At 61.1% G+C, this 52,218-nt stretch carries 44 protein-coding genes and 1 riboswitch; of the genes, 29 read left to right on the plus strand and 15 right to left on the minus strand.

What is annotated here, in order from left to right; translation table 11 throughout:
* The 3 genes from IOC61_RS06115 to IOC61_RS06125 form a co-directional block, all read left to right on the plus strand.
* Positions 1 to 448 (plus strand): thiamine pyrophosphate-dependent enzyme (locus tag IOC61_RS06115; RefSeq protein WP_229332966.1); only part of this gene is annotated, 448 nt, incomplete at its 5' end.
* A 307-nt stretch (positions 449 to 755) separates the two neighbouring features.
* The gene (locus IOC61_RS06120) at positions 756 to 1,139 is read left to right on the plus strand and encodes a nuclear transport factor 2 family protein (RefSeq protein ID WP_195687983.1); all 384 of its coding nucleotides are present in this window, start codon (positions 756 to 758) and stop codon (positions 1,137 to 1,139) included.
* 46 nt (positions 1,140 to 1,185) lie between these two features.
* A complete protein-coding gene (locus tag IOC61_RS06125; RefSeq protein WP_195687984.1) occupies positions 1,186 to 2,628 on the plus strand; it encodes an NAD(P)/FAD-dependent oxidoreductase in 1,443 nt (480 codons plus the stop codon).
* Between the two features lie 57 nt (positions 2,629 to 2,685).
* Here IOC61_RS06125 and IOC61_RS06130 read toward each other — a convergent pair whose 3' ends face one another.
* The gene (locus tag IOC61_RS06130; protein ID WP_267491278.1) at positions 2,686 to 3,564 is read right to left on the minus strand and encodes a LysR family transcriptional regulator; all 879 of its coding nucleotides are present in this window, start codon (positions 3,562 to 3,564) and stop codon (positions 2,686 to 2,688) included.
* A 144-nt stretch (positions 3,565 to 3,708) separates the two neighbouring features.
* On the opposite strand from IOC61_RS06130, the gene IOC61_RS06135 reads away from it, so the two are divergent.
* From IOC61_RS06135 to IOC61_RS06150, 4 genes are all read left to right on the plus strand, one after another.
* Positions 3,709 to 5,001, plus strand: a complete 1,293-nt coding sequence (locus IOC61_RS06135; RefSeq protein WP_195687986.1) for a Zn-dependent hydrolase — start codon at positions 3,709 to 3,711, stop codon at positions 4,999 to 5,001.
* A gap of 90 nt (positions 5,002 to 5,091) precedes the next feature.
* A complete protein-coding gene (locus IOC61_RS06140) occupies positions 5,092 to 6,576 on the plus strand; it encodes a sodium:solute symporter family protein (protein WP_195687987.1) in 1,485 nt (494 codons plus the stop codon).
* On the plus strand, positions 6,573 to 8,198 hold the full coding sequence (locus tag IOC61_RS06145) for an amidohydrolase (RefSeq protein ID WP_195687988.1): 1,626 nt from the start codon (positions 6,573 to 6,575) through the stop codon (positions 8,196 to 8,198). The genes IOC61_RS06140 and IOC61_RS06145 overlap by 4 nt, the downstream gene beginning before the upstream one ends.
* Positions 8,185 to 9,105 (plus strand): CobW family GTP-binding protein, encoded by a 921-nt coding sequence (locus tag IOC61_RS06150; protein ID WP_195687989.1) that lies wholly within the window; start codon positions 8,185 to 8,187, stop codon positions 9,103 to 9,105. Before IOC61_RS06145 ends, IOC61_RS06150 begins: the two co-directional genes overlap by 14 nt.
* Before the next feature lie 51 nt (positions 9,106 to 9,156).
* Here the strand turns inward: IOC61_RS06150 and IOC61_RS06155 are convergent, their stop codons facing one another.
* Positions 9,157 to 10,647, minus strand: a complete 1,491-nt coding sequence (locus IOC61_RS06155; protein WP_195687990.1) for a PLP-dependent aminotransferase family protein — start codon at positions 10,645 to 10,647, stop codon at positions 9,157 to 9,159.
* 379 nt (positions 10,648 to 11,026) lie between these two features.
* Here IOC61_RS06155 and IOC61_RS06160 point away from each other — a divergent pair, with 379 nt between their 5' ends.
* From IOC61_RS06160 to IOC61_RS06180, 5 genes are all read left to right on the plus strand, one after another.
* Positions 11,027 to 12,040 carry a TRAP transporter substrate-binding protein gene (locus tag IOC61_RS06160; RefSeq protein ID WP_195687991.1) on the plus strand — a complete coding sequence of 338 codons (1,014 nt, stop codon included), beginning with the start codon at positions 11,027 to 11,029 and terminating at the stop codon, positions 12,038 to 12,040.
* A gap of 98 nt (positions 12,041 to 12,138) precedes the next feature.
* Complete coding sequence (locus IOC61_RS06165) at positions 12,139 to 12,699, plus strand: TRAP transporter small permease (protein WP_195687992.1); 561 nt, start codon at positions 12,139 to 12,141, stop codon at positions 12,697 to 12,699.
* A 2-nt stretch (positions 12,700 to 12,701) separates the two neighbouring features.
* Positions 12,702 to 14,042 carry a TRAP transporter large permease gene (locus tag IOC61_RS06170; RefSeq protein ID WP_195687993.1) on the plus strand — a complete coding sequence of 447 codons (1,341 nt, stop codon included), beginning with the start codon at positions 12,702 to 12,704 and terminating at the stop codon, positions 14,040 to 14,042.
* A 57-nt stretch (positions 14,043 to 14,099) separates the two neighbouring features.
* Complete coding sequence (locus IOC61_RS06175; protein WP_195687994.1) at positions 14,100 to 14,588, plus strand: universal stress protein; 489 nt, start codon at positions 14,100 to 14,102, stop codon at positions 14,586 to 14,588.
* A 430-nt stretch (positions 14,589 to 15,018) separates the two neighbouring features.
* A complete protein-coding gene (locus IOC61_RS06180; protein WP_229332967.1) occupies positions 15,019 to 16,482 on the plus strand; it encodes an APC family permease in 1,464 nt (487 codons plus the stop codon).
* Positions 16,483 to 16,561: 79 nt separating this feature from the next.
* Here IOC61_RS06180 and IOC61_RS06185 read toward each other — a convergent pair whose 3' ends face one another.
* The 4 genes from IOC61_RS06185 to IOC61_RS06200 form a co-directional block, all read right to left on the minus strand.
* Positions 16,562 to 17,344 carry an IclR family transcriptional regulator gene (locus tag IOC61_RS06185; protein ID WP_195687995.1) on the minus strand — a complete coding sequence of 261 codons (783 nt, stop codon included), beginning with the start codon at positions 17,342 to 17,344 and terminating at the stop codon, positions 16,562 to 16,564.
* Positions 17,345 to 17,434: 90 nt separating this feature from the next.
* On the minus strand, positions 17,435 to 18,709 hold the full coding sequence (locus IOC61_RS06190; protein WP_195687996.1) for a TRAP transporter large permease: 1,275 nt from the start codon (positions 18,707 to 18,709) through the stop codon (positions 17,435 to 17,437).
* An 11-nt stretch (positions 18,710 to 18,720) separates the two neighbouring features.
* Positions 18,721 to 19,314: a TRAP transporter small permease gene (locus tag IOC61_RS06195; protein WP_195687997.1), complete on the minus strand. Its 594-nt coding sequence runs from the start codon at positions 19,312 to 19,314 to the stop codon at positions 18,721 to 18,723.
* Positions 19,314 to 20,549, minus strand: a complete 1,236-nt coding sequence (locus IOC61_RS06200) for a TRAP transporter substrate-binding protein (RefSeq protein ID WP_195687998.1) — start codon at positions 20,547 to 20,549, stop codon at positions 19,314 to 19,316. The genes IOC61_RS06195 and IOC61_RS06200 overlap by 1 nt, the downstream gene beginning before the upstream one ends.
* 213 nt (positions 20,550 to 20,762) lie before the next feature.
* Here IOC61_RS06200 and IOC61_RS06205 point away from each other — a divergent pair, with 213 nt between their 5' ends.
* Positions 20,763 to 22,394, plus strand: a complete 1,632-nt coding sequence (locus IOC61_RS06205; RefSeq protein WP_195687999.1) for a GMC family oxidoreductase — start codon at positions 20,763 to 20,765, stop codon at positions 22,392 to 22,394.
* A 256-nt stretch (positions 22,395 to 22,650) separates the two neighbouring features.
* Positions 22,651 to 23,688 (plus strand): YeiH family protein, encoded by a 1,038-nt coding sequence (locus IOC61_RS06210; RefSeq protein WP_229332968.1) that lies wholly within the window; start codon positions 22,651 to 22,653, stop codon positions 23,686 to 23,688.
* A gap of 134 nt (positions 23,689 to 23,822) precedes the next feature.
* Here the strand turns inward: IOC61_RS06210 and tenA are convergent, their stop codons facing one another.
* From tenA to IOC61_RS06240, 6 genes are all read right to left on the minus strand, one after another.
* On the minus strand, positions 23,823 to 24,491 hold the full coding sequence (gene tenA, locus IOC61_RS06215; RefSeq protein WP_195688023.1) for a thiaminase II: 669 nt from the start codon (positions 24,489 to 24,491) through the stop codon (positions 23,823 to 23,825).
* A 72-nt stretch (positions 24,492 to 24,563) separates the two neighbouring features.
* A riboswitch (TPP riboswitch) is annotated at positions 24,564 to 24,687 on the minus strand.
* 41 nt (positions 24,688 to 24,728) lie between these two features.
* Positions 24,729 to 26,642 carry a glucans biosynthesis glucosyltransferase MdoH gene (gene mdoH / locus IOC61_RS06220; RefSeq protein ID WP_229332969.1) on the minus strand — a complete coding sequence of 638 codons (1,914 nt, stop codon included), beginning with the start codon at positions 26,640 to 26,642 and terminating at the stop codon, positions 24,729 to 24,731.
* A complete protein-coding gene (locus IOC61_RS06225; protein ID WP_195688001.1) occupies positions 26,629 to 28,182 on the minus strand; it encodes a glucan biosynthesis protein in 1,554 nt (517 codons plus the stop codon). Before IOC61_RS06225 ends, mdoH begins: the two co-directional genes overlap by 14 nt.
* 316 nt (positions 28,183 to 28,498) lie before the next feature.
* A complete protein-coding gene (locus IOC61_RS06230) occupies positions 28,499 to 29,440 on the minus strand; it encodes a lysophospholipid acyltransferase family protein (protein WP_195688002.1) in 942 nt (313 codons plus the stop codon).
* 3 nt (positions 29,441 to 29,443) lie between these two features.
* Positions 29,444 to 29,836 carry a DUF4870 family protein gene (locus tag IOC61_RS06235; protein WP_195688003.1) on the minus strand — a complete coding sequence of 131 codons (393 nt, stop codon included), beginning with the start codon at positions 29,834 to 29,836 and terminating at the stop codon, positions 29,444 to 29,446.
* Positions 29,837 to 29,919: 83 nt separating this feature from the next.
* Positions 29,920 to 30,327 carry a VOC family protein gene (locus IOC61_RS06240; RefSeq protein WP_132041328.1) on the minus strand — a complete coding sequence of 136 codons (408 nt, stop codon included), beginning with the start codon at positions 30,325 to 30,327 and terminating at the stop codon, positions 29,920 to 29,922.
* Between the two features lie 43 nt (positions 30,328 to 30,370).
* Between IOC61_RS06240 and IOC61_RS06245 the strand changes: the two genes are divergently transcribed.
* The 12 genes from IOC61_RS06245 to IOC61_RS06300 all read left to right on the plus strand — a co-directional run bounded on the left by IOC61_RS06245 (position 30,371) and on the right by IOC61_RS06300 (position 46,700).
* Positions 30,371 to 31,009, plus strand: a complete 639-nt coding sequence (locus IOC61_RS06245) for a class I SAM-dependent methyltransferase (RefSeq protein ID WP_195688004.1) — start codon at positions 30,371 to 30,373, stop codon at positions 31,007 to 31,009.
* A 390-nt stretch (positions 31,010 to 31,399) separates the two neighbouring features.
* Positions 31,400 to 32,791, plus strand: a complete 1,392-nt coding sequence (locus IOC61_RS06250; RefSeq protein ID WP_229332970.1) for a purine-cytosine permease family protein — start codon at positions 31,400 to 31,402, stop codon at positions 32,789 to 32,791.
* A 156-nt stretch (positions 32,792 to 32,947) separates the two neighbouring features.
* A complete protein-coding gene (locus IOC61_RS06255) occupies positions 32,948 to 34,993 on the plus strand; it encodes a hydantoinase/oxoprolinase family protein (protein WP_195688005.1) in 2,046 nt (681 codons plus the stop codon).
* Between the two features lie 2 nt (positions 34,994 to 34,995).
* The gene (locus tag IOC61_RS06260; RefSeq protein ID WP_195688006.1) at positions 34,996 to 36,963 is read left to right on the plus strand and encodes a hydantoinase B/oxoprolinase family protein; all 1,968 of its coding nucleotides are present in this window, start codon (positions 34,996 to 34,998) and stop codon (positions 36,961 to 36,963) included.
* 278 nt (positions 36,964 to 37,241) lie between these two features.
* Entirely contained in the window at positions 37,242 to 38,171 is a 930-nt protein-coding gene (locus IOC61_RS06265; RefSeq protein ID WP_229332971.1) for a helix-turn-helix domain-containing protein, read from the plus strand.
* 106 nt (positions 38,172 to 38,277) lie between these two features.
* The gene (locus tag IOC61_RS06270; RefSeq protein ID WP_195688007.1) at positions 38,278 to 38,565 is read left to right on the plus strand and encodes a cupin domain-containing protein; all 288 of its coding nucleotides are present in this window, start codon (positions 38,278 to 38,280) and stop codon (positions 38,563 to 38,565) included.
* Positions 38,566 to 38,912: 347 nt separating this feature from the next.
* Complete coding sequence (locus tag IOC61_RS06275) at positions 38,913 to 40,355, plus strand: MFS transporter (RefSeq protein WP_195688008.1); 1,443 nt, start codon at positions 38,913 to 38,915, stop codon at positions 40,353 to 40,355.
* 89 nt (positions 40,356 to 40,444) lie between these two features.
* The gene (locus tag IOC61_RS06280) at positions 40,445 to 42,235 is read left to right on the plus strand and encodes an acyl-CoA dehydrogenase (RefSeq protein ID WP_195688009.1); all 1,791 of its coding nucleotides are present in this window, start codon (positions 40,445 to 40,447) and stop codon (positions 42,233 to 42,235) included.
* Between the two features lie 135 nt (positions 42,236 to 42,370).
* Complete coding sequence (locus IOC61_RS06285; RefSeq protein WP_195688010.1) at positions 42,371 to 44,002, plus strand: acyl-CoA synthetase; 1,632 nt, start codon at positions 42,371 to 42,373, stop codon at positions 44,000 to 44,002.
* A 122-nt stretch (positions 44,003 to 44,124) separates the two neighbouring features.
* Complete coding sequence (locus IOC61_RS06290) at positions 44,125 to 44,973, plus strand: 3-hydroxybutyryl-CoA dehydrogenase (RefSeq protein ID WP_132041335.1); 849 nt, start codon at positions 44,125 to 44,127, stop codon at positions 44,971 to 44,973.
* Between the two features lie 187 nt (positions 44,974 to 45,160).
* A complete protein-coding gene (locus tag IOC61_RS06295; RefSeq protein ID WP_195688011.1) occupies positions 45,161 to 45,934 on the plus strand; it encodes an enoyl-CoA hydratase-related protein in 774 nt (257 codons plus the stop codon).
* A 196-nt stretch (positions 45,935 to 46,130) separates the two neighbouring features.
* The gene (locus IOC61_RS06300) at positions 46,131 to 46,700 is read left to right on the plus strand and encodes a YceI family protein (protein WP_195688012.1); all 570 of its coding nucleotides are present in this window, start codon (positions 46,131 to 46,133) and stop codon (positions 46,698 to 46,700) included.
* A 184-nt stretch (positions 46,701 to 46,884) separates the two neighbouring features.
* On the opposite strand, the gene IOC61_RS06305 is transcribed toward IOC61_RS06300, so the two are convergent.
* Together IOC61_RS06305 and IOC61_RS06310 are read right to left on the minus strand one after the other, a co-directional pair.
* Entirely contained in the window at positions 46,885 to 47,310 is a 426-nt protein-coding gene (locus IOC61_RS06305) for a VOC family protein (protein WP_195688013.1), read from the minus strand.
* On the minus strand, positions 47,307 to 47,783 hold the full coding sequence (locus IOC61_RS06310) for a peroxiredoxin (protein WP_195688014.1): 477 nt from the start codon (positions 47,781 to 47,783) through the stop codon (positions 47,307 to 47,309). The genes IOC61_RS06305 and IOC61_RS06310 overlap by 4 nt, the downstream gene beginning before the upstream one ends.
* A 604-nt stretch (positions 47,784 to 48,387) precedes the next feature.
* Here IOC61_RS06310 and IOC61_RS06315 point away from each other — a divergent pair.
* The 3 genes from IOC61_RS06315 (at position 48,388) to IOC61_RS06325 (ending at position 51,444) form a co-directional block, all read left to right on the plus strand.
* Positions 48,388 to 49,944 carry a DUF4365 domain-containing protein gene (locus tag IOC61_RS06315; protein ID WP_195688015.1) on the plus strand — a complete coding sequence of 519 codons (1,557 nt, stop codon included), beginning with the start codon at positions 48,388 to 48,390 and terminating at the stop codon, positions 49,942 to 49,944.
* Between the two features lie 245 nt (positions 49,945 to 50,189).
* Complete coding sequence (locus IOC61_RS06320; protein ID WP_195688016.1) at positions 50,190 to 50,540, plus strand: hypothetical protein; 351 nt, start codon at positions 50,190 to 50,192, stop codon at positions 50,538 to 50,540.
* A 58-nt stretch (positions 50,541 to 50,598) separates the two neighbouring features.
* The gene (locus IOC61_RS06325; RefSeq protein WP_195688017.1) at positions 50,599 to 51,444 is read left to right on the plus strand and encodes an MOSC domain-containing protein; all 846 of its coding nucleotides are present in this window, start codon (positions 50,599 to 50,601) and stop codon (positions 51,442 to 51,444) included.
* 107 nt (positions 51,445 to 51,551) lie between these two features.
* Here the strand turns inward: IOC61_RS06325 and IOC61_RS06330 are convergent, their stop codons facing one another.
* Positions 51,552 to 52,001, minus strand: a complete 450-nt coding sequence (locus IOC61_RS06330) for a YHS domain-containing (seleno)protein (protein WP_195688018.1) — start codon at positions 51,999 to 52,001, stop codon at positions 51,552 to 51,554.
* Positions 52,002 to 52,218 lie beyond the last annotated feature (217 nt).

The following is a 52,218-nucleotide window of genomic DNA, read 5'->3' on the forward strand; positions in this document are numbered from 1 at the left end:
ACTGCCGACCATCATGGGGGCCAAGGTGGCCGCACCGGAGCGTCCGGCGATCGCCTACGCCGGTGACGGCGCCTGGGGCATGAGCCTGATGGAGATCATGACCGCGGTGCGTCACGACATTCCGGTGACCGCGGTGGTGTTCCATAACCGCCAGTGGGGCGCCGAGAAGAAGAACCAGGTCGAGTTCTACAACCGTCGCTTCGTGGCGGGCGAGCTGGACAACCAGAGCTTCGCCGAGATCGGTCGGGCGATGGGTGCCGAGGGCATCACCGTGGACCGTCTGGAAGACGTGGGCCCGGCGCTGAAGAAGGCCGTGGACATGCAGATGAACGAAGGCAAGACCTGCGTCATCGAGGTCATGTGCACCCGCGAGCTGGGCGACCCCTTCCGCCGTGACGCCCTGAAGAAGCCGGTGCGCATGCTCGAGAAGTATCAGGACTACGTCTGATCCTGAAGCTCTAATGTAAGGGCGTCCCCCCGCAGTACCGGGGGAAATGAAACCCCGGTTCAACGGCCTCATGCGCCGTTGAGCCGGGGTTTCCGTGTTCAGGTTTCATGTCAATTGGATGGCCATGGAGGTGGCGAACAACACTGCTCTTGCCGGCTTCTCTGGCCCAACAGCCGGTATGTATCTGGCGCTAATGTCCTGGGTGCTTTGTCAGTAGTCTTGGGTTGTACGCGGCCCAGGTGTCGCCACGATCAGCCAGCTGCCCGGCAGGGCAGTACCGATAACGACAACTCACCAGGAGTCCATCATGAGTCAGCCGACCACCGAGTTTCTGCAGGCCTTTAGCGATGCTCTCAACAATCACGACATCGACGCGATCATGTCGATGATGACCGATGACTGCGTCTTCCACGCCGTTGGCGGTCCCGATCTGCTTGGCAAGAGTTTTGTTGGTCAGGAGGAGGTGCGCCAGGGTCTCGAGAACGCCTGGAAGAGTGCTCCCGATGCCGCCTGGGTCGATGCCGAACATCATGTCGTCGGTGACAAGGGCTTCACCGAGTCGACCTACAAGGGTACCACCACCGACGGCGTACGCTCCGAGGCGCGCATGATCGACGCCTTCACTTTCCGCGATGGCAAGATCGCCGTGAAGAACGCCTTCCGCAAGAACCGTCCGCCCGTCAACGCCTGATTGCTTCGGGTTCGAGCACAGTATCCAGACTGCTAGGAGTCCGATCATGGAGACAACAATGCCAAGAAGCGGGGTGGAGAACGAGGCGACCAAGACCTCACCCGCCCAGCCATATGATCCGGCCTATGACCCCCTGAAGAGTACCACTCCGGGGACGGGTCGTGACTATGCGCCGACCTATTGGATCGGCACCGCCGGCGAGCCGCCGGCCGATGATGGGCCCATCACCCAGGACACGGATGCCGATGTGGTCATCATCGGTTCCGGCTTCACGGGACTCACGGCGGCGATCTTCCTGGCTCAGGAGTACGGCATCAAGGCCACCGTGCTCGAGGCCAATCGTACCAGCTGGGGCTGCTCGACCCGCAACGGCGGCCAGGCTCAGTGTGCCTCGGGTCGTCTCAAGCGCTCCCAGTGGATCCAGCGCTACGGCCTGGACACGGCGCTCAAGCTGCATCGCGAATGCCTCGATGGCATGGCGACGTTCAAGGAGCTGATCAAGGATATCGACTGCGAACCGCAGTCGGGTGGTCACCTCTACGTGGCCCACCGCGACAAGGTCATGCCGACCCTCGAGAAAGAGGCCAAGCTGCTGCGCGAGACCTTCGACTACGATGCCCGAATCCTCGATGCCGATACGGTGAAGCGTGAGTGGCTCGGCGACCAGGAAGCGGCCGGTGCCATGCACGAGCCCGAGGGCATCGGTATCCATGCCGGCAAGCTGGCCTTCGGTTATCACCGCAAGGCGCGGGCACTGGGCGTGAAGATCCATCCGGCAAGCCCGGTACAGGGTTTCGAGACCCGTGGCGGCGTGCACTATCTGCAGACCCCTGGGGGGGTGGTGAAGGCGCGGGCCGTGGGCATCGCCACCGGCGGCTACACCTCCCAAAGCCTGCATCGCGAGCTAAAGAACCGGCTGCTGCCGATCCTCTCGAACTCCATCGTCACGCGCAAGCTGACCGATGACGAGATCGAGGCCTGCGGCCTGCGCACGCGTCAGGTCATCACCGACACGCGCATTCTGCGTCACTACTATCGCCTGTTGCCGGACAACCGCCTGCAGATCGGCAGCCGCAGTGCCATCACGGGCCGGGACGCCCCACAGCAGAAGTACAAGGATATGCTGGTGGGTAACATGCACCGCAAGTTCCCGGCGCTCCAGGGCGTCGATATCGACTATTCCTGGTGGGGCTGGGTGGATGTCAGTCACGACATGATGCCACGCATCCATCAGCCCGATGCCAAGGAGACGGTCTACTACGCCCTGGGCTACGGCGGCAACGGCGTGATGTACTCCGCCCAGGCGGGGCGGCGTTTGGCACAGTGGATCGCCGGTCATGGCCAGGAGCTGGATCTGCCGATCTTCACCTCCAAACTGCCGTACCCGAATGTCCGTGAGATGGTTGAGTCACAGGCCTTCGCGCCCTTCCGGCGCTTCGGCCAGCGTTTCCTGTATCGCTGGTACCACCTAAAGGATGAGGTGCTCTGAGCGTCGATTACCGGCTTGGCGGGTCTGGGCCCGCCGAACCGTTATCGCGCTCCTTAGTCACCAGCTCTGCTCGATGAAGGAAGTCAGAGCAGGATTGGTGTTATCAGCATGCCAGGCGAGCTCAATACTCAGCCTGGCATTGCTGTTTTCCAGCGGACGAATGGCGATGTCACTGCGTTCGTGGCTCAGCTCGCAATCCGGATAGAGGGTTACGCCCATTCGGGCAGCCACTAGCCCGAAGATGCTGTCGCTATTGGGTGCTTCCAGCGCGACACGAGGAATGAACCCTGATTTGAGACAGTAGGACTGCAGGTGAGGAATGAAATGACGCCAGCTATCGGAGTTGCCGAGTATAAAAGGTTCATTGGCTAGGGCCTCGAGGGGAATTGCCCGCCATTCTGCCAACGGGTGGTCGCGAGGTAATACCGCTACATAGGGCGCCTGGTAGAAGGTGCGATGAACGATCTTGTCGGATGTTACAGGGCCGATCAAGAGTCCCAGGTCGAGCCGGCCGGCTTCCAGATCTTCCAGCTGAGCGTGGGAGTCGCGCCGTCTCAGCTCGATACTGACATCGGGAAAGGCCTCGTAGAATCGTGACAGACGCCTGGGTAGAGGTCCATTGATGGCAAAGTCGATATACCCGATCGCCAAGTGACCGGATTCGCCGCCAGCCGCTCTAATGGCACTGGCGCCGGCATCCTCCAGGATGTCGGCCGCTTTCCTACATTCCCTATAAAACGCCTCTCCTCCCGCCGTTAGCGCGACATTGCGGTTGTCTCGTTTAAGCAGTGTCACACCTAGCTGCGTCTCGAGTTGACGGATTGCCCTGCTGACCGCCGGTTGTGCCACGTGAAGCCGCTCTGACGCGCGGCGGAAATGCAGTTCTTCAGCAACTGCCATGAAATAGCGTATCTGAGACTGTAGATAACGACTCATTTGATGCCTTGGGAGTATCAGTTGTTAGCGTTTTGATATTATACGAGGCGACTTTGTCTCGCTACCTTGAGAGGTGCAGTGCAGGTCGCCCAAGCGACTCGCCCCTTCGAATTACCTGACAACAAACTAACAAGGTAGGTAATTATGACTTTAGTGAATATCAATGCGCGCCGTCTGTGGCAGCGAATCATGTCCATGGCGGAAATCGGCGCTACCTCTTTAGGAGGGAGTTCGCGTTTGGCGTTGACCGACGAGGATCGTTGTGGTCGTGACCTGTTCATCGAGTGGTGTCGCCAAGCCAACTGTGAGGTTCGTATCGACCGCCTGGGTAATATCTTTGCCCGCCGGCCCGGGACCGACCCCGAATGCCTCCCCATCGCCTGCGGAAGCCATCTGGACACTCAGCCTCTAGGGGGTCGTTTCGATGGTGTCTTTGGCGTGCTGGCTGGCCTGGAAGTGCTCGAGACACTCAATGACAACGGCATACAGACTCGCAGCCCGCTGGAGGTCTGCGTATGGACCAACGAGGAGGGGGCACGTTTCACGCCGCCGATGCTGGCCTCCGGGGTTCATGCAGGTGTCTATTCGCTGGAGTATGCGCTGGCCCGTCAGGACGACCATGGTATCTCCCTGGCGGAGGCCTTGGAGGCTATTGGCTATGTCGGTGAGGTGGCCTGTGGCAGTCATCGGCTGGGGGCTTTCTTGGAGGCCCATATCGAGCAGGGGCCAGTCCTCGAGCGGGAGCAGAAGACCGTCGGTGTGGTGTCCGGTGTCCAGGGTTCACGCTGGTATCGAGTGTCGCTGACCGGGCAGGAAGCGCATACCGGCTCCACTCCGATGCTGGGGCGGCGGGATGCGCTTGCCGCCGCCGCCCGTCTAATCGTGGAGGTGCAGGCGATCGCCGACGCTCATGCGCCCCTGGCCGTGGCTAGTGTCGGACATATCGAGAATGTGCCGAACTCACCCAACACCCTCTCTGGCCAGGTGGAGCTGACAATTGATATGCGCCACCCCCGTGTCGAGGGGCAGGCGTCGATGGAGAGCGCGCTCAGGCAGGCGAGCGCGAAGGTAGCAGAGGATACCTCTGTCGTGGTTCAGCTCAACCGGATCATGGATACACCCCCCGTTGATTTTCATCCTGACTGTATCGAGGTCATCGAAGAGGCCGCCAGCTCCAGGGGCTATCGTTACCGCCGCATGTTGTCAGGTGCCGGCCATGATGCCTGTCATCTTGCCGGTGTGACGCCTACGGCAATGATCTTCGTGCCCTGTGCCGGCGGTCTGAGCCACAACGAGGCCGAGAGCGCCGAGCTGAACGACCTGGCAGCGGGCACCAATGTGCTGCTTGATGCGATGCTGCATCTTGCCGAGCAGCCCCCTGAGGCTGATCAGGTCAGGGCTTCGGCGACCGCAGCCGCGGAGTGCAGTCAGCACTGATACGAGCAGCGACAAGCCACCAACAGCTACGCATGCAGGCAATAACTCGCAACAAACAGCGTCAACAACAATAAGCACGAGGACTATCGTATGGAGTGGTACTACGGCTATATCGTGGCGTACTTCACGAGCATGTTCGCCATCGGTTTCTACTATTTTCTAAAGGTCAAGAACTCCGATGACTACCTGATTGCCGGGTGGAATATGGGGTTCTGGAAGATCGTAGGGACCCATATCAGTACCAACTGTGGCGCAGCCGTGTTCATCGGCTGGATCGGCATGGGTTTCACCGTTGGCATGTCGGGCTACTTCAAGTTCGCCGCACCGGCACTGCTGACCAGTATGCTGCTGATCATCCTGTTCAGCGCCCCTCTTCGTCGCCAACGGCTTTACACCTTGGCTGATCTTTTCGGCGAGCGGTTCGGCGCTCGGGTCGGATTGTTGCCCTCGGTGTTTTCCGCCTTTGTATACTCGGTGCCGACTACGGCACTGCAAATCGTCGGTATGAGCACCATCTTCCATATTGTCTTCAACATGGACGTCAAGGTAGGTATCGCTCTCTCCTTTGCGTTGATCTTGGGCTTCACCATTCTTGGTGGGTTGGTGGCCACCATCGTAACCGATGCTCTGCAGAGTGTGATCGTGGTGCTAGGTATCGTGATTCTGGCCGTGGTCGTGGTCAACTTCGGTGGTGGCTTCTCATCGATCATTGCCAATACGCCGGTGGACTACATCAGTCCAACGGGAGCAGGAGGGCTGAGCGATGTGCTGGTATTTGCGTTGACCGTGGCACCCTTCTATCTGGTGTGGCAGTCAACCTGGCAGCGCATTTTCGCCTCCAAGGACGAGCGGGTGGCGGTAAAGGCCGGCGTGACCGCCTATGCCTCACTGTTGGTGCTCACCCTGCTTCCTTTCGGTATCGGCGTGGTGGCCCGTCAGTTCGTCCCTCTCGACATGAACCCAAACCTGATCTTCTCCTATGTGACGGTTGAGCTGTTGCACCCGGCGGTCGGTGGCATCGTGGTCGTGGGTCTGCTCTCTGCGCTGATGACCGGTGCCGACTCCTTTATCCTTCAGGGTGCCTCGAATATCTCTCAGGACATCTACGCTCGAATGATCAACCCTGATGCCAACAACGATCAGAAGATGTTCGTGGCCAGGCTTAGTGTGGTGTTGATCGCAGTAGCGGCTCTCGGCGTTGCCTTCCTGATGACCGATATCATCTCGCTCTATCAGTGGGCACTGCGGCTGTCTGCGACAACCCTGGTGATTCCTTTCCTGGCGATTATGTTCTGGAGTCGGGTGACCGGGAAAGCCGTCATGGCGGGCATGATCCTGGCTTGTGCGACTACCTTGATCTGGCCGCTTTTCGATACCGGAATCGACCAGGTCTTTGCTGGTTTCCTGGTTTCTCTAGTGGTCATCGTGGGCGGAAGCTTGATCACCAAACATGGAGCAGAGGAGAGCGTGGCCGCCGTTTTCTGGGACGACTTGCCCTCCGCCTCGGCGCGACACCAGGAGCCGATTTCTGACACCCCCACCATTCAGGGTAGCCCCAAGGAGCAGTTGCAATGATCCGAGTCTATGAGGCCAGCAAGATCATCACCATGAACCCTTCACAGCCCGTGGCTACTCATGTGGCAGTAAAGGACGGCCGTATCTTGGCGGTGGGGGATATGGCAGTGATGCAGGAGCTTGGCGAGATTGAGGTGGATCGTCGCTTCGCCGACAACTGCCTGATGCCGGGTTTTGTCGAAGGTCATAGCCATGCCCTGGAGGGGGCCATGTGGGAGTACCCCTACGTGGGGTACTTCCCGCGCCGCGATCCTGAGGGGGAACGCTGGGCCGGTGCCCAGACCTTCGAGGCCGTTCAAACGCTGCTGCGAGATCAGGCGGCGGGGTTGCCGCCGGGTCAGCCACTGATCGCCTGGGGGTTCGACCCGGTCTACTTCGAGGGTGCCAGGCTCGACCGCAGACAGCTGGATGAGGCGGTCAACGACCGCCCTCTGGTGATCCTGCACGCCAGCCTACACGTGATGACCGTCAACTCTGCGATGCTCGAGCATGCAGGGCTGCACCAGCACGTGGCGATTGAAGGCATCATGCTTGGCGAAGACGGCCGACCTAACGGCGAACTTCAGGAAATGGCCGCCATGCACGCTGTCTTCGAAACCCTGGGCATGAATCTTTTCGAGATGGTAGGCGTCCCAGAGACGTTGCACCGTTACGGTAGAGTCGCCCGCAATGCCGGGGTGACCACCATTACGGATCTCTATAATCCATTGACCGATGAGGGTATCGCAACACTCAAGGAGGTAACCGCCGAGGAGAGCTATCCGGTGCGTCTGGTACCTGCTATGGCAGCGCTTGCCTGGTCGGTGGAAGATGGCATCCAGCGCCTGCAGGGCTGCCTCGAGCAAGGCAACGATAAGCTGCATTTCGGACCAGTTAAACTGATGACCGACGGCTCGATTCAGGGCTACACCGCACGCCTCAAGTGGCCGCATTATCATGATGGCCATGCCAATGGCATCTGGAATGCCCCCCCGGAGACACTCAGAGAGATAGTCGAAGCCTACCATCAGGCCGGTATCCAGCTGCATATCCATACCAACGGCGATGAGGCCGTCGAGTTGATGCTGGATGCGCTGCAGGGGGCATTGACGTTCTGGCCCAGGTGCGATCATCGCCACACCCTTCAGCACTGCCAGGTGATCGACCATGCCCAGATGCGACGAGCTGCCGTTCAGGACCTATGCCTGAACATGTTCGCCAACCATCTCTACTACTGGGGTGATATTCATCGCCAGCGTACCCTGGGGCATGAACGCTGCCAGCGACTCGAACCGCTGGCCAGCGCTGCACGATTAAGGATTCCCACTGCCATCCACAGTGATGCCCCGGTCACCCCGCTGGGGCCGCTATTCACCGCTTGGTGCGCGGTCATGCGCCAGACTGCCACGGGTCAGGTGTTGGGTGAGAGGGAGCGGGTTTCAGTCCAGCAGGCATTGGAGATGGTTACGCTGGGAGCCGCCTATACGTTGCACCTTGATCATCTGGTGGGCAGCCTTGAAATCGGCAAGTTCGCCGATATGGTCGCGTTGGACCGTGATCCGCTGGCGTCACCGCCGCAGGACCTGAAGGATATCCAGGTATTGGCAACGGTGCTGGGAGGGCGCGTGCATGAGGCCGAGTGAGGTGGCTGAGGCGCCGCTTACGGTAATCAGCGGCTTTTTGGGTGCGGGCAAGACGACCTATCTCAATGAGCTGATTCGGCAAGGGATTCCCGAGGACTCGCTGATAGTGATCAACGATTTTGGCGATATCAATATCGATGCCGAGCTGATCGATTACCGCGATGATCGAATGATCCAGCTGAGCAATGGTTGTCTCTGCTGCACCCTGGGGGGCACTCTGGCCGAGCAGCTGGCCGAGGCCATGCGACTCAAGCAGGCGCCGCGAGCGGTGTTTATCGAGACCAGCGGGGTCGCCGATCCTGCGCGCATCGCCGATATTGCCCGTGTTTCGAAACGCCTGAAGCTCGAGGAGGTCGTTTGCCTGGTCGACGGCAGTCGTATCGAGACCCATCGCGACGATCGGCTGGTCGGCGAAACCTGGCACGCCCAGATTCGCGCCGCGACACGTCTGTTGGTCAACCGACTTACCGGGGCTGATAAGCCACAGGCGCTGCTTGACGGACTACAGAAGCTGAATCCGGAGGCGCTAATTGAGCCTATGGAGGAGGGAAGCGCACGCGAGGTGCGTCCTACGCCAGCACGGACTTTCATGACACCGGTTGCTACTGGGGCACCACTGGATCACGCCGGCGGTGGCCCGGGTGGCTGGCGTTCGGCAAGCTTGACGATGTCCAGCGCCGTGGATCTAGAACGGCTACAGGAGCTTCTGCTTGAACATGATGATGTGCTGCTGCGTGCCAAGGGGTTTGTTCATTGTCAGCGCCGAAATAGCCGACAGCTGCTGCAGTTCAGCGGTGGGCGACTGCATTTTCGGCCGGCGCCAGTGGCCGGCCATAATCAGGTGGTCTGTATCGGTCGCGCTGGCAAGCGTTTTGAGGCGCTATTGACCACGCTGGCGACCCTGTGACTGCGGCCGAGTGGTGATAGTTGGTGTGGGGGCCATTCCCTGAGCGCGGCGCTAGATCGAAGGCGGGGTATCACAGGCCTGCATGGCCAGCGGTATCAGTGCCGCAAGGCGTGCGATCCCCTCCTCGATACGATCATCGGCAATCGCCGAAAAGCCGAGTCGGAAGTACTCTCTACGAGGAGTATCGAAGAAGTGGATGTCGCCGCATTCGATCAGAATGCTCTGCTCGGCGGCCAGGCGCCTGAGCTTTTGGCAATCGAGGCCCTCAGGCCCCTTGATCCAGAAGCAGGAACCACCGTAGGTGGAAGGCAACGCTGCGTGAGGCATATGACGGGCAAGGGCATCTCTCATCAGCTGCCAGCGTCTGTGGTATGCCTGATGCATCTGGCGCAGCAGGGCGTCGTGATAGCCGCGGTCGAGAAACAGCGCCACGGCACGCTGGTTGTTGGTCGGCGGATGCCGCAGCATCAAGCGTCTCAGCGCTCGAGCTTCGCGAATCAACGTGGGGTGGCCGACCATATAGCCCAGACGTAGCCCGGGTGCCAGGGTCTTGGAGAGACTGCCTACATAGATGACCCGCTTGTGGCGATCCAGGCTCTTGAGTGCCGGAGTGGGGGTATCCAGATAATTGGTTTCACTCTCGTAGTCGTCTTCGATGATCAGGAAGTTATGGATCTCGGCCATGTCCAGCAGTTTACGCCGACGCTCCAGAGGCATGGTGACCGTGGTTGGTGATTGATGGCTGGGCGTGGCATAGACGAGATCGCAACTTGCGATATCGGCGTCCAGTCGCATCCCCTGCTCATCGACCGGTAGCAGCAGAATATCGTCCGTAAAGGTACGTGCGGTGTTGTAAACATCAACGTAGCCCGGGTTTTCCATGCCGAATCGCCGCCCGGCCTTGAGCATCAGCATGCAGGTGATCCATAGCGCCTGTTGGGCACCCACCGTCACCAGGATCTCCTCGGGTTTGGCCCAGACTCCGCGGCGGGGGAGCAGGCGCTGGTGGATTTGCTCGATCAGCATCGGGTCATCGTTGTTGAGGTGATCCACGGCCCAGCTGTGGATGGCCGGTACGCTCATCGAGTCGCGACTACACTCGCGCCAGCGTTGGGTAGGGAACAGGTCAGGATCGATCTGGCCGTACAGGAACGGGTAGTCGTAGCTGGGCCAGTCATTGGGCTTGTTGATGGTCTTCTGCCGGGATGGATGCATGGTCAGGAGCTCCTCCCAGGGCAGTCGGTCGGCTTCGATATCATTGAGACGTACCGGCTTTTCGGCGTGGCCCTTTAGGATCTCGGGGTTGACGAAGTAGCCGCTGCGCTTCCTGGCGATCAGATAACCGTCGTCCAGCAACTGTTCATAGGCCAGCATCACGGTGTTGCGGGCCACGTTCAGGTCCCTGGCCAGCTTGCGGCTCGAGGGGAGGGCCTGCTCCAGTGGCAGGTGGCCGTTGAGGATGGCGCGAGCGATCTGTTCCCGAAGCTGACGCTGCAGGCTATCAGGCAGATTGGGATCGAGATGGAAAAGTAGCTCGCTCATGGGTGCGCTGTCCTCATCTTACCAACGGTGGAATGGGCTGTGCCGCCATGGCTCGATGGCAGTTCGCGTTGGTGGTGCTGTCCATTGTACTTGGTCATTTTCCTTTATAAATCCATTTGTTACAGCTGGACCAAAGGGTAATGCCGCACTGGTACTAGTCGGTGGTCTGGTAAGTGCGTAGAACCCGAAGTATGGAAAGGTGATAACTCCTGTTCCATGCAAGGAGATGGAGGAGAGTAGGGCCTGAAGGGACGAGACACCACCCTGGCATGACTCCCCGAGTGTTGACGTGCCGGCAGAGCCCTCTTCGATGATCAGTGTTGCTGGTCACCTGCCATTTACCTGTCGTCAACGACAACAACAACCCTTGGAGCTCCCTATGCGTATTCAGAAACTTGTTCTTCCCATGGCGGTATCCGCTGTGAGCCTTGCGCTGAGTGGCAACGCGATGGCCGAGACCTGGAAAATGGCAGTCGGCGACGCCGCCGGTGGCACCCAGTATGAACTTGGCAAGACCTTTGCCGAACTGATCGAGGAGAAGACCGACGGCGATGTCACCGTGGACCTCTTTCCCAATGGTCAGCTCGGTAGCGAACAGGACACCGTCAACAATGCCAGCATGGGCTTGCTGGACCTCTCCATCGTCGCCATCAACAACATCACCCCGTTCTCGCCGACAGTGGGGGTGCTGACACTGCCCTACGTCATCCAGGGGGCCGAAGATGCCAAGCTGCTGACCCAGGGGGAGGTCGGTGAGGAGCTGGCCGAGAATACCATTCGAGATGCGGGTGTGCGTCTTCTCGGTTGGGCTTATTCAGGCTGCCGTCGTCTGACCAACTCCGCACGTCCAGTGGCTGAGCCGGCCGATCTCGACGGCCTGGTGATTCGAGTGCCCAAGAACGAGATCATGATTTCTGCCTACCAGTCCTGGGGCGTCAACCCCAACCCGCTGGCGTGGTCGGAAACCTTCACTGCCCTGCAGCAGGGTGTGGTCGATGGGCAGGATAACCCCTATATCACCATCGACGCCATGAAGTTCTACGAGGTTCAGGACTATGTTACCGACAGCTGTTATGTCTTCTCGCTGGAGCCGCTGATCATTGGCGAGGGGCAATTCCAGAGCCTGAGCCCAGAGCTTCAAACAGCCGTGCTTGAGGCTGGTCAGGAAGCCACCGAGCACAGCTACAGCTACCTGCTGGAAAGCGAAGAAGCCATCAAGCAGCGCCTGGTGGAAGAGCACGGCATGGAGATCGTCGAGCCTGCCAATGACGAGCAGGAGTGGATCGAGCTTGCCACCGGCATCTGGCCTGACTTCTACGACAGCATCGGAGGCAAGGAAAAGCTGGACGAGGTTCTCGCCACGCTGGGTCGAGAGCCCGCTCCGGAGCAGTGATCCCGGTTTTATCATGATGGCGTGAAACGCCCCCTGCTCCGGCCGTTGGCCGGGGTAGGGCTGTTCCTAGAAGGTTCTCGCCTCAGGGGGTCGGCTTAATGAAACACTTCTTCAAGCTAATCGATAATCTGGAGAACTATCTCTGCCAGTTTCTCCTGGTTACCTTCGTAGCGCTGCTTTTCGCACAGATTCTGCTGCGCAACCTGTTCAGCTACTCGCTTCCATGGGGCGATGAGCTGGCGACATACGCCTTCGTCTGGTTTGCCTATCTCGGGGCGGTATATGCCACCAAGATGTCGGCGCACAACCGAGTGACGTTCCAGTTCAAGTTTCTTCCGCGCTGGGTGGAAAAGGTTTGTGGTCTTTTGACCGACCTGATCTGGATCGGATTCAATGCTGTATTTATCTATATGAGCTATGACTTCGTGTTCAACAGGATGAACCTGTTCTGGAAGTCTCAGACACTGGGCGTTCCGATGAAGTATTTCTATCTGATTCTTCCGATCGCCTTCACTGCCATGACGATCCGCATTCTTCAGAATAACTATTTAAGATTCATCAAGAAGGTAGATATCGTCGACCCCGAATCCCAGGAAGTCGAAAAACTCAAAAACACCGGTGGTGACGTGCAAGACACACCGGAAGGCGGGGAGAGATAGGCATGGATACGACGATTATTTACGTCCTGTTTGGGGTCTTCTTCCTGCTGTTGATCCTCGGAGCCCCGATCACAGTCTCCCTGGGGGTGGCCGCGCTGGCTACCTACCTCAGCTTGGGGGAAAACCCCATGGCATTCGTGCAGATCGCCTTCACCTCGGTGGGATCCTTTCCGCTGATGGCGTTGCCGGCGTTTATTCTTGCGGGAGCACTAATGGAGGCCGCGGGTATCTCCAAGCGGCTGGTGGATATCGCCGAGGCCTTCGCCGGACCGGTGACCGGTGGGCTGGCAGCGGCTACGGTGTTTGCCTGCATGTTCTTTGGCGCGATCTCGGGCTCCGGCCCCGCCACTACCGCGGCGGTAGGCATGCTGATGATCCCGGCCATGGCCAACCGTGGCTATGATCGAGGCTACGGCTCGGCCATTACCGCCTCCTCGGGTGGGCTGGGTGTTGTGATACCGCCGTCGATTCCCATGGTGATCTTCGGCATATCGGGTATGGGGCTGCAACCACCGCCGGAAGCCGTCGCCGAGCATGGCGCCTTTCAGACACTCTCCATTCCCAAGCTCTTTATCGCCGGCATCCTGCCGGGTGTCGTGATCGCCAGCTGCCTCTTGAGCATCAACTACTTTATTTCACGCAAGCGTGGCTATCGAGGCTTGACCGATCACTGGTCCTGGCCGCAGATCCGCGGCACCCTGCGCAAGGGTGTCTGGTCGATGCTGGCGCCCATCATCATTCTGGGGGGCATCTATAGCGGTCTATTCACGCCTACCGAGTCCGCTGTCGTGGCTATCGTCTATACCTTGATCGTCGGCACCTTCCTGCACAAGGAGCTTGCATGGAAGCCCGCCATGCGGACGTTGGAGACCACCACCTGGATCACTGGACGCGTGTTGCTGATACTGTTCACGGCCACGGTCTTTGGGCGTCTGTTGGTGGAGCAGCGGGTACCGGCCTATATTGCCGAGGGAATGTTGAGCTTTACCGATAACATCTACCTGATCTGGGGCATGGTAATCTTCTTCCTGCTGTTTGTGGGTATGTTCATGGAGACTCTGGCGGCAATCATGATTCTGACGCCGGTGCTGCTGCCTATCATGTACATGCTGGGGATGGATCCGGTGCATGTGGGCATCGTCGTGGTCTGTGCCCTGGCGATTGGCTTCCAGACGCCACCACTGGGTGAGAATCTGTTCGTTGCTTCGGGTATTGGAGGAGCATCGATCGAGGAAATATCGCTCAAGGCACTACCTTTTGCCGGTGCTTCGATCGTGGCACTCTTTATCATTGCCTATTTCCCGCAGATCTCGCTGTGGTTACCCAGCCTGCTGGGCTACTGATCGGCCCACGATGAATCGCCATCAAGCCATGATGCTGGTGGCGGTCGAGGAGGAAGCATGAGTCATGGTATAGAGCGCATCCTGTGCTGCGTGGGTCTACGTGCCGATAGCGACTACGTGTTGCATCGAGCGATCTCCCTGGCACTGGCAACACAGGCCGAGCTGCATGTCTTACATGCGGTCAAGGCACTTCCCGATGAAATGGCGAACACGCTGAAGGTCAACATTCGTGATCGTGACGTGCTAAATACATTAATGGAGCAGCGCATCGAGCAGGCTCGAGTTGAACTGGAAACCAGGCTCGATGCCTTCTGGCAACGCCACTCGCAACTGCATGAGGCCCTTGGCGACCGACAGATAGGTTGCACCGTGCTGGAAGGCTATCCATCGTCGGTAATTTCCCATTTTGCCAGCCGGGGAAAGTTTGACATGATCGTGGTAGCCGCCAACAAGCGTAGCTTTTCTGCCAGCTACGCGGGCAAGGTAACCAAGGGGGTGATCAAGAGGGCCAAAATTCCGGTAGTGGTGGTACCCAAGAGTTCTTGATAAGCAATGCATGAGTCGTTGGTTGATATAGGCAGAGATCGGGTTAGGTAACTCAGATTTGGAAAATGTCAGGCGCCACCCTTTAAAATGGGTGGCGTTTTTTTGTAAACACCAGCGATGTTCTTCAGTTATAAACTAACGTCAATTAGATGTTGGTCGCTGTGGTCCAATGTGGAAATCATTTCTGGACCTATCGGCTCTGTGGGTGACGTCCTAGTATCGAGTGTTGATATGGATTGGGAAAAAACCTTGTAGTCGTATGGATTGTGGCTATTTAAAGCAATGAGAGCCGCTTGTTGCCAAGGGCTTTATGCTTTTTTGCTGGTTCCAGGTTTCGCAAGAAGCCCAAGGTGGGACAAGAAGAAACGTAACCTAAAGACTTCCATAGGATGCCGGAAAAAATAGATTTTCTGACAATATCGTTGCATCTTTGGAACGAAGGAGAAATTTAATGGAACAAACCAGTCAGCTGAAGAAGTGTCTGAAACCGCATTGGGTATGGGCCATTGCATTTGGTTCCGCCGTCGGGTGGGGCAGCTTTGTGCTCCCCGCCGACTGGATCGCCACGGCAGGTCCAATGGGGGCCATCATCGGGCTGGCGATCGGGGCTCTGCTGATGATCATCATCGGCGTAAGTTATGGATTTCTGATAAAAATTTTTCCTGTGACAGGTGGAGGATTCTCCTACGCCTACCTGGGGTTCGGGCGCCAGCATGCGTTCTTCTGCGGGTGGTTTCTGACACTAGGATATATCTCCATCGTGGCACTGAATGCTTCCGCACTAGCTCTACTGGCGAAGTTTCTGGTGCCCGAAATAGCGACCTTCGGAAGAATGTACGCCATTGCCGGCTGGGAGGTCTATTTCGGAGAAGTGGCCATCGCCAGCCTGGCATTGATGCTGTTTGCCTGGATCAATATTCGTGGTGGTAGCCTCTCGGGAAAGAGCCAGTTCATCTTCTGCATGCTGCTGGTTGGCGGTGCCTTTCTGGTGGTTGTCGGGATGCTGGTTTCGCCTACCACGTCGTTCGACAACATGGTGCCGCTGTTTCAGCCGGAAAAGGCCACCTGGTCGGCGATTTTCGCCATCGTCGCCATTGCGCCCTGGGCCTATGTGGGATTCGATAGCGTGCCCCAGGCGGCGGAGGAGTTCGACTTCTCACCGGCGAAGGCATTTATGCTGATTGTCCTCGCGTTGCTGATGGCGGCTGTGCACTACTCGGTTCTGATTGTCGCCACTTCGATCGCCATGCCCTGGACCGAGCTGGTGGCTGGCTCTCCGGTCTGGGGCACCGGTGAGATGGTGCAGGGCGTGCTGGGCAACCTGGGGCTCACGGTTCTGTCCGTGGCGCTGCTGATGGGGATCGCCACCGGTCTCAACGGCTTCTATATTTCCACCAGTCGCCTGCTGTTCGCTCAAGGGCGAGCGAAGTTCCTGCCCAAGATGTTTGCTCGGCTTCACCCCGTTCACGGCACTCCCTCCACCGGCATTCTGTTCACCTGCGGTATCTGCCTGCTGGCGCCCTGGTTCGGGCGTGAAGTGCTGCTGTGGATCGTTGACATGGCCGCCACCGGTGTGGCGATTGCCTACTTCTACTGCTGCGCGGTGGCCTACAAGTGCTTCAAGTGGTCTCCGGCCTGCGTGGGGCAACACTATGAGGGCTGCGTCTCGCCCTTCAAGAAGGTACTGTCGCTGATGGGGGCCCTTAGCAGCCTGTGCTTCCTGTCGCTGCTGCTGATTCCTGGTTCGCCGGGTGCCTTGAGCCTACCCTCCTGGATTGCCCTGGTGGCCTGGGGTGCCTTGGGAGCAGTCCTCTATGTCGCGCGTCGGCTGCATATTCACCAGATGCCCAAGCATAAGCTTGACCGCCTGATCCTGGCGGCCGGCGAAGGCTGACATCGAACGGCTGACTGGCTGAGGTGGGGCCCTCGAGCGCTACAAGGTGCTCGCAGGCCCCATGCTGTAGGATGGACTGCTATGCCCACAGGGTGTCCTGAAGCTCCGATGCGATGCGCCGCATCAGCGGCGCCCATTCCTTCAGGCTTTCGATGGTGTGGCGCAGGCGAGGAGCATGAATGGCCAGCGTGGCCTGCATGCGACCTGCCTGGTCATAGACTGGTACCGCCACGGCGACCATGCCCTGAATGAATTCCTCATCATCGGTGCTCAGCTCCTGGCTGACAATCGTCTCCAGACGTGACTCGAGGTCGTCGGCCGTGGTGGCGGTGTAGGGGGTATGAGCTTCCAGCGGGAGGTGCTGGAGTAGTAAGCGTCGCTGATGGGGGGGCATCAACGCCAGGAATAGCTTTCCGCTGGCAGTGCAGTGAATCGGTAGGCGGGAGCCGGGTGGCAGCTGGATCCGCACCGGCCAGTTGGTCTCGACTCGCTCGTAGTACATGACCTCGTGGCCATCGAGCAGAGTCAGGTTGCACGTTTCGCCGACCTCATCTGCCAGACGCTTGAGCAGGATTCGCCGCGGAGCTTTCAGTCGCTCGTTTGAAAGCACTCCCATGGCGATGCAATGTAGGCGCTCGCCGGGCAGCAGGTGGCGACCCTCCAGATCGCGGATGACGAACTCCTGCTCCTCAAGCTGCTTCAGCAGTCGGTGTAGGGTTGGTTTGGGGATCTCCAGGCGTCGTTCCAGATCCGCGGCGCTCATGCCGTGAGGGGCCGTTGCGACGGCCTCGAGCAGCAACAGGCCCCGCTGTAGAGTGGAGTTGGTCGTATTGCGGCGTGAAGTGGAGCTGTCGGTCGGCATACGTAGGCCTCTTTGACGTGAAGCGGCAGTAAATGATCATGATAACGCGGCAAGCCCGAAGGGACTTGCCGCGTTTGCCGTTTACAGTGGTTAGCCGACAAGGAACAGCGACAGGGCCGGCCAGAGAGAAATTGCGATCCAACAGGTGATCAGGGCGATGAAGTAGGGAATCACGAACTTCACCAGGCGCAGATAGGGGATGCCAGTAATGCTGCTGGCCACGTAGAGGTTGAGGCCAAAGGGTGGCGTTACGAAGCCAATGGCTGCCCCCACCAGGAAGATTACTGCAAAATGGATTGGGTCAACGCCGGCACTCTGGGCGATGGGCGCCAGAATAGGTGCCAGGATGATGGTGACCGGAAGGCTCTCCAGTATCATTCCGGCCACCAGGATCATCAGCATGCAGGCGCCCAGAATCACGTAGTAGTTGCCGAGCCCGCTGAGCAGCTCCTCGAGTGCCTGGCCGGCACCCAGCACCGACAGCAGCTGCTGCATCACTACTGAGATGGCGATCAGCGGCGCCAGCATGCCGGCGATCTGGCCGGAGCGCAGCATAATGCTGGGCAGGGCGGTGAAGCGGATCTCTCGGGTGATAAGAAGGCCTGCGATCAGTGTGAAGCCCACAGTGATGGCGGCGGCTTCGGTGGGCGAGAATTTTCCCGAGTATATGCCATAGAGCACCACGCCGATGGTGGCAAAGCCCAGGTAGGCGCGTCGCGCGAATCGTGCACTGGCCCCGGCCTTGAACGGGATCAGGGTGCCCCAGCTATGGCGCTTGGCCACCAGATGACAAGCCGCCATCATGCCGAATACCATCATGGCGCCGGGGATCATGCCGGCGATGAACAGGTCGCTGATCGACAGGTTCATCATGAAGCCATAGACGATGAAGATGATGCTCGGGGGGATGATGATGCCGACGGTGCCCCCCGAGGCGGCGGTGGCCGCGGAGAACCGCTCGTCGTAGCCGTTCTTGATCATCTCGGGCTGCATGATGGAGCCGATGGTCGCGGTGGTGCCGGCATTGGAGCCGGAAATGGCGGCAAACAGGCCACAGGCGCCTAGCGTGGCCATGCCCATCCCGCCGCGCAGCCAGCCAAGCACCGAATAGGCGAAGTCGGAGAGACGTTTGGCGATGCCGGCGGCGTTGATCAGGTCGCCGGTCAGAATGAACAGTGGCAGGGCCAGCAGGCCAAAGAAGCTAAGGCCCTGGAACAGGGTGACGCCGATGTTGGCCAGGGTGAAGTCGATGATCAGGCTGGTCCCGACCACCCATAGGCCGATGACCAGGAAGATCGGTACGCCGAGGAGGAAAATGGTAGTGCAACCGGCCGTGACCAGGCCGATCATGAGTCCGTCCGTCATGTCGATATCTCCTAGTCCATGATCGAGGGTTGCAGGTTGAAGGGTTCGCGACGCCTGAAGCGGCATACGTCAACGAACAGGTTCTGCAGCACGCGGATGATGATCAGTGTCCAGGCAAGGGGCGTGGCAAGGTAGAACCACCACTGCATGACGCTGTTGGTGCCGGGCACGATGGCGAAGTTCATGTGCGCCAGCTGCACCTGGTCGATGGTGAAGTTGATCACCAGGGCGCCGAAGACGATCCATAGCACGGCGTCCAGAATCTGGCACAGGAACTGGCCGACGTAGGGCAGCCGCATGCGAATCTCGTTGAGCGACAGGTGGGTGCGCTGCTTGACGTTGAGCGAAGCACCGAACCAGGTCAGCCACAGGAACAGCAGCACCGGAATGCTGGTACTCCAGGGCGCCTGCAGATTGAAGAAGAAGCGCCGGATGACCTCGACGAAGATGATCCCGGCCATTCCGCTATAGGCGATAAGGATGATCGCCTTTTCCAGGTGGTCGTCGAGCCACTTCATCGGCACGAGCCAGGCCGGCCGCCGACGGAGCAGGGGGGCGCCCGCAGGCGTCCCCTGTGCGGTATGGGAAGTATCGCGGGCAGTCATTACACCCTCCACCAGCGTTTCGGCGCCACGTTGACCGCGGCCATGTCGCGGGGAATCTCCCGGGCGATGGTATGGATCTCCCGGTAGATGTCCACGCCGCCTGCCCAGGCATTGAGGCGCTCGCGCCACTGCTCCCAGGGCTCGGGGTTGAACTCCGGAGCGCACAGCTGTTCGGCCTGGGCGCGGATCTCATCAGATAGGGGGGCGACCCGCACATTATTCTCGGCAAACACGGTGCCTGCGGCGGGATGCTCGGTAGCGCCGACAATCTGGTAGCGGCCGGCCTCGTTCATACCCTGGGTGAAGATCTGTGCGGCATACGCCGACTCCATTACCTGTTCCTGCAGCTCGCTGCCCAGGCTTTCAAACTTGGACAGGTTCATTGCCGTGTGCTCGGTACCGGCAAAGAAACGCAGGTCGACCGCCTGGGAGACTACCGGCGCCATGCCGGCATAGGCGACCGCACTCATCCAGGTCTCGGCGCCATCGAGCAGGCCCTGGCGCAGGCCGTCGAGAGTTTCCTCCCAGGCCACCGGTACCGGGTTCAGGCCCAGCTGCTCCATGGCGATACGTCCCATCTGAGTGCCGGTGACGCGGTTCTTGGTGCCCTGAAGCTCTTCCAGACTGGTGACCAACGGCTTGTCGGCCCAGTTTAGCCCCATCATCAGCCCGCGCAGGTCGCAGTGGGTGAACAGGAACTGCAGGTTGTGCCGCTGGCGAAGTGGTTCCCTCAACAGCGTCTCGCTGCGCTGGTCGTAGAAGAAGTGAAACATCGAGGCGACGGTCGGAAACATGTAGGCGAAGTCCAACACGTTCAGATAGGGCGCGCCGCCTGCAGAGTTCTGGGTAGAGGCGGAGAAGATATCGACGATGCCCTGCTGGGCCTTGCTGACGCAGTCGAGCTGGTTGCAGACCTCATTGCTGCCCATGAACTCGACCCGAATGGCGCCGTTGGTGCGCTCCTCGAGGTCCCGGGCGAAGAATAGCTGCCCGGACTTCTGAAGGTCGAGATTGCGCTCGTTGAAGCCTGAGGCGCCGAAGCGCAGTTGGAACTTCGGCTCACTCTGGTATCGCCTTTTCTGCTCTGACTCGGCGGCTCGGGCCAGGCCGCTGGCAGTGAGGCCAGCGCCAAGGCCTCCGGCGGCGAGTAGCGTCGAGGTCACACCGAAGCGCCCAGAGATGTTGAGAAAGTCGCGCCGCGAGAGGCCGAGACGGTTGGACTGAGAGGAAGTCATGAGGCGTTGCTCCCGAATCTTGTGGTTGATCTTTGGGGATGCGGGTGGTCTCGCGCAGATGGCATGTTAATTCAAGCGAGCCACTGGCCTCACCATAGAGCGCGTTTTGTTGCAGATCAAGAAAATTGAGTTTTTTTGTATCGATATTGACCGTTTGGTTTTTTTGTATCAGCATAATTGATACAAAAAGTCTCAAATAAATGGTGGATTGCAATGAAATCAACAACTCCAACGCAAAGCGCCTACGACTTCGTGATCGTCGGTGCCGGCTCGGCGGGCTGTGTCCTCGCCAATCGCCTTAGTGAGAATCCTGAGGTGTCGGTGCTGCTGCTGGAGGCCGGCGGAGCCGACTGGAACCCCTGGATTCATGTCCCAGTGGGGTATTTCAAGACCATGCACAACCCGGCCACCGACTGGTGCTACCTGACCGATCCCGACAAGGGCATCAAGGGGCGCCGGCTGCAGTGGCCCCGTGGCAAGGTCTTGGGCGGGTCGAGTTCCCTCAATGGGCTGCTGTACATTCGCGGCCAGCGTGAGGACTACGACGACTGGGCCGCGGTCGGCAACACTGGTTGGAACTACGACGCGGTGTTGCCGTACTTCAAGAAATCCGAGTGCCAGGAGCGTGGCGCCGACGCGTTCCACGGCACCGGGGGGCCGTTGAAGGTGTCGGACTTGCGGCTACGGCGTGAGATTGCCGAGCGCTTTATCGAGGCAGCCAAGGCAGCAGGAATTCCCGAGAACCCCGATGTTAACGGGGCGACCCAGGAAGGAGTCGGCTATTTCCAGCAGACGTCCTACAAGGGCTTCCGCTGCTCGACGGCCAAGGCGTTTCTGCGCCCGGCGCTAAGGCGCAACAACTTGACACTAATCAAGCGTGCTCACTGCCAGCGGCTGCTGCTGGAAGGCAAGCGCGTGGTGGGGGTGGAATATCACCAGGGGGGACAGGTGCAGCGGGTGAGGGCTAATCGCGAGGTGCTGCTGTCCAGCGGCGCGATAGGCTCGCCCCAGATCCTGCAGTGCTCGGGTATCGGCGATCCTAAGCATCTGAGCGAGGTCGGTGTCGAGTGCCTCCATGAGCTGCCCGGTGTGGGGGAGAACCTTCAGGATCACCTGCAGATCCGGCTGGTGTTCAAGACGCGCTGTCGAACGCTCAATGACGAGGTGCGCCACCCGCTCAGGAAGCTGGCGGTGGGCACTCAGTATGCGCTGACTCGCAAAGGCCCCCTGACCCTTGCCGCCAGCCAAGTGTGCGTCTTTACCCGGTCGCGGGATGGATTGGAGCGTCCGGATATCCAGTTTCATATGCAGCCGCTGTCTGCCGACAAGCCGGCCGAAGGTGTGCACCCCTTCTCCGCTTTTACAGCCTCGGTCTGTCAGCTGCGACCCACCAGTCGCGGGTCAATCCGTATCACCAGTCCAGATCCTGGAGTCTACCCCTCGATCCAGCCCAACTACCTGAGCACGGAGGAGGACTGTCGTGTTGCTGTGGATGCGATCAAGGTTGCACGACGTATCGCCGAGCAGTTGCCGCTGGCCGAGGTTATCACCGAGGAGTATGTGCCCGGGACTCGGTACCAGAGTGATGAGGAGCTTCTCGATGCGGCCCGCCAGTATAGCCAGACCATCTATCATCCGGCGGGGACCTGCAAGATGGGGCAGGACACCATGTCGGTGGTGGATGATCAGCTGCGTGTGCATGGCCTGGAAGGTTTGCGCGTGGTCGATGCCTCGATCATGCCGGTGATCGTCTCCGGTAACACCAATGCGCCCACCATCATGATCGCTGAGAAGGCGGCCGACATGATCAAGGCGTCGCATGGGGTAACGTGTGGCGCCGCCTGAGAGGCAAGTGGTTGGTCTCAACCACGCCCATCAACTGGCGCTAACTCTGACAGGGTGGTCGAGGCACCATGCGCCATGAGGGCCACCATGTGCATTCCGCCTGCGCACGAGCCCCATACCCAGCGGGTGCGGCCAGGATTCAGGCCGACTCGAGCCGATGATTCCAATAATAAGCGGGACGCTTACTCTGTTGGGCGCCCCCTGTCGACAAAGGCGGCAATCTGGTCTGGCCCAGACCGCCGAGGGAGTAACTTTCATGTCCAGTCTCGAAGTCTCCAGGTTTTCCCCGACGCGTCTGATGGATGCCTTTCAGCAAAGAATGCCGGGTGTATTGATCTGCATCACGATCGCCTTGGCCACGACCTTCATTGCCGATCACTATGGTGGTCCAACCCTGCTATACGCGCTGTTGTTCGGCATGACCCTGCACTTCCTCTCCGAGGAGGGACGCTGCCTGGCCGGCGTTGAGTTCTCGGCGCGGACTATCCTGCGCCTCGGTGTGGCCTTGCTGGGGGTGCGGATCACCATCGAGGAGGTCGCCGAGCTAGGGATCGGCCCGGTGCTGACCGTCATCTGCGGGGTGGCCTTCACCATCGCCTTTGGTGCGGTCATGGCACGCCTGCTGAGGCTCGATCGGGATATGGGGCTGCTCACCGGTGGTTCGGTGGCGATCTGTGGGGCCTCGGCCGCGCTGGCACTGTCGGCGGTGATGCCGCGTAACGCTACCCATGAACGCAACACCATCATGACGGTGGCCGGCGTGACCACGCTCTCCACCCTGGCGATGGTCACCTATCCGCTGATTGTGGGGATATTGGGCCTCAGTGATACCGAAGCGGGGATCTTCCTCGGTGGCACCATCCATGACGTGGCCCAGGTGGTGGGTGCCGGTTACATGATTTCCCAGGATACCGGCGATGTCTCGACCTTCGTCAAGCTGCTGCGCGTGGCCATGCTGGTACCGGCGGTGATGGTGTTCATGTTCCTGTTTCGCCGTGAGCGTCAGGAAGAGGGGGGCGATCAAAAGGTGCCGATGCTGCCGAGCTTCCTGGTGGCCTTCGTCGCCCTGGTGATCGTTAACAGCCTCGGATGGATTCCTCCGGTGGTGGTCGATGGCTTCACCGAGATGTCGCGTTGGTGCCTGGTCACTGCCATCGCCGCCCTGGGTATCAAGACATCCTTCCAGAAGCTGGCCGTGGTGGGCTGGAAGCCGGTGATCCTGATGGTGGCCGAGACACTGTTCCTGCTGCTGCTGGTGCTGGTATTTATCCAGACAGGCCTGGTAAGCCTTTAATTCGTGGCCCCGGTCGCCCGGCTACGGGCACTACCCGATACATTACGGGATGAGTAACAACGATCACGCCGGCCCCTGGGCCGGCGTGATCGTTTCATGGCACCGGATGAGACGGCGTCATGCTCAGGGAGGAGTCAGTCGGCGAGGTCCAGCCCCATCTGCCAGAAGTCGACCTCCAGGCGGGTGGCGTCGCGGAAGATGGTGGCCAGCTGCTCGAACCGCTCGGGCGTGACATCGGCCAGGCGGGCGTCGAGCCAGGCGATCTCGTCGTGCATGGCGGCCTGGAACTCGTCACTTGCATACATCTGCAGCCACTTCTCGAAGGGGTTGGCCTCACCGCGAACGGTGAAGGGTTGCTTGGCCTGCCACTGGGAGATGACCCCATAGCCGACCAGGCAGGGGGCCAGGGCCACATGCATGTCGAGCAGGTCGCCACGGTTGCCGGTATCCAGTACATAGCGGGTATAGGCCATGGTCGCCCGGGCTTCCGGCAGGCCGGCCAGGTCGGCCTCCGAGATGCCCCATTCGCGGCAGTAGTCGATATGCAGACCAAGTTCGACATCGATGATGGTCTTCAGGCCATCCAGGCTATGGCGCAGCTCGGTGATGTCGCGGCTCTTGTAGGTCGCCAGCGCATAGGCCCGCCCGAAGTGGATCAGAAACAGGTAGTCCTGCTTCAGGTAGTGACGAAATGCCTCTTCCGGCAGGGTGCCGGCGGCGAGCTGAGCCACGAAGTCGTGCTCGATATAGGCGCGCCAGTCGTTTTGGCAGGCCTGCGTAAGATCGCTGAATCGATAGCCCATCATGCCTCCAGTCAGGATAAGACATCCGGCATATGAGGTAGGGCGTAGGCGGAGGGTAGGGACAGAGAGGTGGCCTGGCTACCGCTTGATTCCTACGCCGGTACTAGCCGGATCAGGTTCAACGGGCCTCGCCGTGGCGACAGTGATTGTCGTATGGCGATCTCAGCCGGTTCCACCGGCACCCCGTCAAGCGAAAGACCAGTCTAGCAGGTTGGTAGTTGACGAACATCTCTGGCCTCACTCATCCAGGGTAAGCCGCTTCCCGGTGGTCGGCGGCTCGGCCCTGTAGTGAATGAAAGACTGGGTTGGCATATCGCAGTGACGCTCTCTCGGCGGTGACGAGGGTTCGCCACCACGGAATATCTTCAGCAGCGGGGGAGACTCGCATAGCACGGGGGGCGGGGAGGTCTCGCTGGGCACCAGCAGCAGGCCCCGTCGGCGTAGCCCCCGGCCGAGGGACAGGCTGCTGCTCCATCGTACCAGCGGGGCGGCCAGCAGCAGGCCGAGCCAGACCGGGGTTAACCACCAGAAGAAGGTCGGCGTGACCCACCAGGTAATGCCGGCCCAGAGGGCGCCGACCAGGGTGCCCGGCCAGGTATGGCGCAGGGCTTCGCGCCAGGGCAGGGCGCGCCCCTCCCGGGATTGAGGATCCCAGGTCACGGTGCGCCCGCTGAGCACCTCGATCACGAAGCGGCTGTGGAAGAGCATCATCAGCGGCGCGATCAGCATCGCGAATATGGCCTCCAGCAGGGCGCTGGCCACTAGTCGGGCGCGCCCGCCGTACTGGGCCGGGCTCCGCCTCAGGGCCAGGCAGACGCCCAGCACCTTGGGCATCAGCAGCATCGCCAGGGTGCCGACGAGCAGTGGCATGATCAGGTTGGGCGGGGCGATCGGCCAGTCGGGGAAGAGTTGGGCATTGGAGGTGAAGAAGTTGGGCTCGATCAGCGCACGCATCAAGGCGTCGATGGTGCTCACCACCAGGATCGCCAGCCAGATCAGCGAGGAGAGATAGGCCAGGGCGCCACACAGAAAATGCACGCGGCTGAGCATGTGCAGGCCGCGTCCCCCCAATAGGCGCAGGTGCTGCAAGTTGCCCTGGACCCAGCGACGATCGCGCTTGGCGTAGTCGAGGATCTGGCTCGGCATCTCCTCGAAGCTGCCGCCGAGGTCGGTGCGCATGCGCACCTCCCAGCCTGCGCGGCGCAGCAAGGCTGCCTCGACGAAGTCGTGGCTGAGGATGTCGCCGCCGAGGGGCGGCCGGCCGGGCAGCTCGGGCAGGCCCGCATGTCGGGTGAAGGCCTCGACGCGCAGGATGGCATTGTGGCCGAAGTAGTTGGCGGCGTCGGACTGCCAGAAGCTCAGCCCGGTGGCGAGCATCGGCGAATAGACCGCTGCGGCGAACTGGTTGGCGCGGCCGAACAGGCTATCCTGGCGGACCGGGATCGGCACCGTCTGCAGCAGGCCGAGGCGCGGATTGGCCTCCATCTGAGCGATCAGCTCGAGCACGGTATCGCCGCTCATCACGCTATCGGCGTCGAGTACCAGCATGAAGTCGTAGTATCGCCCCCAGCGCTGGCAGAAGTCCCCGAGGTTGCCGGCCTTGCGCCCGGCGTTGCTGTCGCGATGCCGGTAGTGGAGCCGGCAGTGGTCGGCCAGCCGCTCCTGCAGGGCCGCCATGACGGCCTTTTCATGCCTCACGATGGTCGCGTCGGTACTGTCGCTGAGCACGAAGGCCTCGATGTGGTGCTCGAGGGGGATCGGCGACAGGTCGCGGCAGGTCGCCTCGAGGCCGGCAGCGACCCGCTCGACATCCTCGTTGTGGATCGGCATCACCAGGGCAGTGCGTGAGTGGACATCGTTGGGCCGTCGTGGCGACGACACTCGGGCCAGACTCACGGGATCGCGGCCGGCGAGGGTCAGCGTGAAGCCGATTATGCCGCTCCAGAAGGCGATGGCGATCCAGCCGAAGGTGATGCTGAACAGCGTCAGGATGGCGAACTCCAAGGGGGTCAGGCCCCCGACGTGGAGAATGCGGAACATCGTCCACATGCCTAAGCCCGTCGTGACGGCGACCAGCAGGGCGAAGACCAGCCGGCGGGTGCGACGCCAGGGGACATGGACCCTGGCGATCTCGGGCTCAGCGACGTTCATCGGGATACCAGACATAGCTCCAGGTCTCGGTCAGCGGTTCGCCGTGCAGGGTCAGCGCCAGGCGCATATCGGCCGGGGCATCGCCTTCCGGGGCAAGGCGGAAGGCGGCGCGCCAAGTCTCGCCATCCGGGAGACGCTGGACGCGCGGCTCGAGGATATCGCCGCTGGAGGTCGTCAGGCGCACCGCCACTGGCTGGTCATCATCGAGCCCCTGGAGGGTAGGGCCCTGGAAGTCGACGATGAAGTGGCGTCGGCTGGCCGGAGGCGGGTCACTCTGTCCCGGGATGGCGCCCCATCCCTGGCGGGTGCGAATCACGTGGGCGAGCTGCTGGTGCGGCGGTGTGACACCAAGGGTGCGCAGCCGATAGCGGAAGGTACGCGACTGGCCGGCCTCGAGGGGGCGCTCGGGGACCCAGTAGGCGGTGATGTTGTCGTTGGTCTCGCTGTCCGATGGAATCTCGACCAGCTCGACGTGTCCCTTTCCCCAATCGCCGAGGGGCGTCACCCACTCGCTGGGACGCGCCTCGTAGCGGGCTTCGGCGTCCAGGTAGGCGTCGAAGTGGCGTGGTCGCTGAACCAGGCCGAAGCCCTGCGGCGCGCTGTCCTGAAAGCTCGACAGATGCAGCGTCTCCGGGTTGCTCAGTGGACGCCAGATGCGCTCTCCACTGCCGGTCTGCAGGGCCAGGCCGCTGGAGTCGTGGACCCGCAACCGATAGTCGTCGGAGGGATAAGCGGCGATATCGCCGTGCATGAACATGCTCGTCAGCGGGGCGACGCCTAGCTTGGCAATGTCTTCCCGGGCGAACAGCCGTGCCTCGGTATCGACGACGGTCTGGCTACCGGGGGCGATATCGAAGCGGTAAGCACCGGTGATGGAGGGGCTATCGAGCAGGGCATACACGGTCATGCGCGTGGCCTCGGGGCCGGGCTCGACCAGCCAGAACTCGCGGAAGGCAGGAAATTCTTCGCCCTGCGGTGAGGCCGTATCGATGGCCAGGCCGCGACTCGAGAGTCCGTAGCCCTGCTTCCTGCCGACCAACCGGAAGTAGGAGGCGCCAAGAAACACCATGAATTCATCGCGGTAGTTACCGCTGTTCAGCGGATAGTGGAGCCTGAAACCGGCATAGCCCAGGTCGTCGAACTCCAGCTCCGCCAGGTGGGCCGCGTCGTCCTCGTAGCGGAAGCGAGACGCGTCGAAGGGTAGGTGGTGCACCTCGCCGTCCGGCGCGACCAGGTTAAGAGCGACCGGGTGGTCGTAGAGGAACCCCGGATGAAACAGCTGCACCTCGAACAGCCCCTCGCTGTCATGCCACAGGGATCGCTCGGGGCGGAATCGGATTTGGCGATAGGCGTCGTAGTCGAGTTCGGCCAGGGCCGCCGGTTGTTCGTTGGCGAGCGCGCGGTAAGGGGACTCGGCCAGGCGCTCGGCGCGGGCGGTGATCGTGTCGAACAGTGCCTCCTCGGTCTCGGGCGTGGCGTTGGCTTCCATGGCCAGTGCCGCGCCCAGCGAGAGTGCCAGGAAGCGGATCAGCGATGTCATGCGGTGACTCTCCTCGGGATCCCGCCGGCAATCCCTGCGCAAGCCGGTCCAGGGGGCCATGTTGTATATCGTTATTATTCTTTGAGGTGCCGCTATCTGGATTCAGGATAGCGGATGCTGGAGTGTTGGTCAGTGTCGTGCCGAGATCGTTCCTCGTATGGGGTCAATCACCTGGGGAGCAGGGTGGTGCGTTTGGCCGCCAGGGTCACGTCACGCGCGGCAGCGTTGCCGTACAGGTGTAACCGGGTGACCTCGACCCGGCCGTGAACCAGCGTCCAGGCGTGCTGCCACTCAACCGGCAGCCGCGGTAGCCGTGTTAGTAGATCCGAAAGCGCCGAGGCTCGTGATGCCCCTCCTGCTCCTGGATCACCTTGCGGTAGCGCTTGTACTCCCACTGGTACTGGGACGGATCCAGGGCGATGGCGGCTTCGACGCAGGCGTTGACTCCGGTGGCGGACTCGACCTCATCGGGTGAGTAGACACGCTCATCGGCCGCGAGGAAGTGGATCTCGAAGCCCCGCCCGGGGATACGGCGTGCCACCCCGGTGACCACACGGGCCTCGGTGCGGGCGACGAGCTTGGGGAGCAGGGTGGCGGTATAGGCCAGCCGATCGAAGAAGGGGGCGAAGACGCCGCTGCCCCAGCTCGGTTCCTGGTCGGGCAGGATGCCGATCGCCTCGCTGCGCTTCAGTGCCTTGAGCAGAGCCGCCACGCCACGCGGGTTGGTTGGCACCAGGCTTGCCCCCATGCGCTCGCGCCCGGCCCGGGTCACGGCGTCGAGCTCGCCGAGCTTGGGCGGCTCGTACATGGCGGTGAAGGGGAAGTGGCTGGAGAGCCAGAAGTTGAGCACCTCCCAGTTGCCGAAGTGAGGGGCCAGCACGATGACCCCGCGCCCCTCGGCACGCGCCTCGTCGAGCAGCTCACGACCGTGAATGGCCAGCAGGGAGGTCTCGATGCGCTCTGGCCTGCCCATCCAGGCGAAGCCGATCTCGAGCATGGTGGCGGAGGAGTGGACCAGGCTCTCGCGGGCGAGGCGGCGCAGCTCGGCGGGGCTACTCTCTGGATAGACCTGGGCCAGGTTGGCCTCGGTGACGTCACGCTCGCGGCGGCTGAAGCGATGCACCAGCGGGCCGACCAGGCGCGCGAGCCGCCATAGCGTGGTCAGGCGCCGACCGGCGAGCGTTCGCCACAATCTCTCGATAGCGCGGGCCTGGAGAGTGCTGACAAGGGTGCTTGTACGAGAAGGAGCCTTGGCCATGGGTTACACCAGCCAGGTGTCCACATTGTCGGGAGAGCGCTTCTCCTGGAGTCCCTTGAAGCCCTTGACGCAGCGAATCACCAGCCACACCACGGCCACCAGCCAGAGGACGAAGCCGATCAGCACGAACATCAGTACGCCGGCCAGGCAGAAATAGAGCAGACCGATCCAGAAGGTGCGGATCTGATAGCGGTAGTGACGCTCGAGCCATTCGGGGCCCTTGCCGCGATAGACATAGGCAATCACCACGCCGACCAGGGCGGTCAGGCCGCCGGTGATGATGCTCGCCAGATAGAGGGCATAGATGACCATGGGGAGCGTCGTGTCGACCGGCTCGGGATGCTCGATGACGATGTTCTCACTGTGCGGGTTTTCACGCTGCGGGTTGTCGCTCATGGCGGGGCTAACGTCCTGGTTCTTTATGGAAATCGGTGTCACACATGATACCCGGCGAGGGCGGCAATGCCACCGTCGGGGGATCAGGGTGCGTCGTCGGTTTCTGGAGTGCTGCGCAGCGGGCGGCTGATCTCCAGCAGGTTGCCGTCCGGGTCGCGCAGGTAGAGCGACTCGATCTGGCCGGTGGCGCCCTGACGCTGTACCGGCCCCAGCTCGATCTCCACGTCGAGTGCCTGTAGGTGGCGGGCCACCTCGTCCAGCGGCAGCAGGCTGCGCAGGCAGAGATCCAGGCTGCCGGGCGTGGGGGTGCCGGCGCGGGGCTCGATATCGGTGGCCGTCCAGTGTAGGCGCAGCGCCATGTCGCCGAGGATCAGGTCGACGCGTTCGCGATCGCGGTAGCGCACCTCCAGCCCCAGCACCCGGGAGTAGAAGTCGACCGCACGGGAAATATCGGTCACGGTGATGACCAGATGGTCCAGACCTGACAGCATTCGTCTCTCCTTGGAGAATAGGGGTGTTGCCCCAGAGGATACGATGATGCCGACCTGCCCGCTATGCGCATCCGCGGATACCGCCTTCTATCACCGCGATGCGCGGCGCGACTACCACCGCTGTGAGCGCTGCACCCTGGTCTTCGTGCCACCGGCCTTTCGGCTTGCCCCCGAGGAGGAGAGGGCGGTATACGATCAGCACCAGAACTCGCCGGATGACCCCGGTTATCGGCGCTTCCTGGCGCGGCTGTTCGAGCCCCTGCATGCCAGGCTCGAACCGGGAGCTCGTGGGCTCGACTTCGGTGCCGGCCCGGGACCGACGCTATCGGTGATGTTCGAGGAGGCCGGACATCCCATGGCGATCTATGACCCCTTCTATGCGCACGACCCGTCGGTGCTCGAGCACACCTACGATTTCATTACCGCCACCGAGGTGGCCGAGCACCTGTTCTCACCCGGCAAAGAGCTTGCGCGGTTGGTGGAGCGTTTACGGCCCGGTGGCTGGCTCGGGCTGATGACCAAGCGGGTCACCGACCATGCCGCCTTCACGTGTTGGCACTATATCCTCGACCCCACCCATGTAAGTTTCTTCAGCGAGGCCACCTTTCGCTGGCTGGCCGACGAGCTCGAACTGAACGTCGAGTTTCCCGCCGCCGATGTGGTGTTGCTGCAGCGTCGCTGACGTTCGCCTTCGCTATTAAGTCGCGCACCGGTGAAGTCGCGCAACGGCGTATCACACCTGGCCCAGGCTGAAGGGTTCCGGGGATAATGTCAGTCGCGACGGTTTTTTATTCGCTGATTAATCATTAGCGTATTCGTAGTGAACCCCTCGGTAATTTCCGCTTGTCATTGTGGCCGCCCCCTTTATGGCATGGGTGGCCGAAGTGCACGCCATGCCAATCGACAGTGCACCCTGAGACAAACGCTTCCCATGGCTTTCTGCCTAAGGTGTGTGGGTACCGGTCAGCGACGTAAACGCGAAGGCAGTTAAAGAGTAACAACTGCACACTCGACATGATCTTGCTCGGTATTCCATTAGCCGCTCCCTATGTGAGCCTTATGCAATATAACTATGCATAAAGAAAGGCATACAATAACAACGGAGAAAGCAATGAAAAAAGAAGCCGCCAATAGTGAGGCTAAAGACCTCGACTTTTCCGAACGCCCTGTGCCGGAAGAGGGAAGAATGCCGCGTGTCAACCTGATGATGGCCTGGTGGGCGGTATGTAGCGCGATCTTCTATATGGTGGTGGCAGCTGCCATGGCGCGCACTTATGGCACAGCCAACGCCTTGCTGGGCATTGTCTTGACGGTGATTGCCTATGGCCTGATCAATGGGATCATCAGCCGTTACTCCATGAAGACGGGGTTGACCGTTGCGCTTTTCTCGAAGGTGCTTTTTGGCCACTTCGGTGCCGTTGTCGCCACGCTGATCTTCTTTGCCACCGCCCTCTACTACGCGGTTTTCGAAGGTTATGTCATGGCTCTGGTGCTGTCGGAGTGGAGTGGAAACCTCTCCATGCCGTTGGCCACGGCGATCGTGGTGATATTCGGCGTCGCCTTGATATTCGGTAGCGTGCAACACTGGCTGGACAAGTTCAATGGCGTGCTGCTGCCAGTCTATGTGCTCGGCATGCTGGTTGCGGTTGGCATGGCCGTGGCGGAGTTCGGTTATCCGTCGGGCTGGTTGACCCGTGTTCCGGTGGGCGGAGCTTCTCCCTGGGGTTGGCTGCATACCTTTGCCTACTACATGGGCGTCTGGGTGCTGATGATGTTCACCTTCGACTATGCGCGTTTTGGGCGGAAGAAGGACTCGGGGTTTCATGCCCGTATCACCTTCGGGATCCCCTTCTATGCCATGACCTTCCTGTTCAGCGGTGTTGTCGGCATCCTTCTCGATTCAATGATCCCCACGGATGGGCTGTCCGAGGCCTCCATCGTGCTGGGCCTGCTGGAGTTGATGGGAGTTGGGGGGCTGCTGCTGGTCTGGGTGACCCAGAGCCGTATCAATACGGCCAACTTCTATCTCGCAACCGTCAATTTCGAATCCTTTGTACGCAAGGTGACGGGAATTCGCCTGTCCAAGGTGCTGGCGGGCTGCATGATAGGCGTGATCGCCTATGTGCTGATGATGGCGGATGTCTTCTCCTACATTCTTCAGGCCCTGGCCTATCAGGGAGTCTTCGTGGTCGCCTGGGTGGGAGTCGCTCTGGCGCACATTCTGTCCCGCACCTATCAGGACCGCTTCAATGGCCATGTGGAACTGAATAATGCCTATATCCCTGCCTTCAACCCCTGTGGGCTGATGGCCTGGTGCGGAGCCGCGCTGGTCGGCATCGTGATCATGCAACTTCCTTCGGTCTCCGGGTTCTCCGCGCCGGCCACCTTCCTGTGTGCCTACATGACCTACTCAATGGGCCTGCGTTTCGCCAAGGCGGAGTGGTACGTGGCCAGCCTCAAGTAGCTATCGAATCGGTCGCGTAACTTGATTCACGGTAGTCACTGTTTTGCCGCGATAGAAAGATAGATAAACAACCATAACTAACAGTAGTTACAGCAACTGAAGTTGCAGAAACTAAAGCTGATAAAAGACAGCCGCTACAACAAGAGAGGAATCACTATGTCCAAGTTAAGAGTCGCCGTCGATGCCGGCGGAACCTTTACCGACGTGTGTATTTATAATGAAGAGACTCAAGCGTTCCGCGTCACCAAGGTTCCTTCCACGCCAAGCAACCCCAAGCAGGCCGTGATCGACGGGGTGCGGCGTGGCGAGATCGATCTGTCGGACGTGGATCTGTTCTTCCACGGCACCACCGTTGCCACCAATGCGCTGATCACCCGTCGCTTCCCCAAGGCGGCACTGGTCACCACCAAGGGCTTTCGCGATGTGATCGAGATTCGCGACGGCACCAAGGACAATCTGTGGGATGCCTACGAGGATGTGAGTGGGCCCTATATCCGCCGTCGCGATCGTTTCGAGGTGACCGAGCGCGTCGACTACGCCGGTGAGGTCGTGACCCCGCTGGATGAGGAGGAGGCCCGCATCCTGGCTCGCAAGCTCAAGCGGCGTGGTGCCACCACGGTAGCGGTGTGCTTCATCAACTCCTATGCCAACGCCGGGAACGAGAAGCGCATGCGGGAGATCCTCGAGGAGGAGATTCCCGAGGCGAGCGTCTCGACGTCATCGGATATCCTGCCCGAGATATTCGAGCATGATCGCTTCAATACCGCGGTGGCGAATACGGTGCTGGGTCCGCTGGTGTCGGACTACGTCAAGCAGCTCGACGATGAGTTGAGTGCGGGCGGCTACGACAACGACCTGCTGCTGCTGCACTCCGGTGGTGGCTCGATGACCCCGGCCATGGCGAAGCACTTCCCGGTGCGCCTGGCGGCCTCCGGTATCGCCGCGGGGGCGATCGCCGCCAGGCATATCGCCGAGCAGTGCGGGTATCAGAATGCCGTCGGGCTGGATATGGGGGGCACCTCCACCGATATCTCGCTGATCCATGATGGTGAGCTGCGCGTGACCAAGCAGTGGGGAGTGGAGTATGGGCACCCCATCGTGTTTCCGAGCATCGAGGTACTGACCGTCGGTGCCGGCGGGGGCTCGCTGGCGCATATCGACATCGCCGGGGCCCTGCGCAATGGCCCGCAGTCTGCCGGTGCCGACCCGGGTCCGGCCTGCTATGAGCGTGGGGGCACGGAGCCGACCAATACCGATGCCAACCTGGCGCTGAACCGTCTGGGCACCGTGCTTGCCGGCGGCGCACTCGAGCTGAATCGGGACAGGGCGACCCAGGTCATCGAGGAGCGTGTCGGCCAGCCGCTGTCGCTGGATACGGCCGAGGCGGCACAGGCGGTCATCCAGGTGGCGAATGCCAACATGGCCGATGCGGTGCGGCTGGTATCGATCCGCCGTGGCCTGGACCCGCGTGACTTCGCCCTGATCGCCTTCGGCGGTGCTGGTGCCCTGCACGGTGCCGAGGTGGCCAAGGAGCTGGGTATCCCGGCGGTGATCGTGCCCCCCAATCCCGGGGTGACCTCGGCGATGGGGTGCCTGCTGGTGGATATCCAGCACGACCTTTCGATGATGTATACCGCGGCGGCGGAGAGTGCCGACCTGGAAGACCTCGAGCGCCAGTTCCGGTCGCTGGAGGATGAGGCGGTGGACAGGCTGCGCCACGAGGGCGTCGCCGATGCCGATGTGGTCCTGCAGCGTGGCATCTCCATGCGCTATCAGGGTCAGTGGCGTTCCCTGCAGGTGGCGATGGGCAGTGGGGATGCGTCACTCGAGGATGCCATCGAGATGTTCCACCAGGAGCATGAGCGGCAGTTCTCCTTCCGCCAGAATGCGCTTCCCGTCGAGATCTACCAGCTTCACCTGCGTGCCGTGGGCAAGACCCCCAAGCCGGAGTTTCCGCGCAGTGAGCGCCAGCCGGGTGCCCAGGCAGCGCCGCATGCACACCGCGAGGTCTACTTCGAGGGGCAGTGGCACCAGACGCCGGTCTACGATCGGACAACCCTGCCGGTAGGCTTCGAGTTCTCCGGTCCCGCCATCATCGACCAGCTGGACTCCACCACCGTGGTACCGCCCGATACGCTGGCATCGATCGATGAGTGGAAGAATATTCGCATTCAACTGATTCAGTCGGGAGAGGAGGCATGATCATGGCACATACCCACAAGGACAACGCTCTCGATCCGGTTACCTTCGAAGTCCTCAAGAACGCCTTCGCCACCAGCGTCGACCTGATGAGCGAGCAGATCCTGCGTACCTGCTACTCGTTCGTCATCTATTCGCGCGACTTCTCCTCCGCGCTGTGCGATGCCCAGGGCAATACGGTCATGCAGGGCAGCGGCGACATCGCGGTGCACGTCGGTACCCTGCACTTCCAGTGCAAGGCGGTGCTCGAGGAGTTTGCCGACGATATTCACCCCGGTGATGTCTTCGCCATCAACGACCCTTACCGTGGCGGTACCCACCTCAACGATGTCAGCTTCATTCGCCCGATCTTTTCCGAAGGGCAGATCATCGGCTTTGCCCAGAACAAGGGGCACTGGGCGGATATCGGCGGCAGCGTGCCGGGCTCCTTCGATGTCAACGCCAGCACCCACTTCAGCGAGGGGCTTCGCATCACGCCGGTGCGTGTCTGGCGCGAGGGCGTGTTTCTGCACGATGTCGCCCAGCTGCTGGTCTCCAACACCCGTGCCCCGGCCCAGGCCCTGGGGGACCTACAGGCCCAGGCAGAGGCCACGGCGGTCTGTGAGCGTGAGGTGCTGCGTCTGGTCGACAAGTACTCCAAGGCCACCGTGGTGGCGGCCATGCAGGAGACCCAGGACTATGTCGAGCGTGTCGTGCTCAAGAGTCTGGCGGGAATGCCCAGGGGCGAGTGGAAGACGGTCGACTATATCGATGCCGACCCTGCGCTGGGTGAGGGGATGGTGCCGATTCGCATCAAGCTGACGCTGGATGGCAACGGCATTCACTATGACCTGTCGGGTTCGGCGCCTGCGGTCTCCACCTTCCTCAACTCCAGCTATGGCACGACCCACTCCGCCATCTACGCGGGTACCAAGACCTTCTTCCCCGATGTTCCGCTCAACTCCGGCTTCTATCGCGCGGTGACGGCCAATATCGGTGAAGAGGGCAGCGTGGTGAACGCGGGCTGGCCCCATGCGGTTACCGGTTTCTGCTCCGGCCCCTACGAGAAGGTCATGAACGGTATCTTCGAGCTGTGGAGCGGGGTCATGCCGGAGCGTGCCATGGCCTGTGCCTTCAACCTGGAGTACCTGCTGATCGGCGGTAATGATGGACGCACCGGCAGCGGCGACTACTTCATGTGGTATGACTGGATGGCCGGCGGCTGGGGCGGTCGTCAGACCAAGGACGGCTCGTCGGCCACTTCGCCGGTGTTCGGCACCGGGCTGGCGGTTCAGCCGGTGGAAGGGCAGGAGAGGCTGAACCCCGTACTGACCATGTGTCACGAGATCAGCATGGACTCGGCCGGTCCGGGCCGCTTCCGCGGGGGCTGTGGTGTCGAGAAGGGAGGCAGGCTGACCCAGGTCGACAAGACGGTGATGAGCTACTGCTGTGACCGCGGCCGTTCGGTGACCTGGGGGGTGAATGGCGGGCTGCCCTCCGTGCCGCACGGGGTGTGGATCAACAAGGGAACGCCGGATGAGAAATACCTGGGGGCCACCTTCTCGAACGTGACGGTCCGCTCCGGGGATACCTTCACGCGCCCCTCGGCGGGTGGCGGTGGCTTCGGTGACCCGCTCGAGCGCGATGCACAAGCGGTGTTGGAGGATGTGATCGATGGCTACGTATCCGTCGAGCGCGCCGAGTGCGACTATGGCGTGGTGATCCAGGTCAACGACCCCGATGTCGATGACTATGTGATCGACACCGAGCGCACCGCCAGGGCCCGCGAGTGGATCCGGGCGAATCGGCGGGAGTGGTTGCAGACCCCACCAGAGGACGTCGCCAAACAGTATCGAGATGGCAAGCTGAATGTCCTTGACGTGATTCGTCGCTACGGCGTGGTGCTGGACTGGGGCACCGGCGAGCTGCTGGAGACGTCGACGCAACAGTATCGTGACTCGCTGGCCAAGCGCTCATCCAGTTTCTGGGCGTGATATTGCGATCGCGAAGGTGAACGGCGAGACTTCGGTAGGACCCTGGCCCGATGAGTCCGGGCGGGGCCTCCGGAGTCTCGCCTTCGTTGCGACACGCCCAGACACGGCGCGTTAACAGAGAGAGGAGCGGCATGAATACAACGACGACAATGCCAGAATCCGCCGGGTTGCCAGGAGCCGCCGATTTACCGGGAACCACTGATTTACCAGGAACCACTGATTTGCCTGGAACCTCAAGGCCGACAGGGCCCGAGGGAGGCACAAGGCCCGACACACGGTTGAGTTCCAACTCCCAGGAATGCTGGACGCAGATCATTTCCGATACCTACTTTCCGTTGACCCTGAGCTACGGTGGCCATGAGGAGGATGCCTTCCAGGGGTCGCTGAAGGTCTGGAAGGCGGCGGGTAGCGACTACTCCCTGTCTCGCCTCACCTCCGACAGGGCCGAGTATTCCCGCTCGCGCTCGCAGATTGCCGAGGATAGCCAGGCCTCGTTTCTGGTGACGATCCCGCTGCGGGCCCGGGTGTTCTTTTCCCAGCATGGAAGAAACCTGAACTGCCCACCGGGCCACTTCATCGTCGAGCAGGGCGATGCGCCCTATCGGTTCGGCTATGCGGCGCCCAATGATATGTGGGTCTTCAAGGTGCCCGAGGAGTCGATGAAGTCCCGCATTCGGCGCCCGGAACGCTATTCGCAGCACTGCTTCTCCGCCCAGGAGGGCATCGGCTGTGCCTTCGTCGAATTCCTGAAGATCTGCTCACTGCATGTGAACGAGTGCAGCGTGGAGGATCAGAGCCGCCTGTTCGAACAGGCCCTGGGCATGCTGTCGATGGTGCTGGAGCAGGATGAGCGGGTGCTGAACAGCGACCAGTCGCATCTGAAGACCGCCCATTTGATGCGGATCGAGCGCTATATCTCGGCCAATCTGGGCGACCCTGAGCTGTCACCCGCGCGTATCGCCCATTTCTGTGGCATCTCCCTGCGCTATCTGCACAAGCTCTTCGCCGGGTCCGGATATACGGTCGCCGAGTGGATACGCGCCCAGCGGCTGGAGGCCGCGCATCGCGAGCTCGAGTCGCTCCCCCTGGGGGTCAATATCGGTGAGGTGGCCTACCGCTGGGGATTCTCTGAACAGGCGCAGTTCAGCCGCGCGTTTCGCAGGCGGTTCGGCTATTCCGCCAGCGAGCTGCGGGATCGCCTGGGGTGAAAGTCAGCGGTGTAGTTCCTGAATTCACGCAATAAGAGCAGCAGCTGCGGTAGCCAATCGTTCACCGCTAATAGAAAGCGCTAACAGAAAAGGAGGCAGTCCTGCCATGCAGAGAGCCCAGGCCGTGAGCCAGCTTCAGATCGACGACAGTCAGGTGATCGTGACCCGTTGGGACTTTCCCCCCGGGTCGGAGACCGGCTGGCATCGCCATGAGCATGACTATGTGATCATCCCGTTGACCGACGGCCGGATGCGGCTTGAAACGCCCGAGGGGGAGCGCGAGGTGACCCTCGAGGCGGGCGTTTGCTATAGGCGAGTCGAGGGCACGGAGCATAACGTCACTAACGATGGCGAGGCGCCTTTTGCCTTCGTCGAAGTGGAGATCAAGCAGTAAGGAGGCAGGAAGGCAGGAAGTAAGAAAGCAGAGTGGCAGGAGGCGAGACGCCGCCTGCCGAAGCGGTGTAACTCGGCGACCAGATGGGTCTCAGCAGCAGCCCCGGAGCGAGTGGTATAAGCGCGAGTGGCACCCGGCATCGGCAGGCCCTGGCTAGCCCCGGCGCAAGCGCGTGTCAGGGCCACAAGGTCAGGGCCACAAAGCCATTGGCAGTGCCCCGTACCGGGCGTATGATTCGCGCGCTCAGCATGTCGTGGGCGTGATATAACATCCGCTACAAGGCCTCATGAGCCTCGAACACCACCCGACTCCTCCCCCTAACCCCCTCCCGTACGAGGCATGCATCAATGTCGCGGCAACTGCTGGCTCTGGCCCTCGCTCCCTTGTTGGGGCTCTTCATTCTCGGTATCGGTAACGGCTTTCTGGCCACGGTGATCACGCTGCGCCTGGATGCCGCGGGTGAATCGGCGGCGGTGATCGGCTGGGTGTCGGCGGCCTACTTCATGGGCCTGGCGCTTGGGGCCCTGTTGAATGACCGCATGCTGCTGCGCATCGGCCATATCCGCGCCTACGGCAGCTTCGCCTCGCTGGTGGCGGTCACCGTGATCCTGCAGGGGCTGGTGGAGGCCCCCTGGGCCTGGTTTTTCCTGCGCCTGATCGGTGGCTGGGCCACGGTGGGGGTCTATCTGGTGATCGAGAGCTGGCTGCTGGCCTCGGGGGAAGCCCGGGTGCGTGGCCGGCTGCTCGCCCTCTACATGATCTCGCTCTACGCGGCAGGCGTGCTCGGTCAGTTGCTGCTGGGTGTCACCGAGGCCATGGGCGGGGCGTCGTCGTTTATGGTGATCGGCATGCTGGCTTCGCTTTCGGTGCTGCCCATGGCGATGATCCCTCAGTTCACGCCCATGATCGAGAAGGCCGAGCCGCTCTCGCCGTTTCGCCTGGTCATGCTGACCCCCACCGGTGTCATGGGCAGCTTCGGTTCCGGGTTGATCGTGGCAGGGGTCTACGCCCTGTTGCCGCTTTACCTGCAGCGCGCCGGCTTCTCGGTCGACCGCGTCGGCCAGATGATGGCAGTGGTGATACTCGGCGCAATGGTGCTGCAATACCCCGTGGGACGCTGGTCCGATCGTCATGACCGTCAGCTGGTGCTGATTCTGATCTCCGCCTTCTGCGCGTTGATCTCGGCGGCGGTGCTCTGGTTACCGCTGAATAGCTGGGGCCTGGCCGGGCTGCTGTTCCTGCTCGGTGGCGGCGTGTTCTCGTTCTATCCGGTCGCGCTGGGCCATGCGGCCGACCGCGCGCCGGCGGGCGCCTTGGTGCGCATGAGCCAGGGCCTGTTGCTGATCAACGCGATCGGCTCGGCGCTCAGCCCGCCGCTGATCTCGCCGGTGTTGGGGAAGCTGGGCGATGCCGGTCTGTTCTGGAGCTTCGGAGCGCTGGGCATCTGCCTGGTGCTGTTCTTCGCCTGGCGGCGTAGTGTGCGGCCGGCGCCGATGCCGGTGGCGCCCTTCCATGCCGGTACGCCGATGACGGCGAGCGGCGCCGAGCTGGTTATCACCGAGGATCTGGTCAAGGGTGCCACCGAGCATGAATACAAGGAGGACCTTACCGACCTGGTGCCGGATGTGGAGGTAGCCGAGCCCCTGGTGGGACCGCCGCTGCCGGATGAGACCTGTGTCGCTCACTACCCCGAACCAGACGATGGCGAAGAGCCGGTTCAGCATGCGCTGCCGGGTATCGAATCGGTCGAGGCCTATCTGGCGGTGTCGGAGGCGCTCGAGCCGGGCTGAGGTATCTGCATGTTTAAGACCTTGGGATAATGGTCGACGGAAAGTAGTGAATCTACTATCGCCGTTATCATTTTTCCCGAGGTGCTTCGATGACTCCCTTTGCCGCTCCCGTCCGTGACCTTCGCTTCGTACTGGAAGAGCTGCTCGAACACGGCTCGCTCGCACTGCCCGGCTTCGAGGAAACCAGTCCCGATCTGGTGGAGGCGGTGCTGGAGGAGGCCGCCAAGCTGGCCGGCGAGGTCTGGGCACCGCTCAATGCCAGCGGCGACCAGCAGGGCTGCGCCCGTCGTGAGGATGGCAGCGTCGGCGTGCCCGATGGCTTTGTCGAGGCCTACCAGGCCTATGCCGAGGGGGGATGGAACGGCATCGGTGTCTCCGAGGCGCTGGGCGGCCAGGGGCTTCCCGAGGTCGTGGCAAGCTCGGTGCAGGAGATGCTTCACGGTGCCAACATGTCACTGGGGCTGTGTCCCATGCTGACCGCCGGTGCCATCGAGGCGCTGGCTCACCACGGCAGCGAGGCACTGCGTACCACCTACCTGCCCAGGCTCGTCGAGGGGAGCTGGACGGGCACCATGAACCTGACCGAGCCCCAGGCCGGTTCCGATCTCTCCAAGGTGCGCACACGTGCCGTGCCCCAGGAAGATGGCAGCTATCGACTCTTCGGCCAGAAGATCTTCATCACCTGGGGCGAGCATGATGCCGCCGAGAACATCATTCACCTGGTGCTGGCGCGCAAGCCGGATGCCCCCGAGGGCAACAAGGGCATCTCGCTGTTCGTGGTGCCGAAGTTCCTGGTTAACGTCGATGGCTCGCTGGGCGAACGCAACGATGTGGTCTGCGCCTCCATCGAGCACAAGCTGGGCATCCATGGCTCGCCTACCTGCACCCTGAGCTTCGGCGAGCAGGAGGGCGCGATCGGTTACCTGGTAGGCGAAGAGGGGCGTGGCCTCAACCATATGTTCACCATGATGAACGAGGCGCGTCACAAGGTCGGCATCCAGGGGATCGGCGTGGCCGAGCGCGCCTGCCAGCATGCCGCCGCCTACGCCCTGGACCGCACCCAGGGGCGCAGTCCGCGCTCGGGGCGCGATGACTGCGCCATCAGCGATCATCTGGATGTGCGGCGCATGCTGCTCTCCATGCGCGCGCGCACCGATGCCCTGCGGGCCCTGGCGCTCTACTGCGCCGCCCAGCTCGATGTGGCGCGGCATGCGGCGGATGATACCGAGCGCGCCGCCGCCCAGGCGCGTGCCGAGGTGCTGATCCCGGTGGTCAAGGCGTTTTCGACCGACCAGGCAGTGGAGATCGCCTCCCTGGGGGTTCAGGTCCACGGTGGCATGGGCTTTATCGAGGAGACCGGCGCCGCCCAGCTGCTGCGCGATGCGCGTATCGCGCCCATCTACGAGGGCACCAACGGCATTCAGGCCCTGGATCTGGCTGGACGCAAGCTGCAGCGTGATGGCGGTGCCGCCCTCGAGGGGCTGCTCGGCGATATCGATACCACCGTGGCATCGCTCGAGGCCAGCGACGAACTGGCCGCACTGGGCGAGAGCCTGGCGGCTGGTGTCGCCGATCTGCGTGCCGCCATGGCCACGGTGCTGGAGGCGGGCGCCGACCCGGAGAGCGGGGCCGACGCCGTTCAGGCCTACGCGACCCCCTTCCTGAGCCTCGCCGGGCACGTGCTGTGCGCCTGGCAGATGGGCCAGGCAGCGCTCAAGGCCAGCGCCGCCCAGGCCGGCGGCAATGCCGATCCGTTCTACGTCACCAAGCGCCAGAGCGCCGACTATGTGATACGTCAGTGGTTGCCGGTGGGTCGTGCACAGCGCGCGGTGATCGAGGCCGGCATGGCCAGCCTGGCCGCCTTCGACGTCGCCCACTAGTGTCAACACTAGGCCTGCGCCGCCGGCTCCAGCCGGCGGCCTCCCTATCCGCCATGCGCCACTCTCGCCCCCATAACAACTCGACAGGAGCATGAACAGCCCGACAGGGTCATGCGCCAGATCACGGAGCCACTCATGAGCCAGAGCATTTTCGAACAGGGTCTGCCCAGGACCGCCGCCAACCACGTACCGCTCTCACCGCTGACCTTTATCGAGCGTACCGCCTCGGTCTACCCGGACTACCCCGCGGTGGTCTATGGCGAGTTGCGCCGCGACTGGGGCACCACCTGGGAACGCTGCCGTCGACTCGCCTCGGCCATCGAGAAGCGTGGCATCCGGCCCGGGGAGACCGTGGCGGCCATGCTGCCCAACGTGCCGGCGATGTTCGAGGCCCACTTCGGCGTGCCGCTGTCCGGCTGCGTGCTCAATACCCTGAATATTCGCCTGGATGCCGATGCCATCGCCTACATGCTGGAGCATGGCGAGGCCAGGGCGATCCTGGTCGACCCGGAGTTCGCCGATGTCATCGAGGAGGCGGTCGGCAAGCTCGACAAAAAACCGCTGATCATCGATGTGGCCGACCCCGAGTTCGTGCCCGAGGGGAGAAGCATCGGCGAGCTTGAATACGAGGCGCTGCTGGCCGAGGGTGACCCGGACCATGCCTATCGTCTGCCCGAGGATGAGTGGCAGGCGATCTCGCTCAACTACACCTCCGGCACCACCGGCAAGCCCAAGGGGGTGGTCTACCACCACCGCGGTGCCTACCTGAATGCCACTAGCAATATCCTGGTGTGGGCGATGCCGCACCACCCGGTGTATCTGTGGACCCTGCCGATGTTCCACTGCAACGGCTGGTGCTTCCCCTGGACCATCGCCGCTGCCGCCGGCACCAATGTCTGCCTGCGCAAGGTCGAGGCCAAGCGCGTGATGGACCTGATCGCCGACGAGCAGGTGAGCCACTTCAGCGGCGCCCCCATCGTGCTGAATGGACTGGTCAACCTGCCCGACGAGCAGAAGCGCGACTTCGATCACCCGGTGAAGGTCACCACGGCGGGCGCGGCGCCGCCCGCCTCGGTGATTGCAGGCGTCGAGACGCTCGGTATCGACGTGACCCACGTCTACGGCCTCACCGAGGTCTATGGCCCGGTCACCTCCTGCGCCTGGCGCGCGGCATGGGACGAGCTGCCGATGGAGGAGAGGGCCAGGCTCAAGTCGCGTCAGGGGGTGCGCTACCACATGCTGGAAGCGCTGTGTGTGGCCGACCCCAACACCCTGGAGCCGGTGCCCAAGGATGGCCAGACCATCGGCGAGATCCTGATGCGCGGCAACAACGTGATGAAGGGCTATCTCAAGAACGAGGCGGCCACCGAGCAGGCCCTGGAGGGCGGCTGGTATCATACCGGCGACCTCGCCGTGTGGCATGCGGACGGCTATATCGAGATCAAGGATCGCTCCAAGGACATCATCATCTCCGGTGGCGAGAACATCTCCACCATCGAGGTGGAGGACTGCATCTACGCGCACCCGGCGGTGGAGGAGGCGGCCGTGGTGGCCAAGCCCGACGAGAAGTGGGGCGAAACCCCCTGCGCCTTCGTCAAGCTCAAGGTGGGCTATGGCGAGGTCACCGAGCAGGAGATCATCGACCACTGCCGTCAGCGTCTGGCGACCTTCAAGGCACCCAAGACGGTGATCTTCACCGAGCTGCCCAAGACCTCCACCGGCAAGATCCAGAAGTTCGTGCTGCGCGACGAAGCGCGCAAGCAGTAGCGAGAAGGAGCGAGAAGGGACTGTCCCCGGCAGTGGCGCCGATGCCAGCTCGGTCGGGGGACAGTCCCTGGCGGTTCTGACGGTTTGACAGTTGACGAGAAACAGATCACAGGAGAGTGCAGATGAGTGAGCAAGCGATCGGTGTGGTAGGCGCCGGCACCATGGGGCAGGGGATCGCCCAGGTGTTGGTACAGAGCGGCTTTTCGGTTCGGCTCTACGATGTGGCCGAGGAGCAGCTCCAGCGCGCGCGAGGGGCCATCGACAAGGGGCTGGGCAAGCTGGTCGCCAAGGAGAAGCTCGCCGCGGCCGACCAGGATGCCGCCCTGGCGCGTCTGGACACCACCACCGCGCTGGATGCCCTGCGCGACTGTGAGGTGATCATCGAGGCCGCCCCCGAGCAGCCGGCTCTCAAGGAGAAGCTGTTTCGCGACCTGAGCCGCCTGAGCCATGAGGCGATCCTGGCCTCCAATACCTCCTCGCTGTCGCTGACCCGCCTGGCCGCCGTCTGCGAGCGCCCGGAGCGGGTGGTGGGCATGCACTTCTTCAACCCGGTGCCGGTGCTCAAGCTGGTCGAGGTGATCCGCGCCGAGCAGACCAGTGATGCCACCGTGGCGCGCATCGAGGAGCTGACCCAGGCGCTTGGCAAGACCGCCGTGGCGATCGCCGACTCCCCCGGGTTTGCGGTCAACCGCCTGCTGGTGCCGATGATCAACGAGGCCGCCTTCCTGCTCCAGGAGGGGGTGGCCAGCGCCGCGGACATCGACGCTTCCATGAAGCTGGGCGCCGCCCACCCCATGGGGCCGCTGGCCCTGGCCGACCTGATCGGTCTGGATGTCTGCCTCTCCATCATGGAGGTGCTGCAGGAGGGCTTCGGCGATCCCAAGTACCGGCCCTGTCCGCTGCTCAAGCGTATGGTGGATGCCGGCTATCTGGGCCGCAAGAGTGGCCGTGGCTTCCACGTTTACTCCTGAACACTCGCCTGGCGGGCCGGTATCGGGGGGCCGGCTCCGCCGGGCGAAGGCGCCGCCAGGCGCCCTTGGGAGAGCCTCATACCCTGACTGGATCAACCAAGGAAGCATTGCCGCCCAACCTAGCGTTCGCTAGGGTTGGGCGGTATCGTCTCAACACCACGCAACAAGAATCCGAGGAGTCCTACCCATGAGCGAGAAGCTGATCGATGTGATCGACAACGCCGGTCTCGTGCGCCTGACCATCAATCGTCCCAAGGCACTCAACGCCCTGAACAGCGACGTGCTGGCCGAGCTGGAGCACGTGCTGGCCGATCTGGAGGGCCGCGCCGACCTGCGTGCCATGGTGATCACCGGTGCCGGCGAGAAGTCCTTCGTGGCCGGCGCCGATATCGCCGAGATGCGGGAGAAGACCCCCGAGCAGGCTCGGGACTTCGCCCGCCAGGCGCTGGATACCTTCAAGCGCCTGGAGACCCTGCCGGTGCCTACCGTGGCGCTGGTCAACGGTTTCTGCCTGGGTGGCGGCTGCGAGCTGGCCCTGGCCTGTGACTGGGCGGTGGCCAGCGATAACGCCATCTTCGGCCAGCCCGAGGTGCTGCTCGGTGTGATCCCCGGCTTCGGCGGCACCCAGCGTCTGCCGCGCCGTGTCGGCCCGGCCATGGCCATCGACCTGTGCACCACAGGTCGCAAGATCGACGCCAATGAAGCGCTGCGCATCGGTCTGGTCAACCGGGTGATGCCCCAGGCCGAGCTCGAGGACTATGTCGAGGAGCTGGCCAAGCAGCTGGGTGGCAATGGCCCGCAGTCGGTTCGTGCCGCCAAGCAGGCGATCCATGATGGCATGGACCAGGATCTCGATAGCGCCCTGGCCTTGGAAAATGCGCTGTTCGCCTTCTGCTTCGCCGGTGAGGAGCAGAGCGAAGGCATGAGCGCCTTCGTCGAGAAGCGCAAGCCGAACTTCTAAGGGCACTACTTCTAAGGGGCACTGTTTCTAAAGGGCACTGTCCCCGCTGGAGCAGCCGCAGCGCGGCCGTGGCAGAAGTGTCACGGCCGCCTTGCGTTGCAGGCGTGCCTTTGAGGCCCCTTTGCACTGGTTGAGTGACGGGCTATGGTGATAGCTGGCAGTAACGCTCTGAACCCCAGGATGGGAGAAAGCCGTCATGAAAGCACTGTTAGTTTCCGCGCTGCTATTTGCCATGCCAGTTTGGGCCCAGGCCGCCTGGCAACTGGACGAGGAGCACTCCTCGGTGCATTACGTCTCCATCAAGAATACCTCCACCGGTGAGATCAACAGCTTCGGCAAGCTCTCCGGCAGCATCGAGGAGCAGGAGAGCCGGGTGGTGATCGACCTCTCTAGTGTCGAGACCGGCATCGATATTCGTAATGAGCGCATGCAGGAGATGCTGTTCGAGACCGGTCAGTTCGGCGAGGCCGAGGTCACTATGGCGATGGGCGAGGAAGCCCTGTCGGACATGGAGGTGGGCGAGCGTCGTCAGGAAACCCAGACCCTGAGCCTGAGCCTGCATGGCGAGACGCTGGAGCTGGAGGCCGAGATGCAGGCGATTCGTCTCGACGACTCGACCCTGCTGATCAGCTCGGTGCACCCCGTGATCATCTCCGCCGAGGACTTCGGGCTGGGCGAGGGTGTCGAGGCCCTGCGCGAGGTCGCCGGGCTCTCCGCCATCAGCACGGCGGTGCCGGTCAGCTTCAATCTGGTGTTTACCCAGTGAGCGCCTTGAACCCTAGCGTCGCGCATGATGCAGCGGTTCGGCAGGTGCGGTAGTAGAGGGGCGCGCTTCAACATTGGAGCGCCTCGAGTCCTCGAGCTCACCCCCAGGCAACAATCCTGAAACACAACGCGGCCGTGGCAATTCTGCCACGGCCGCGTTGTGTTAAGGGTTCTGCTGATGGAGGTTACTTGGCGAACAGCTGGCCCATATCCTTGAACGCCTTGAACTCCAGGGCATTGCCGCAGGGGTCGAGCAGGAACATGGTGGCCTGCTCGCCCACCTGGCCCTGGAAGCGTACATGGGGCTCTATCACGAATCTCGTGTCGCGAGCCCTGAGACGCTCGGCCAGCGCTTCCCACTCCTCCCAGCCCAGCACCACACCGAAGTGGGGCACCGGTACGTCGTGGCCGTCCACCGGGTTGGTGTGAGCCTGCTCCTGGGTAGGCGTCTGAGGGTGTTCGTGGATCACCAGCTGGTGGCCGAAGAAGTTGAAGTCGACCCACTGCTCGCTCGAGCGACCCTCCTCCAGGCCGAACACCTCGCCATAGAAGGCGCGGGCCGCCGGCAGATCATGGACCGGAATCGCCAGATGAAACGGGGAGAGGCTCATAGCTTGGCCATGACCGTTTCGGCGCTGCTCTTGTCGACGCCCTTGTCGTCGACACCCAGATACTCGACCACCCCGTCGTTGACGATGGCGGCGAAGCGCTTGCAGCGAGTTCCCATGCCGCCACCGCTGGCGTCCAGCTCAAGCCCCAGCGCACGGGTCAGCTCGGCGTTGCCGTCGGCCAGCATGGTAATGGCCTGGGCGTTCTGGTCCTGCTGCCAGGCGCCCATCACGAAGGCGTCGTTCACCGCGAGGCAGGCGATGGTATCGACCCCCTGGGCCAGCAGCTTGTCGGCGTTGACCACGAAGCCCGGCATATGGGTGTTGGAGCAGCCGGGGGTAAAGGCGCCCGGTACCGCGAACAGCACCACCTTCTTGCCGCTGAAGAGTTCGCTGGTGCGAATGTCTTCGGGGCCTTCCGCGCCGTTGGTCTTGATCGTCACGTCGGGAATGCGCTCGCCGGTTGTAATCGTCATGGGGTCAGTCTCCCTTGTTGAAATGGGGTATTGCATCGCCAGTCTGCCTCGGAGCAGGGGGTTACGACAAACCTGGGGTGCTCACGTTGGGTGGTCTGGTCCTCGACGCCTATGACCTCTTCAGCCACCAGCGCGACGGCGCGCTCAAGATCGCCCTCGAAGCAACGTAAGGCCCCCTGGCATCACCCAGGCCGGGCGAAAACTCGCCTGGCCTACTGTTTTCGGTGATGTGGGAAATATCTTACAGTCTCACTTGCCGATAACGTATTTTGCTTCAGTATTGATCAGCAAGCACGAAAATAGGACATTGATCGGTTAGGATGTTGGCTATGGATGTGCTGGAAGATTGGGTAGGGGATAAGCTGGCGTCAACTAACGACCCAGAGCGGTCATGTCGGCAAAGGCAGCCAGCATGTTCACCGGTGTTATGCTGCATGCGCGGCGATTGGTGTTATGTAGCCGAGCAAAACTTAATGTTCGGTTATTTCAATGGCTTAGGTGATCTGCTAGCGCGTAGCATAACATTCTTGAACGCGCGTGCTCGTTCAAGTGGAATATCAAGCGTGCTGTATAATACAGCTGTTAGCACTACAGGAAGTTTCTTATGAGAGATTTAGGCCTAATGGGGGAAAGCACATTTAGCTTGTGGTGTGCGGATGTAGGTTTAATTCCTAACGGTTCTCAAGTTGATAAAACAGGATGGGACTTCTTTGTAGAATTCCCTTTTGATTCAGGGCTTACTCCTCATGAATTACATAAGTCACCATTTGAATGCAAAATTCAAGTCAAAGCAACGGATAAGAAAGATCGGAAGCTCCAAATTAGCCTCTTAAACCTAAGACGATTAATTACAGCTCAAATGCCAGCTTTCTTCGTCTTTATTGAATTTGACGGAAAAGAAGTGGCTCAAAGAGCTTTTGTGCTTCATGTAGATAACGAGCTTATATCAAAGGTTTTGAAAAGGCTTCATGAGATAGAGCAGAGTGAGAAAGATAATAACTTCAATAAGCGTAAAATGACTATCCACTATGATGAAAGCAATCTGTTAAGTCAATTGAACGGTGATGGCTTGAAAGATCGCTTATTACATCATATAGGCGACGATGTTTCCGAGTATATTGCAAACAAGAAGTCTCATTTGGAATCCACGGGTTACGAGGATGGATTTGCTCAGATAACATTTACAACTGAAGGGGAAGATAACCTAAAATCTTTAATAGACGTATCCCTTGGTATTGCGGAAGAAGTTGAAGTAGCAAAGTTTAAAGGCGTTGATACGCGCTTTGGTATATTGAGCAAAAACCCATCATTAAGTTCTGATGGCGGCAAATTAGCAATGCCGAATTTGGGTCCTACAGCGGAGGGTAAAATTAGATTTAGGGAAGACCGACTCTCTTCAGGGCTTGTGTTTGAATGTAAGTTTTACAATTCACCATTCAATGTTATGGTTCCAGATGAACTTAAGAAAATGAGAGTTGAGGGGGAATTTTTTGACCTAAAATTTACCCCGTATACTGGTGAAGCAAATTACTCATTTTCGTTTGGTGAAGGAATACGTCTTGAAGTTAAGAAATTTAGGGACGCCATTAGACTACTAAATTTACTAAGTACTTCTGGAAAAAAAGTCATTGCCGAACTGATTGTCGAAGGGTTGTCTAAATTAGAATTTTCAGTCGGTTGTAATGAGCAAGAGTTTGAGTTTTCCAAAGAGCTAAAATCGCTTGATAGTGCAGTAAAAATTATTGCAGATTTTGATTTTACGGACTTTGTTGATATTTCATTTGATGAAGTATCAAGATATGGAACCCAGATAAGCCAGATGGAAGGAATTCTAAGCTCGCCTTCAAATTTATTCAAGGTTGAGTTTGGAATAGATGGTGATGGATATGATCCTAGTAAAGAAACTGCCTGCTTATTCCTAGTGACTACTCCAATTGGCAGCCATGTTTTCGGAGTTATTATCGTACTCACTGGCGATGTTGAAGAGATCGAGAATGAAAGGTTTAGGTTGCTAACCAAAAATGTGGCTGTCGAGAAAAGAATAGTTTCTGAGAAAGATGAGTCTATTCCAAACGAAGATTTGGTATCAGCCATTGAAACCGTTGAAAAGCGCTATGATGAAAATTATTCGGTTGTCACAATGTTTGATAAAAAGTGCTAACAAGGCGCTGCTGTCGGACAAATTTTCCGCTGCGCTCCAAATTTGCCGCAGAGCGCGGCGTTAAATATCAGAAAAGCTCAATGGCCGCCCTTGCCGGAAGTTGCCATAGCTGCCTTTAACCACGCGGATAAAAAGCGGCACTCAAGAAGCGACACTCCCCACTTCGCTCCTCGTGAAGCGACAGGGAGTCGTATCCGCGCGAACTCTGGTACAATCGCGCGATGATTGAAGCAGACGGAGACACGATGGAAACGGAACTTAGCGAATTCGAGCGGCAGATGCGCCGTGATATCGACAGTTTCATGGACAAGGCCCAGGAGACTCGACGCAAGGCGGCGACCTCCGCTCCCGAGTGGCCCATCGAGGACGAGAGCAAGGCGAAGCCCAAGGCGCCACGCAGCAAGCCTGGCGGTTCGCCGAAGACAGGCCATCGGGTAAAGCTGGCCGTACGTACCAAGCAGCTCGAGATGGATACCGTGTTCGAGCATGTGTCGTCGAGCATCTCCAAGATCGAGGCACAGCTGGAAGCCGAGAAGGCCGCCCGCAAGGCTGGCTATCCCATTATCGGCTTCGTGATCGAAACGACGCGGCTGTAATCCCTGATCGCCTGGGATAGGCTTTGGGCATCTCTCGCCCAAGGAGTAGGAGCCGCCCGTGAGGATCACCCAGCTTTCTATCTATCCGGTCAAGTCATTGGGCGCCATCGCCCTGAACGAGGCCGAGTTGACTCCCGAAGGACTCGCCTGGGATCGCCGCTGGATGGTGGTCGACGATGTGGGGCGTTTCGTTACCCAGCGTCAATTGCCGGCCATGGCCGCCATTCGGGTCAGTCTCGAGGCCGATGCCCTGGTGTTGAGCCATCCGGATGCCGAGGCGTTGCGTGTCCCCCTGTCGGCAGAGGGGCAGGAACGACTGTCGGTCTATGTCTGGGAGGATCGCTGTGCCGCCCTGGATGAGGGCCCCGAGGCCAGGGAGTGGCTGGGCAGGGTGCTGGGCGATTTCCGGGGCAGTGGTCTGCGCCTGGTACGCTTCGCGCCCGACCAGCAGCGCCGGGTCGAGCCGCACTATCTCGCGCCGGGCGAGCAGGCCCATACCGGCTTTGCCGATGGCTATCCCTTCCTGGTGGTGGGCGAGGCCTCGCTTGCCGAACTGAACCGCCGCCTGGCTGCCAAGGGGCTCGAGCCGGTACCGATGAGTCGTTTTCGGCCCAGCATCGTGGTCGACCACGAATTGCCCTTCGTCGAGGATGGCTGGCAAGAGCTGGCCGCCGCCGAGAGTGGCTGGCGGCTGGGGCTACGCAAGCCCTGCCAGCGCTGCAAGATCACCACCGTGGATCAGCACAGCGGCGAGATCGACGTGCCGGGCGAGCCTCTGCGCACGCTGGTGGAGATGAATACCCGCCTGGCCCCGGGCGGATACTTCGGGCAGAACGCCATCCTGCTGGCAGGCGAGGGCCGGACGATCAGTGTCGGCGAGCCCCTGATGCCGAAGCCGCGCTGATTCTCTCGAGGCTACCCGCGTACTCTCGAGGCTCCCCCTTTACCCAGCCCGGTAGCTTCTAATGCCCACTGGTCGACTGGATCAGCGCCCGACGGTGCGATGAGTGATCAAGGCGCGAAGATATTCGGCCAGTGGCTATCGGCGGCCTCGATATTGCCGGGAATATCACGCTCCCAGCGCCACTGGATGAAGCGGCTGTAGTTCAGATAGAGCTTGTCGTCGACGATCTTCCACGCCTCGGGCACGGTCGAGGCGGCCTCGCCGCTGGCCGCGGCCCAGGCGCACCAGCCGCCGTACTGTGGGGCGTAGGTCTCGGGGTCGGCCTGGAAACGGTCGCGGTGCTCGGCGGAAGCGAACTGCCAGGTGGCATCTCGCCACTCGAGCTGGTGCTCCGGTGAGCCCGCCATCGGCCTGCCCTCGGTGAAGTAGGCCACCGGGTCGGTGCCGCCGATGGCCAGTCCGTCGCGCGTGAAGATGCGCCCGTCGGCGGTCGCCCCCAGCGACCAGGCCAGACCGACCATCAGGATGGCGGCCCTCCACCCCTGTGTGCGTTTCATGATTGCCTCCTCTCGACCCTGGGGTTACAGGGTTCTGTCGGGCAGCGGCTCACGACCTTACAGGTGTCATGACCGTGCTGGCGGCGTGCCCTGTGTGTCAACCTGCATCCATACACCGGCTCAGTGAGTTAAGCTCAATATCAGAGCCCGAGGTTCAGGAGCCCGTATCATGCCGAAACCGCCAACCGAGCTGCCCGATCATCAGGTCACGCCAAAT

It is taken from the genome of Halomonas sp. KAO (genome assembly GCF_015595025.1).
Taxonomy (GTDB): Bacteria; Pseudomonadota; Gammaproteobacteria; order Pseudomonadales; family Halomonadaceae; genus Halomonas.

Bases quoted from the DNA above. Each gene is read 5' to 3' on its own strand.
- IOC61_RS06120 (WP_195687983.1), top strand. From the start codon at position 756: ATGAGTCAGCCGACCACCGAGTTTCTGCAGGCCTTTAGCGATGCTCTC.
- IOC61_RS06125 (WP_195687984.1), top strand. From the start codon at position 1,186: ATGGAGACAACAATGCCAAGAAGCGGGGTGGAGAACGAGGCGACCAAG.
- IOC61_RS06130 (WP_267491278.1), bottom strand. From the start codon at position 3,564: ATGAGTCGTTATCTACAGTCTCAGATACGCTATTTCATGGCAGTTGCT.
- IOC61_RS06135 (WP_195687986.1), top strand. From the start codon at position 3,709: ATGACTTTAGTGAATATCAATGCGCGCCGTCTGTGGCAGCGAATCATG.
- IOC61_RS06140 (WP_195687987.1), top strand. From the start codon at position 5,092: ATGGAGTGGTACTACGGCTATATCGTGGCGTACTTCACGAGCATGTTC.
- IOC61_RS06145 (WP_195687988.1), top strand. From the start codon at position 6,573: ATGATCCGAGTCTATGAGGCCAGCAAGATCATCACCATGAACCCTTCA.
- IOC61_RS06150 (WP_195687989.1), top strand. From the start codon at position 8,185: ATGAGGCCGAGTGAGGTGGCTGAGGCGCCGCTTACGGTAATCAGCGGC.
- IOC61_RS06155 (WP_195687990.1), bottom strand. From the start codon at position 10,647: ATGAGCGAGCTACTTTTCCATCTCGATCCCAATCTGCCTGATAGCCTG.
- IOC61_RS06160 (WP_195687991.1), top strand. From the start codon at position 11,027: ATGCGTATTCAGAAACTTGTTCTTCCCATGGCGGTATCCGCTGTGAGC.
- IOC61_RS06165 (WP_195687992.1), top strand. From the start codon at position 12,139: ATGAAACACTTCTTCAAGCTAATCGATAATCTGGAGAACTATCTCTGC.
- IOC61_RS06170 (WP_195687993.1), top strand. From the start codon at position 12,702: ATGGATACGACGATTATTTACGTCCTGTTTGGGGTCTTCTTCCTGCTG.
- IOC61_RS06175 (WP_195687994.1), top strand. From the start codon at position 14,100: ATGAGTCATGGTATAGAGCGCATCCTGTGCTGCGTGGGTCTACGTGCC.
- IOC61_RS06185 (WP_195687995.1), bottom strand. From the start codon at position 17,344: ATGCCGACCGACAGCTCCACTTCACGCCGCAATACGACCAACTCCACT.
- IOC61_RS06190 (WP_195687996.1), bottom strand. From the start codon at position 18,709: ATGACGGACGGACTCATGATCGGCCTGGTCACGGCCGGTTGCACTACC.
- IOC61_RS06195 (WP_195687997.1), bottom strand. From the start codon at position 19,314: ATGACTGCCCGCGATACTTCCCATACCGCACAGGGGACGCCTGCGGGC.
- IOC61_RS06200 (WP_195687998.1), bottom strand. From the start codon at position 20,549: ATGACTTCCTCTCAGTCCAACCGTCTCGGCCTCTCGCGGCGCGACTTT.
- IOC61_RS06205 (WP_195687999.1), top strand. From the start codon at position 20,763: ATGAAATCAACAACTCCAACGCAAAGCGCCTACGACTTCGTGATCGTC.
- IOC61_RS06210 (WP_229332968.1), top strand. From the start codon at position 22,651: ATGTCCAGTCTCGAAGTCTCCAGGTTTTCCCCGACGCGTCTGATGGAT.
- tenA (WP_195688023.1), bottom strand. From the start codon at position 24,491: ATGGGCTATCGATTCAGCGATCTTACGCAGGCCTGCCAAAACGACTGG.
- mdoH (WP_229332969.1), bottom strand. From the start codon at position 26,642: ATGAACGTCGCTGAGCCCGAGATCGCCAGGGTCCATGTCCCCTGGCGT.
- IOC61_RS06225 (WP_195688001.1), bottom strand. From the start codon at position 28,182: ATGACATCGCTGATCCGCTTCCTGGCACTCTCGCTGGGCGCGGCACTG.
- IOC61_RS06230 (WP_195688002.1), bottom strand. From the start codon at position 29,440: ATGGCCAAGGCTCCTTCTCGTACAAGCACCCTTGTCAGCACTCTCCAG.
- IOC61_RS06235 (WP_195688003.1), bottom strand. From the start codon at position 29,836: ATGAGCGACAACCCGCAGCGTGAAAACCCGCACAGTGAGAACATCGTC.
- IOC61_RS06240 (WP_132041328.1), bottom strand. From the start codon at position 30,327: ATGCTGTCAGGTCTGGACCATCTGGTCATCACCGTGACCGATATTTCC.
- IOC61_RS06245 (WP_195688004.1), top strand. From the start codon at position 30,371: ATGATGCCGACCTGCCCGCTATGCGCATCCGCGGATACCGCCTTCTAT.
- IOC61_RS06250 (WP_229332970.1), top strand. From the start codon at position 31,400: ATGCATAAAGAAAGGCATACAATAACAACGGAGAAAGCAATGAAAAAA.
- IOC61_RS06255 (WP_195688005.1), top strand. From the start codon at position 32,948: ATGTCCAAGTTAAGAGTCGCCGTCGATGCCGGCGGAACCTTTACCGAC.
- IOC61_RS06260 (WP_195688006.1), top strand. From the start codon at position 34,996: ATGGCACATACCCACAAGGACAACGCTCTCGATCCGGTTACCTTCGAA.
- IOC61_RS06270 (WP_195688007.1), top strand. From the start codon at position 38,278: ATGCAGAGAGCCCAGGCCGTGAGCCAGCTTCAGATCGACGACAGTCAG.
- IOC61_RS06275 (WP_195688008.1), top strand. From the start codon at position 38,913: ATGTCGCGGCAACTGCTGGCTCTGGCCCTCGCTCCCTTGTTGGGGCTC.
- IOC61_RS06280 (WP_195688009.1), top strand. From the start codon at position 40,445: ATGACTCCCTTTGCCGCTCCCGTCCGTGACCTTCGCTTCGTACTGGAA.
- IOC61_RS06285 (WP_195688010.1), top strand. From the start codon at position 42,371: ATGAGCCAGAGCATTTTCGAACAGGGTCTGCCCAGGACCGCCGCCAAC.
- IOC61_RS06290 (WP_132041335.1), top strand. From the start codon at position 44,125: ATGAGTGAGCAAGCGATCGGTGTGGTAGGCGCCGGCACCATGGGGCAG.
- IOC61_RS06295 (WP_195688011.1), top strand. From the start codon at position 45,161: ATGAGCGAGAAGCTGATCGATGTGATCGACAACGCCGGTCTCGTGCGC.
- IOC61_RS06300 (WP_195688012.1), top strand. From the start codon at position 46,131: ATGAAAGCACTGTTAGTTTCCGCGCTGCTATTTGCCATGCCAGTTTGG.
- IOC61_RS06305 (WP_195688013.1), bottom strand. From the start codon at position 47,310: ATGAGCCTCTCCCCGTTTCATCTGGCGATTCCGGTCCATGATCTGCCG.
- IOC61_RS06310 (WP_195688014.1), bottom strand. From the start codon at position 47,783: ATGACGATTACAACCGGCGAGCGCATTCCCGACGTGACGATCAAGACC.
- IOC61_RS06315 (WP_195688015.1), top strand. From the start codon at position 48,388: ATGAGAGATTTAGGCCTAATGGGGGAAAGCACATTTAGCTTGTGGTGT.
- IOC61_RS06320 (WP_195688016.1), top strand. From the start codon at position 50,190: ATGGAAACGGAACTTAGCGAATTCGAGCGGCAGATGCGCCGTGATATC.
- IOC61_RS06330 (WP_195688018.1), bottom strand. From the start codon at position 52,001: ATGAAACGCACACAGGGGTGGAGGGCCGCCATCCTGATGGTCGGTCTG.